This is a genomic window from Alteromonas sp. MmMcT2-2 (genome assembly GCF_022348305.1).
Taxonomy (GTDB): Bacteria; Pseudomonadota; Gammaproteobacteria; order Enterobacterales; family Alteromonadaceae; genus Alteromonas; species Alteromonas macleodii.
The window spans coordinates 288,358-346,028 of sequence record NZ_JAKRFA010000001.1 but is presented as its reverse complement, the minus strand read 5'-3'; the positions used below and the strand labels follow the sequence as shown (position 1 = coordinate 346,028).

Genomic DNA, 57,671 nt, shown 5'->3' with positions numbered 1-57,671 from the left:
TTATTTAAGCGATAATTTTCGCGTCACCACCATAGATCTTCCTGGGTTTGGGGAAAATGCAGAGTTCGTCCCGTCACCGTATAACGTGGAAACATTGGCTCAATCCATTGTGAACCAACTGCCAGACCAGTGTGTGTTGGTTGGGTGGTCATTAGGTGGCCTGGTTGCGCAAAAGTTAGCGCTGTTAGCACCAGAAAAACTTACCGGACTGGTAACGATTGCTTCAACACCTCGATTTATAGCAGGGCCTTGTTGGCCGGGTATTGCTGCCGATTTACTTTCAATGTTCGAGACTCAGCTTGAAAAGAACTATCAGAAAACACTGGAACGTTTTTTGGCAATTCAAGCGATGGGCAGCGAAACGGCAAAGCAGGATATTAAGGCGATCAGAGAACAGGTAACCCAATTCCCAGATCCCGCCGAGGAAGCGCTTAAGAAAGGTTTACGCATATTGTCTACTGAAGATATGCGTCAAGACGTGGGGCGAATAACTACACCCACGTTACGATTGTATGGCAGGTTAGATAGTCTAGTGCCGACCAGCGGAATAGATCGTATATGTGAGCTACATCCGCAGGCTGATACCGTTGTTCTGCCTCATGCGTCGCATGCGCCGTTTATTTCACATCCTCAGCAAACTGCTGACATTTTATTTCGCTTTGCCGCTGGCGTTTACCAGCAAAAGGCGTCTTAATAAAGCGATGACATGAAGCTTCAAACCGCCGCTTGCCGATAGTTTGAAGCTTTTCTTATCTTTGACAGCTTAATAAAAATCGCCTGCTTACAATAAGTTAATGACAGGGTGTAATACATGTCTTTCCATTTGTGTGAAATTGGTTAATAATTGCACATGAGAGGTTAGGGGTAGTGTATGACAAGTATTGATGGTTTAGGTGCAGGCTCTGCATTTGCAGCGGCTCAATATGGTTTACAAAATGCCAGCGACGGAATTTCGCAGGCAGCATCAAATATTGCTCAGCGAACTGCTGAGGATGCGGTAGCACCCGCTCAACCTATTGCGACCAATACCGACACAATAAACACGTCATCGAACTCAACGTCTACCTCCACGCGTCTCACTGACGACTTAATCGCGCTCAATGTAAACGAACGTAATGCCCAAGCCTCTGCCAAAGTATTAGGTGTTGCCGATGAGATGCTTGGTACCGTCATAGACGTGCTTGCGTAGGTGGAACAGTTACGGTGAATATCGTTACACCAATCCTTAACGCTATTGCTTATCCCACGGCGAACATAAATACAGAGTCTGCACGTAGAGATAACGTGCAGCGTGAAACTATTCCCCAAGCGTCAGATTCCCAGCAAGGGGCTTCTCAAAAAGGCTTGGGGTCAGAAGCCGATAAAGCGAAGAGCCCCGGCCAGCCGCCAGCGCCGGTTACTTACGAACGCCCTCAGGTACAAACAGAACTTCAAGCTGCCTTTCAAAACGTATTTGGGCAACAGAAAGATAATGCGCAAGATGAGAGTGCAGGCAAGCAGGGCGCGCAAGATAGGCAACAAGAACAGCAAGAGAAACAAGACGCTGCTGAAATTGAGCAGTTAAAAGCCCGCGATCAGGAAGTGAGGGTTCACGAGCAAGCGCATGCTTCAACAGGCGGTCAGTACGCCGGTGCTCCGCAATATGAATACACTACAGGCCCTGACAATAAACGCTATGTGACCGATGGCGAAGTGTCGATTGATGTTTCAGAAGAAAAAACGCCTGAAGAAACGCTGAAAAAAATGGAGCAAGTGCGCGCAGCCGCCCTCGCACCAGCTGAACCTTCATCACAAGATTTAAAAGTGGCTGCAGAGGCTTCTCAAAAAGCCACAGAGGCCCGTAGCGAGATTGCCAAAGGCCAAACAGAAACGGCTTCAACAGGTTCTACCTCAGCACAAAGCAATGGCATTGTTGCAGACTCAGGGGCAGCCTTGCAGCCCGATACAAATATAGGCACCGCAACCGATTCTATTGCGAATATGGTGTTAGATAATCAATCCTCATCAGCAGACACACAAGGCTTTCAGGCAAATGAGTCTAATGTGATGCAAACACGAATTGGCCGAATTCAAAATGCTTATTTGCAAGCTTACACCCCCTCTAGAGAAGGTTTATCGCTTCAAGCATGATAACGTGCAATTAACGCTAGCTGCTTAATATTGCACGAACGATTTAGCCCGTCATATTAGCCCGTCATATTAGCCCGTCATAGCTAAGGGCTAAATCGCGAAAAAAGCACTTTCACTTCCCTTGCATTGCCTTCAAACCACCAGGGCTTAATAATCCAGTATTGCCTTTGTAAACGGATATTTAGGTGAGCCGCCAGTGATGTCTGAAAGCACCGAGTTCATGGTATCTACGTCGCTATCGAAGCCGCCGTGGGACGTGGCGGCGGTGGCATCACCTTCTTTCCCTTCACTGTACTTAAACGTCACGTTAGGCAGCGGCTGATTAAACACAGCCATACCTAACAAGGGCATCTCTGGTTTGGATTCAAACGCATTTGATACTAAATAGAGCAACGACTTCTGGTAAATACGCGCCACGTGGTCATCTTTTTCCAACGCTTCAGATAAGTTGTAAACCGTGGTCGATTCAATGTGTTTCCCTTCTATAAGCGCAGAGAGCTTTTCGTTGAACAAGGGGTAGCTAATGGCTGGAGCCAGTAAATGCAGACTCTTAATCGTTATGTTTTCATCAACTTTACACAGCCTAGATAGGCTGTGTGCATGAAAAATAGAGCCTGCCGAATGACCGACGACATGCAGCTTAATATCTGAATTGTCTTTCAAGTAGGCGGCCAATTGCGTTAGGAAATACGTACCATCTGATGTGGTACGGGTAAAAGGCGTGCAAGCGTCTGATTTCATTTCTCGCCACAGTGCGCCGCCTACTTTACGTGTTGCCCATTCTAGTATGCGGTCAGTGTAGTCAGTGAAGGCTCCAACTTTGTTGCTAATCTCTTTTTTCTTAAAGCCCAGAATATCTTTAAGTTCTTCTAGCATACCCGTGTCGTACATGAAGTGAATGGGGTAAATATCGTTTTTAAGAAAGGTGTCTTTCATGGCAGCAATGCGTTTAGCCGAAGCTTTTATGCTATTTAAGCCGCCGTGTGCATATAGCATTACATGGCGATGGTTACCGTCAGCAAGCTTTTCAATAATGGCATCAACATGATTTTTGTTGCTCCAGTATTTGCTTCTTGTATCAAAGTGACCATCGTCGAAGTGGACGAAGTGATCTTGAATACTCACTCGCGGTGTAGAGCGGGAAAATAACCCCTGTGCAATAGAGCGGGTAGCTTGGTGATAGGTGCCTGTACCTGAAATAGGAAGTGCGAGTTGAACAACCCACGCATCCATAACGTTTAACGCCCAGTCATCGTAACGCCAAAGTGCCAGACCTGACTTCTTCCAATCCGTCCCCCAGGAGTTTTGGATCCAGAACCCTTCATCGTTGTAGCCTACAATGGCAAACGCATGACCACCTATAGGCTCCGGTCTTAACTCTATGACATCGCCTTCACGGTCTTGCCAGCCTTCGTGAATTCTTGCAGACACAAAAATAACGCCCACTTCATTAAGCGCGGCGTGAAAATCGCTGATTTCCCGTTCAATGCGATAATAAGCCCCTAACCGGTGGTTGCTGGCATTATTAGCAATGGCTAGGGTCATATCAAACTCGTTGCTGTGCTTTATATCTTCAGTTAGTGAGTAGTTACATACTCCGCTGTTATACCAGCCTTTAATCGCACCGCGGCAGCTTGAGCCCTCATAGGCTTCGCCTAACCATTCATCGTGACGTTTGGCCATAGCATAAAGCATCCACGGGCTAACAGTATGTTTTCGGCCCTGCTGACGATAAATGAAATTGATGGTTGCCGCCAATGCGAAGCCCGTACAGGCACCATCTTTCCCTTGATCTAAGATAACCAAATTGCCCGGCGGGTCGATAAAAGGCTTAAGTGGAGTAAGATTTGGCTGGTAATAACGATCCCGAAGGTCGGGGTAATCGGCGCTGACATTCAGCATGTTTTTTGAGACAGGCGAGTTCATAAAATCATCCTTTGATGAGGGCAGATAATCTTTGCTGTACAGTTGGATGATTACGCTCGTACACCAAAGGTTAGGGCCCTTAGCTCATTATGGTTGTCCGAAAGTGCTGCCTAGAAAAAGGCTGTGGTCAAATGAGCAACATTACCTTCGTTAAACGTTAAGGCTCTAAAAGCATGTCAACGGCCTTGTTAAACGCTACCAATATACGAACTTCGGTTTCGGTGTGACCCACACCTCTTCATTATTTCGGTATTCTCTATTTTGGTGCTTTTGGCTAAAGAGTTTTTGGGCACATAAAATTTCCATGCGCCCGAACTAATGTACCACAATCTAATGTAGCAAAAACGGCAGGCTAAATGGAAGCGTGATACAAAAAGAGCCTGTCAGTGACAGGCCCTCTATAAGCAACAGTAAATTATGGTGAATCGCTACTGTTTACTTTTTTGCTTTAGCAAAGGCATCGGCAAAAGCGTTGCCCATGGCGCTGTTTTGAGGCTGGCTGTTGCGATTGCCGCCACCCTGATTTGAACGCGGGTTTGCTTTTGCTTTAGCACGCCCAGCCCCTTTATTTTGTGGTTTTCCTGCTGCTGGTTTGCCGCCTGCATTATTGCTTTGACTCGGTGTATCGTCTAAGCGCATGGTGAAGGAAATACGCTTGCGCGGTACGTCTACTTCAAGCACTTTTACTTTGACAATATCGCCTGCTTTAACTACCTCGCGTGGGTCTGAGATAAACTTGTTAGTCAGTGCTGAAATATGCACCAGTCCATCCTGATGTACGCCTACATCAACAAACGCGCCAAAGTTGGCCACGTTGCTAACCACACCCTCTAAAATCATGCCTGGTTTAAGATCGTTAATGGTTTCAACGCCTTCTTTAAACGTGGCAGTTTTAAACTCTGGACGAGGATCGCGGCCTGGCTTATCCAGCTCTTTTAGAATGTCTTTAACCGTTGGCAAACCGAATGCGTCGCTGGTAAAGGTATCTGGCGACAGGCTTTTTAGAAGCTCGGTATTGCCGATGATGTCATTAACAGCAACCGCGGCCGTATCTACAATTTTATCTACCACTGGGTACGCTTCGGGGTGAACCGCAGAGGCATCAAGTGGGTTGGTGCCGTTTACAATGCGAAGGAAGCCTGCCGCTTGCTCAAAGGCTTTAGGCCCTAAACGTTCGACTTTCAATAGCGCTTTACGGTCTGGGAAAGCACCATTGGTGTCTCTGAAATTAACAATGTTATGCGCAAGTGTTTTATTTAAGCCCGATACGTAGCTCAACAGCGCAGGCGATGCAGTGTTTAAGTCAACGCCAACTGCGTTTACACAGTCTTCAATAACACGGTCTAGCGATTTGCCTAACTGGCTTTGGCTTACGTCATGCTGATATTGGCCTACACCAATAGCTTTAGGTTCAATTTTAACCAGCTCTGCCAGCGGGTCTTGCAAGCGTCGAGCGATAGACACTGCGCCGCGGATTGAAACGTCAAGGTCAGGCAATTCTTTTGAAGCAAGCTCAGAGGCTGAATACACCGATGCACCCGCTTCACTGACCATAATTTTTTGTGCGGTAAGCTCGCTGTTGTTCTTGAGCATTTCGCCAACGAGCTTGTCGGTTTCGCGCGAGCCTGTACCGTTGCCAATGCTGATCAAATCTACCTTGTATTGTTTGCATAACGTGGTGAGAGTACGAATAGATTTATCCCACTGGTTTTGTGGCGCATGCGGAAATATGGTGTTGGTTGCGACCACTTTACCTGTGCTGTCTACGACCGCTACCTTAACGCCGGTTCTCAAACCTGGATCTAAACCCATAGTGGTTTTTGCACCTGCAGGTGCAGCCATCAACAGGTCGTTTAGGTTTTTAGCAAATACCTCAATGGCTTCTTCTTCTGCGCGTTCTCTAAGGGCGCTGAAGAGCTCAGTTTCCATGTGTAAACCAATTTTGATTTTCCACGTCCACTGTACAACTTGAGCTAAGAAGTCATCTGCACCACGGCCGCGGTGCATAATATCGTAATGGCTGGCAATAATATGTTCGCAATGCGATGGGCCGTTGTCTTCTGACTGCGGGTCGGCATCTAGCTGAATGTGTAGCATGCCTTCGTTGCGGCCTCTAAACATAGCCAACGCGCGGTGAGATGGTACGTTCTTGTACTTTTCACTGTGTTCGAAATAGTCTTTATATTTGGCGGCTTCTTGCTCTTTACCTGATACAACCGTGCTTTTTACATAAGCATTTTCAGTTAAGTACTTGCGCACTTTTGCCAGCAGTGTAGCGTCTTCGGCGAAGCGCTCCATTAAGATATAGCGGGCGCCTTCTAACGCTGCTTTAGTATCAGCAATGCCACTGTCTGCGTTAACGTATTCGCTTGCTGCACTTTCAGCATCGGTATCTGGGGCAGAAAATAAGGTATCAGCTAAAGGTTCAAGGCCTGCTTCAATAGCAATCTGGCCTTTAGTGCGCCTGCGAGGCTTGTACGGTAAGTACAAATCTTCCAAGGTAGTTTTGCTGTCAGCACTGGTGATACTGCTTTTAAGCTCGTCGGTTAGTTTGCCCTGTTCCTCTATAGATTTAAGGATTACATCGCGGCGCTCTTCAAGCTCTCGCAGGTAGGTTAAGCGCTGCTCCAAGGTACGCAGCTGTGTGTCATCAAGGCCTTGTGTCACTTCTTTTCGGTAGCGCGCGATAAAAGGTACGGTAGACCCTTCATCAAGAAGTTTAACAGCGGCAGTTACTTGCGAAGGTTGAACGCTAAGTTCATCTGCAATTTTATTGATAATCATAAGTCGCTCTAAGATACTAAAAATTCGCGTCAGGCAATGGCGAATAAACGGTGTGTGAAAGGCTTATATACACAGCGTCGGTAGTGAAAATAGGAGCGGTGAGTATATCACCGCGGTGTAGGGAAAGTCGTCTGATCATTGTGTTACCAATGGGGGATTAAATAGGGCATATTAGTGCTCACAGTTTGTCTGTTGCATCGTACCAAATACGGTTTATCCACCACTCTTTCGTGCCCGTTTCGGTTTTTACAACAAACTCATCGTCTTCTTCTTTGCCAAGCAGTGCTCGCGCCATCGGAGAGTCGATAGAAATGTAATCCTTTCGGCCGAAAATTTCGTCGTAGCCCACGAGCCTAAGTTCCATCACCTTGCCCGCTTCGTTTTCAATTTCAACCCAGGCACCAAAGAAGACCTTACCCTCTTGCTGTGAATCGTAGTCCACAACCTTTAGGTTTTCCAAGCACTTGCGAAGGTAGCGTACGCGGCGATCAATTTCCCGTAACTTCTTCTTATTGTACTGGTAGTCGGCATTCTCGCTTCTGTCACCAAGGCTCGCTGCCCAGGTTACCTTGCGAGTAATTTCAGGTCGTTCTTCACGCCACAAGAAATCCAGTTCTTGTTTAAGCTTTAAGTAGCCCTTTCGAGTGATAAGCGGTGTTTTCACAATGTCCTATAAATAATCCAGCTAATTACCCCTACTTTATGTGGGTAATAAGGCAAAACGCAATCTTTCTGTACGTCAAAAAGTGACAAAAGAGCCAGATTGAATAATTATTGAACATAAACCTTTCGTTTAGTGTCGTAGTATAAATAATAGTCAAACCATTAGGGGAAATGAATGCGTAACAGGATACCAATGTTGAACCGTCGAAGGTCGGGGAACGATCCGTTCCAAACCAGCGGTACTATCATCGGTTTTATGCTGTTTTTAAGTGGCGCGCTGTTATTGTTGTATGCCTTGCTTGATATCGTTGTTCGCTTAAATAGTATGCAAACCGTGATATATCTTATTTTAGGTTGTGCTATGTATAAGGTGGGTCAGTCTCTGTTAAATCATTTTGCTACGTTTAAGGTACACACAGAAAGACGGCGCGCCCCTCAGCGTTAAAACCTTTTGTTTTAAGCACCAAGTTTTAAGGCGAAATTGTTCCAAAAAGGCTTGGAATAGACCGTGAAATTTGGTCGATTTAGACTAAGCTTATTAGTGTAATTCGAGGCACCAAGCATATTGAATAACCCACTTTACTATTTGGGTACGCGCGTGGTGAAAACCCACTGGCTCGTAGGGAAAAGGTAAGCAAGGATCACGCTGACTCACTAAAACAAAAAAGCCGACGCTATGCGTCGGCTTTCTCTTTTTCTTAAAGCACTAACTTATTCCGCTGGCGCTTCTGCTTCAGGCTTGACCACTTCTAGCAACTCAACGTCAAAGATAAGCGTCGAGTTTGGCGTGATTGCGCCAGTAGAACGCGCACCATAAGCAAGTTCAGATGGGATATGGAAGCGATACTTTGCGCCTTCTTTCATCAATTGAACGCCTTCAGTCCAACCAGAAATAACGCGATTAAGTGGAAATTCTGCTGGCTCGCCACGCTTGTAAGATGAGTCGAACTCTGTGCCATCTAGCAAGGTGCCACGGTAGTGAACTTTAACCATGTCTGTCGCTTCTGGGCTTGCACCCTCGCCTTCTTCAAGTACTTCGTACTGAAGACCAGACTCGGTAGTTACCACACCTTCTTTCTTACCGTTTTCTTCTAGGTAAGCTAGGCCAGCTTCAATATTTTTTTCAGCGGCTTGTTCCGCCATTTCTTGCTGCTTAGCGCGAAGTACTTCTTCGCCTTGTTGAGCGATTTGCTGAATCTGCTCTGGCGTAAACTTAAGGGTGTCGTTTAGACCGTCTTTAAAGCCTTGTTGTAGCGCATCTTGGTCTAATGTTAAACCCAGTTGCTCTTGTTGTTCGGCACGGTTGCTAACGAACAAACCCATGCTTGCGCCCATGGCGTAAGCTTGCTTTTGCGTATCTGTCATTTCTTCTGCTGAAACAGAAGTTGTTTTTGCACTATCAGCGCTTGTAGAAGCGGCCTCATCAGATGTATTTGGCTGGCAAGCGAAAAGGCCTAGCGCAGCGATAGTAGATAAGGCAACGAGCGACTTCTGCATAAAAACGTCTCCATAAATTTTTATCATCATGCGTCTATGTCTATACTGCTGCATCCAAGGCAGTGTGCACGATAGTTAAAGATGCGTGATCCATGCTATGTTAAACCTAGCGTTTACAAAGCGAAACCCATTTGATTATGTTTAGGCCTCAAATGTTCCATAGAATAGCGTTACTCATCGTACTTATAGGTAATTCCATGGGATGCTCTGTCCCTGATAGTACGCCAATACAGCAGTGGCGTCATGTAGAAGAAGGCGCCTATGCCGCAGATATTTCTACCGACGGCACGTTAGCGGTGGTTTCTGGCGTGAATAACGGGGTAAACGTATGGCGAATTGGACAAAGTGATCCCCTTTATCACTGGAGCCACCAAGGTGAAGGTGACAACCTGGTCATGTCAGTGCATATTAGCGCCGACAAAAGCTATGTTGTGACCGCTGACCGCGAGGCGTTTGCCTTATGGAGTCTGGAGACCGGCGAGCCTGAAGGTTTTTGGCGCATTGACGAGTCATCAATTAGAGATGTGGTGGTTACCAATAATGGTAACGGCATATTGGTGGCGCGCTCAAATGGCAAAGTTATGTACTTTGAACCTCGTACTTCGCGTCGACTAGAGTTTTTAGGGCATCAAGAAAAGGTTAACTCCATTGATATTTCCCCTAATGGTAAGTTCGCATTGACGGGGGGCAACGATTACATAGCGTATTTATGGAGCACTGACACTGGGCAAATAATTCATACATTCACCCACCCCACGCGAGTAACAAAAGTAGCGCTTGATGATGAAGGCCGCTTTGCTTTTACTGCGGACAGCCAGAGCAAGTCGCAAGTGTGGAATGTGCAAACCGGGCAGCCTGTGGCATCCCTCAAATATGCAGCGCGTCAGAAAATCTTCACAGACGTTGAGTTTTCCAAAGATGGTCAGTTTTTACTAACAGGCTCTCCCGCCAGAAAAGTATACCTGTGGGATTTGGAAACTGGCGAGCAAGTGCAATCCATTCAGGTTGCTTCACGAGAGTCAGTTTCACCACCAACCGCAGTTGTGTATGGCGTCGCCTTCCTCCCCAATGATAATATATTGTCCATAAGCAGTAGTGGCCTTGCCGAAGAATGGCAACGAGAGAGATAGAGAATTTACATGACAGATAAAAGCGCTGAGCATTTACAACAGCAAATAGATAGCGCGAATAGCTATATCGAAGAGCTTCAAACTAAAGTTGCGTTTCAGGAGCACACCATTGAGGCGCTAAACGATGCGCTGTCTTCGCAACAAAAGCAGCTTGACGATTTAGCCTTTAAAGTACGCCATGTCGTTGACCGCGTTAAGTCTATCGAGCCGTCTAATATTGCTAAGCAGTCAGAAGAAACCCCGCCTCCGCATTACTAGAACAATTGAAGCGCACTAGTAATTGCAACGCGGTATTCATTTGGATCACGTCCATTGGCGATGACACTTATTGCGGGGCGCTCATCGTGGGGAGAGGCCTGTGAAGACATCAAAGGCGCTTCGTTGATGTGCAGTAGTGTTGAAAAAACATCACGCTAGTTCATCTTGTTATGAGTTAGGCGAAGTCTTCATTTAGCCAGAATATACATTTGAATTACACTTGCGCCCCGATACAAAGGCTTCAGCAAAAAGAAGCCTTTTTTACTATTTAAGAGAGTGAGTTATGAGCGATTTTGATATGGATGCGTTTGATAGCATCGATTTTGACTCTGTTGAGCAGTCAGTAGCAGAGAAACAGGCTGAAAAAGACAAGCAAGAGAGTCAAGAGATTGAAGGTATGCGCGACGGCGCCAACGACTGTGGCGATAGCTGTACTATTTAAGCGCGCTCAGCGGCGAGGGCTCTTAATTTTCAGAGCCTTCCGGCGCTTCCAACTTATCCAGCTCGAGTCTATCCAACTCTATACTTTTCTCCACATCGCCGTTAAAAGCTTCGATAAATGCATTTTTTAAAATCGCGGTAAATGCCTCCCATGTTTGGGTGTCAGGGCTTGATAAATCGCCTTCAACAGGAATGCGTGTGGCAATTTGGTCTTCGCTTTGGTTTTCAAACAGTTCGGTGACAAACGCGGAAATGGCTTCGATACTGCCCTCAATAAAACCATCGCCGTCACGTTCAATGTCACCCTTCCAAGAAAATACCTCCACATTATGCAAAATGGGTTTGATATAGCCTTTTACTTTCCCTTCATTAGACGCCACTTCAGCCGCAAGCGTGAGTGTGCCGGCTTCCAGATCAAACGGTGCGTAGGTATCAAGTAGGTTCTTAAAGTTCACTAGTCCAACGTTGTCAGCTTGAATATCAACGTCAAATGTGGGGGCTGTTGTTGCGGGGTTGAGTTTAGCGTTTAAGGATATCGTGCCCTGCTGTGCCGTTTGTCCTTGCGCTTTGGCCGTTGCTACACGTGAGTCTGACAAGTTGTCGCTATTCACCAAGTTATTCACTTCAAGCTGAATATCATGAAGCGCAATGTCGATAGCCGGAGAAGTATCGGGGTTGTGGAAAGCGACTTTTCCTTGGTTAATAGTTAGCTTATCGATGCGTAACGGGAAGAGTTGGTCGGCGATAGATAACCAGTTTTCATCCTTACCAGACTGGCTTCTCTCCTCCGTGTTGCCGTCTACAAAATTAATCTCGGGGGAATTAACAATGACTTTTCCCACCGCTGCACCTTTGAAAAGCTGTGACCATGAAAGCGTAAACTCCACATAGTCAGCTTTAAATAGCGGCCTATCTACTTGCCCGTTCGCCTTATAAAGCAAAACATGTTCTAAACTGTATGCGCCGCGCCATAGCATTAAATCTACATCGCCCACGCGGCCGTTATACTCTTTTGACTGACTCAGCGTCGTGTTGATGTATGACGCTGCGGCGTAAGGCAAGTAAAGTCTTATGGCAATAAGCGTAAGCAACAAGGCTATAAGGACATAGCAGGCACGTTTTTTAGCATGTTTCATATTTCACTCCTTTGCGAAGGAAATACAAAAATTATGCCTGAGCAACCTCTTTCGTTAGGTAACGAGGATACCCAGCGTTGGCGTGGCATGAAGAGACGTTTGCAAAAAGCCTGAGCACAGCGTTGTAAGGTGTTACACAGGCTTAACGGTAAGATTTACTGAGACGTGGGTAGGAATGTTAGTGCGGTTTAAAGATGCCAATCACATTTTCGTTTGAGCGTGTGGCGGCACTCACCTTTTCATCAGTTTGCGCTTCATTGTATCCACACGCAACGCACTCCAACTTTTCTACGTTATTTTCAAAATATAACGAAATCGTATCTAGCTCTTGGCATTTTGGGCACGTAGCCCCTGCAACAAAGCGGCGTTTTACACGTTTTGACATACATACACCTTTGGAGAATTTCGCGATTATTATACCTTGAAATGGTAAGTGTTGATCAGCTTTTACCTTAAGTTTTTGATATTATACGCGCCCTAGTTTGTTCCATCACAGGTTACTCATGATAAAGCTTTCAAATGTATCGCTACTTCGCGGTCGCAAAATGTTGCTAGAAGAGGTGTCGGCGCAGGTTTTTCCAGGCCACAAAGTAGCGCTGATTGGCAGCAACGGCTGCGGAAAGTCCACGCTTTTTGCACTGCTGAGAAGTGAGTTAAGTGTCGATGCTGGCGACTGCAGCGTACCGAATGACTGGCGAATTGTAAGCGTGGCACAGGAAACGCCAGCAACTGACCGGACCGCGATAGACTATGTGGTGGACGGTGACAAACATTTACGTAATCTACAGGCGCAATTAGAAGCCGCTGAAAAAAGCGGCGACGGTGTAAAGATTGGCCAAATTCACGGGCAGCTCGAGCAAGCGGGAGCATACGACGTGGAAGCTCGCGCAGCGACCATTCTGTCGGGTCTTGGGTTTACCAATGTGCAGTTAAGCGCACCAGTTAGCGATTTTTCAGGCGGCTGGCGTATGCGCCTAAACCTAGCTCAAGCGCTGCTTTGTCCTTCAGACTTACTGCTGCTTGATGAACCTACTAACCACTTAGACTTAGACGCCGTTATTTGGCTAGAGAAATGGCTTCAACGCTACGCGGGAACGCTGTTGCTGATTTCTCACGATAAAGCCTTTATCGACAACACGGTTGCGCAAATTATCAGTGTTGAACAACAGAAGCTTATCACCTACACCGGTAACTACTCGTCTTACGAAACCCAGCGCGCTGAACGTATTCGCTTGCAAAACATTGAATATGAAAAGCAGCAGCAAAAAGTAGCGCACCTCAATTCGTTTATTACCCGGTTTAAAGCTAAAGCGAGTAAAGCTAAGCAAGCGCAAAGTCGTATTAAGCAGTTGGAGAAAATGGAAACCTTGTTGCCAGCCCATATGGCAAGCCCATTTAGCTTTTCTTTTGCGCCGCCGTCGGCACTGCCTAACCCGCTTGTGCAAATGGAGAAGATACAGCTGGGTTACGACGACCATATTGTGCTGCAACAGGTGAAACTCAATTTAGTACCTGGCAGCAGAATAGGTCTTCTAGGTCGAAACGGGCAGGGTAAGTCTACGCTAATCAAACTATTGGCGGGTGTGCATGCGCCAAAGCAAGGTATTTTTAATACGGCTAAAGGCCTTAAGATTGGTTACTTTGCTCAGCATCAGTTAGAAACATTAGATGCTAACGCTACTCCGCTTCTTCATTTGCAGCGCATTGACGAAAAAGCCACCGAGCAGCAACTTCGCGACTATCTGGGCGGATTTGGATTTAATGGCGATGAAGCATTAGCGCCCGTGGCACCCATGTCGGGCGGTGAAAAGGCGCGCTTAGTATTGGCGTTAATTGTTTATCAGAAGCCTAACTTATTGCTGCTGGATGAGCCTACCAACCACTTAGATTTGGAAATGCGCCATGCGCTAAATATCGCGCTTCAAGGTTTTGAAGGCGCCATGGTACTGGTCTCGCACGACCGCTTCTTACTCTCCTCGGTATGTGAAGATTTCTATTTGGTAGACAGTGGCGAAGTTGAACCATTTAAAGGCGACTTGGACGACTATCGCGACTGGATTTTAAAACAGCAGGCAGCGGAAAAAGCCAAGGCCAATAGCGACGCCAAAAACGAAGAGCAACAAGAGACTGGCGCGCAGAGTAAGCCGGAACGCAAATTAGATCGTAAAGAAGAAAAACGCCGTGAAGCCGAGTTTAGGCAAAGGGTTGCGCCACTTAAAAAAGCCATTGAAAAACACGAAAAAGCCATGGAGAAATGTGGTGCTGCTTTGGCTGAGGTGGAAGCGTCACTTGCCGATACTTCGCTTTACAGCGAAGACAAAAAGGCGCAGCTTATGGGCCTACTCGACAAGCAAACTCAGCTTAAGCAACAGCTTGAAGAAGAAGAGATGGCATGGCTAGATGCCCAAGAGCAAATTGAGCTAAAACGAGAAGAGTATGACAATGCCAACGCCTAATATCGAAAACCGCGCGTTTTGGGAGTATAGCGTTTCTCGCTATACCAAAGGTGATATGGCTCCTCTTGCGCTTTTACTGCAAGACAACCACAAGGTTAATGTAAACGTTCTCTTGCTGATTTGCTGGTGTTTAGAGAATAATGTCATCATTAATTTGCCACAGCTTAAGGCAGTGATTGCGGCATCAAGTGCGACCGAAGAAAAGTTACAGTATCACCGTGCAAGGCGAAAGGCTGCGAGCCCCGAAAAAGGCGGAGACCAAGCAGAATATGACGCACTCAAAGCACAAGAGCTAGAGCTTGAAAGACAGCAGCAGCACGATATTGTTGCGTCGTTCAATGAGCAGCCAGTCACGCATCTGGGTCTGGGGCAATCTGTATCGTCTAACGTATTTAACGCGTCTATCGCAGCGTTTATAAATGCATACGGACTGCGAGACAACAACGAGGCGCGCCAACTAGTGAGCCTAGTGGTTAACCAACTATCGTAAAAACACAATAAGAACACAAAATGAGTAAATCAGCGCTATCGCATGGAAAGATAATAAAAAGCAGCTTTAAGGTGCCAGGGTGGGCGAAGAACCGTCATGTGCAAACCATATGGCCGCGTTTTATTCAAAAGCGGTTGCCTTTGTCTTACGACATGGAGCGTCTCACATTACCCGATGACGACTTCGTCGATGTGGCGTGGGGGCCAAAACCGCAGGAAACATCGGGTATCGTGGTGATGTTTCATGGTTTAGAAGGCAGCATTAAGTCGCATTACGCGAACGATATGATGGCGCAACTTTCTGTGAATGGTTGGCAGGTGGTGATGATGCACTATCGCGGCTGTAGCGGCGTGCCAAATTTAAAAGCGCGGGCGTATCACAGTGGAGAAACAGAAGACCCCAGCTTTTTCTTAGAGTGGCTTCACGATAAATTTCCACGAATTCCTAAAGTGGCCATCGGCTTTTCCCTTGGCGGCAATATGCTATTGAAACTGTTGGGCGAAAACCCTGCGCAAAAGTGGCTTAAGGCAGCGATTGCCATTTCTTCACCTCTTAAACTTTCTGAATGCGCTAAATCAATTAACCAGGGTTTTTCTCGCGTATATCAAAAGTATTTACTTACTAGCATGAAGGATACGCTGCGTAAGAAAATGGAGTACATCGATTATCGCAAGCTTATACAGCTAACAAAAACTGATGTGGAAGAGATCACCAGCTTTACCCAATTCGACGAGAAGATCACAGCGCCGCTTCACGGCTTTGCAGACGCTCAAGACTACTATGAAAAGTGTAGTGCGTATCACTTTTTAAGCGCGATCCACTGTCCTACACTGGTATTACATAGCATTGATGACCCCTTTATGAATCACTTAATTGTGCCTAAGGAAGAAGAGCTTGCGCGCAACGTTACCGTGGAGCTAAGTGAACGAGGCGGTCACGTTGGGTTCATGCAAGGTTCTATATTAAATCCTAAAGTATGGCTGCACGAACGGGTGAAACGTTTTGTAAGTGAAGCCTTACCTGTAAATACTACGTGTCGTTATGTCAGCCGCTAATGTTGATGTTCTAATAATTTACCCAAACGCTTTTTATCAGGAGTGTGAATGATAATCCCCATTGACGCGCTAGAAGCCGATACGCTTTATAGCCTGGCTGAGTCTTTTGTTCTGCGAGAGGGCACGGACTACGGCGCTGAAGAAGTTGCGCTAGATGTGAAAGTGCAGCAAGTGTTAAACAGACTCAAGTCGGGTGAGGCGGTGCTGGTCTATTCAGAGCTTCATGAAAGTGTAGATATCAAAAGAAAAGAAGATATTGAGCCAAGCGAAGCTGAAGAACAATAGACACAAAAAAGCCGGGTCGAGCAACCCGGCTACCTACCTGAGGAGAGGAAGGCTTAAAACGCGTAACGTGCAGTTACCTGCATAATGTCTAAATCATCAATGATTCTGTAGTTTGCACCCACAGCCCATTGTGGCGTGATGTAATAGTTAGCGCCTACTCTAAATGTCGCTTCACCATCGTCTACATCGTAGTAGCCAACTTCACCCGCCAGCTCTACCTGCTCTGTGATCATCGAGCGAAGGCCAGCATTGATGCTGTAACCTGTTTCGTCGTTTACGTCACCGTCAATACGCTCTAAGTTGGCACCAAAATACGCGTCTGTTGTCGCGTTAACCGGTAAACGGTAACCCGCACCTAGTGTCAGCATATCAAAGTCAAAGTTGCCCTCTTCAGAGAAGCTATACTCGCCGTTTAGGTACCAGTTGCTATTCAATAAGTATTTACCGTTAACGGTTAAACCGTCTGGTTCAAAAGACTCATTGTCGTCAAAGTCCATTTTGGTGTAACCACCTTCTACGTAACGCCAGTCAGGCTTGTCGGCCATAGCTGTAAGAGGAAGTGTTGCCGCAGTTAGTGCTGCTGCAATAAGTGTGAATGATTTACGCATGTGATAACTCCTTAGTATGTTCAGTAACCCACCTTGTTCACCGCAAACGTTTTCGTTGTTTAAACACGTTCTAGGTACTCTATAAAGCTCTAACCTTTTCATAATGGTTCTAGTCTTTACACAATGGCTCTAGACAGTTTGCAAAACGTGTTGCAAGTCAGTGCTTTACGACACACTGCAAAAGGCTACTTGGTTGATGAACACAAAGCCGTACTTGCCTTCATGCCATCTTTATTATTTCCGTTAAGAAATAGTGACCGATTTATTTATCAACATGATGAATAGCAAAGCGTTTGCCAACTTCGTACTAAATCACTATTTTGATATGTCTTAATTTATCTATGTCGCTAATATTTATAGATAAAATACGTCTGGCTTTTTAGAGGCTACACATTTGAAATGTTCAAAATCAAAGTTTGATGTATTCCTAGTAAAACGTTGGCACACAAAACTGTCTCTAAAAAACAACAGTTATCCTTTTGTCTAACTCATCGGACATTTTTACAAGCCAGTGTTCTCCAATAATTCACAATGTGTGTGTTTGTAAAGTATTGTAAATTATGAAAAATATAAAAAATAACGGCGACTATTTCGTGTTGGAACAGCTTTTGCTCAAGTCTCTGTGTGTTATCCAACATTCACTTTAGCCCTTCGGCAAGGAATTCGGTTTTTCACGATATTAGTGGATAAAGAAAGGAAGAGAGCGCCTTTCTCGCGTGGCTTCAATCAATACCGTTTTTGTAAATGACGCTTTTCAGTAAGTAAGGCGTGTAACGAGTTGTTGATGGTCATCTGGATAACCATTGTTTTCATAAGGAGAGGACAAATGGCTAAGCCAGTTTCGATTTTCGGTAAAGATTTACAAACGAATGTGCGTCAGCGCAATAAGCTGTCACACCTTCTTTTAGCGATGAGCAGTGTCATCGCATTATTTGCGTTTCAACAAGCCGGTGCAGTTGAGGTTAACAACGACAATCAGCCTCAAAAAGCATCGCCGGTTCTTCAGTCAATTATTGATGCTGCACGCCAGTCAGCGACAGAGAGCTACGAGCAGGACGATCACGGGTTAAACAGCAAGCTTAAAGAAATTGACTACACCACGTATCGTTCAATTCGCTTCAAGCCCGAGCAGAGTCTGTGGCATGGCGAGAATGACTACGAACTGCAGTTTTTTCACCCGGGGTTTTTATATGAATACCCTGTCACTATCCACACTATTGGTGAAAGCAATAAGCCTGAACGCCTAGCGTTCAACAGTGACATGTTCAACTACGACGGGTCTGCGTCGGGGTTAGCTGGGCTAACGGACGAAAAGTCAGGGTTTGCTGGATTTCGCGTTCACTACCCTATCAAGAACGAAGAGTACAAAGACGAATTTGCTGTATTTTTGGGGGCATCGTACTTCCGTCTTGTAGGTAAAAATCAAGTGTACGGTATCTCTGCACGAGGTCTTGCGATTGATACGGCGCTAGCCAAAGGCGAAGAGTTCCCCCACTTCACTGAGTTCTGGGTCATAGAACCGAGTGAGGGTAAACCTATTACTGTTTATGCGCGTCTTGAAAGCCCTTCTGTAGCGGGCGCGTACAAATTTGTTATACAGCCTGATATTGATACCAGCGTTAAGGTAGAGAGTTGGTTATTTGCCAGAGATGACGTGAGCAAGCTAGGCATTGCACCGTTTACCAGTATGTTCTTGTATGGCGAGAACACAGAAAAGCGCCATGACGACTATCGTCCAGAGGTGCATGATAGTGACGGTGTACTCATGGTAACTCACGCTGGTGAAGAAATTTGGCGCCCACTGACTAATCCTGCACGCCTTCAAGTCACGTCACTTAGCGACGCAAACCCTAAAGGATTCGGCATGCTTCAACGCGACGGCGAATGGGATAATTACCTCGACGCAGAGGCCAATTACCATATACGCCCAGGGCTATGGGTGACGCCAGAAGCTGGTTTTGAGAAAGGCCGATTAGAAGTCGTCGAAATTCCGACTAAATCCGAAATACACGACAATATCGTGGCTTTTTGGACGCCTGAAAAGCCATTCAATTCGGGCGAATCACTGTATTTCGCTTACGAGCTTAAAACCGTAGAACAAAATCCGTTTGTCAGTGAACTGGCCTCAGTTGTACGTACCCGCCAAGGCAAGGCTGTGTTGCCGGGTGACGAGTTTAAAAACGACAGTCTAAATACGACACGACAGTTCAGCGTGGACTTCAGCGCGCCTTCTGCCATTGCTTTTGATAACGAGTCGATGAAGTTGGTGGTACAGGGTACTAACGGCACGATTTCTCAGCAGCGACTTTACCCCGTTGCTGATGGACAAGAGTGGCGGGCCACCTTCTTTGTTAAGCCGAAAGAAAAGCAGACGGTAGATATGCGCGCTTACATAGAGAAAGACGGTAAACGTGTGAGTGAGGTTTGGAATTATGTCTACCAACCAAAATAATCGCGCTTGCATAGCGGTATCGGACGAGGCTAAAGCCGTGCCTCAGGTTAAAAGTGATGGCACTGCACGTGCTTCACACTTCATCTTAAAAGGAGAGCATATGCGTTTGTTTATCATGGCAATGCTAGTTATTCCAAGCACGGCACTGGCCGGTTGGAGTTTGTACGAGATCTTTTTACCTAACGGCCTTACCAACTTAGAGATTGCACAGTTGGGGTTGGGGCTAACGCTGTTCGCATGGTTGTGTATGGCGTTTTGGACAGGCATTATCGGTTTCTTTCTGCAGCTTTTTAACATCGACCCGTTGAGCTTGCGCAGAAATCAAACGCCTCCTGATACTTCTGTGTCATTAACGCAAAAGCACGCTGTCGTCATGCCGGTTTATAACGAAGATACCCGCCGTATTATGGTGGGGTTTGAAGCTTGTATTCGCGAATTAATGGAAAGTGACAACAGTTCTAAATTCGACTTTTTCATGCTCAGCGACACCCGCGATATGGAAAAAGCGGATGCAGAGCTACGTGCCTTTTCCCGACTGAAGAAACGTTTAGGTGCCTTCTCTAGCCAAGTGTTTTACCGTCGTCGCGAACAGAATCTGCACAGAAAAGTGGGCAACCTCAAAGAGTTTTGTGAACGCTGGGGTGCAAACTACGAGTCGATGATTGTGTTAGATGCTGATAGCGTGATGAGCGGTGAGCGCATGCAAGACTTGGCGCGTCGTATTGAGCAAAACCCTGATACGGCGTTAGTGCAGACCATTCCAATGCCGGTACGTCAAAACACCTTCTTTGGTCGTTTTGTGCAGTTTGCTGCTCACCTTTACAGCCCAATGTTGGCGACAGGTCTATCGTTTTGGCAAACAGACAGTGCAAACTATTGGGGGCACAATGCCATTATTCGTATTGCACCATTTATGCAGCATTGCGGGCTACCTACCCTCGAAGGACGCGCGCCTTTTGGTGGTGAAATTTTAAGTCATGACTTTGTTGAGGCTGCGCTACTGCGCCGTGCTGGCTGGCAGGCCTACTTGCTTACCGACACCACGGGCAGCTATGAAGAAGTGCCAAGTAACATTGTTGACTACGCAATTCGCGACCGTCGATGGGTGCAGGGCAACATACAGCATTTAGGGTTATTGAACGTTAAAGGTCTTAAAATGGCAAACCGCCTGCACTTCTTATTTGGTGCGTTTGCGTACATCTCTTCACTCATACTATTTTGCATGTTGGCGCTAGGTACAGCAGATGCGTTAATTCGCGCCACGTCAGTGCCAGAGTTCTTCGTGTCTGAATACCAGCTTTTCCCTAGTTGGCAGGTAGCGCGCCAAGACATGATGATGGTAACCATGTGGGGTACGGCGGCCTTATTATTCTTGCCTAAACTTCTCGGTATTACTTTAGCTTTAATAAAACGTCGTGGCGAATTTGGTGGCGCGTGGTCTTTGCTTAAAGGGGCAGCAATTGAATTAACTATGGCCGTGCTTATTGCGCCGCTAATGATGTTCTATCACAGTTATTTTGTGATTAGCGTTTTTGTTGGCCACTCTGTTAAATGGGAAGCGCAAGAGCGTGAAGGGCGCAAAGTGCCATGGAAAGTTGCAATTAAACACACGCAAATTATGAGCTGTTTAGCGGTAGCGTGGGGCGTAACTACTTTCTACTTCACCCCGTCGCTATTTATGTGGTTGTTACCCGTATTAGTAGGCATGGTGTTAGCGGCGCCGGTTATCCGCTTAACAAGCAGCGATAAACTAGGCATGGCCATGCGTAAGTGGGGCGTGTTTGTCATTGACCAAGAAGTGAATGAGTGTAAAGCACTTAAGCGTTTACGCGTTGCAATGGGGTATTTCGCTATATCACAGCACAAGGCAGAAGTACCTGCGCTTCCTGATAACGTGTGGCAGAGCATGCCAGAGCAAGTACTAAGTCAAAAGCCATTGCCTATGCGCCACAGGCTTCCTAACAGCGCATAATGGACTCAAAGTAGATATCAAAACAAAAAAACCGCACATGTGTGCGGTTTTTTATTGCGTTTAGTCACGTGCCACCTAGCTTTTTATCGATAGACGGCGGCAATAACAATGTTTTATTGAGTAAACGTAACTGAAAACGTTACGGGTACTGTTGTTGTTATGCTCTTAAGCCCTGCAATTTTTTGAAGTGCAGCTACGCCTTCAGCAAGTCCAAAAGACTCTGCTTTAATTAACGTTGGTGACGTGGTTGATACGGTAAGCGTATCGTCGTCTACTTTACTTGCTTTAACAGCAAATGACGTAGGAACGGCTTTTCCGTGCAACATCAAAATACCGTCTACCTTCCCGTTAACAACTTGGCCCGATTTCAGGTTCATCATCGACTCAGGCAAGTTGGCTTCAAATGTCGCTTGTGCAAACTTGGTCACGTTGAACAGCATCTCTTGCATTCGCTTGTTGCGAATATCAATGGCTGTATTCACTGACGATAAGTCAACCGCCACGTTAAGTTTGCCACCGTCAGACAGCGTACCATCAAAGCTATCAAACTTATGTACTTCGGTGACTTGTGCATTCTTCGTCGATAAGAAGTGAAGTGCACTTGTTTCGCCGTCTATTGACCAATCGGCTGCGGCGGGAAATGCTAGCCCACATGCGAGCAATGCTGCAGACAACGTGCGAATACGTGTAGTCATCATAGGTTACTCCTTTTACTTTTTGGTTCCATCTGGCTTGATTTAACCACTACCAGAGTAATGTGGCCCAGCAACATTACTACGCTATTATACGTAGGTTAACACGCTGCGCTAAGTAAATTATTACGCGCTAGTGCTGATGTGGGTTTACGAAGTCATCATACTGGACTACATCTTGCCATGGCACCCTTTGATCGCCCATTACCACAAAATCCGGGTTCTCTAGCGAATGACGCTGATTGTAGGTAAGAGGTTCGAAGTTAGCTGCGGCAATACTCCCACCCGCTTCAGAAACAATGCATTGCGATGCGCCAGTGTCCCATTCGCCGGTAATACCGATGCGCATAAACACATCAGCTTTTCCTTCAGCAATAAAGCAGGCTTTCAGGGAACAGCTTCCCAATGGAAGCGTTTGATATACGCGCTTGGCGCACATTCTGCTGAGCACTTTTTCTCTCGACTGACGACGGCTTATTGCAATCATCACCACACTATTTTTAGGGTCGTCTAGCTTGCGTACGCTTATTGGGTGATCGCCATCAGGTGATGACTTAAACGCGCCTTTGCCTTTCTGGGCGTAATATAACGACTGCCCTGGAGGCCAAAAGATAACGCCTATTGTCGGCTCATTGTTCTCTATTAGCGCAATGTTTACTGCGAAATCACCGCTTCTAGCAATGAATTCTTGGGTTCCGTCGATGGGATCGATTAACCAGTATCGAGGCCAATGCTTTCGCTCTTCTAGACTTGCATGTTTGTTTTCCTCTGAGAGGATTGGGATATCAGGCGTTGCGGCTTGTAAGCGCTTGTTGATGATATCATTTGCCAAATAATCTGCGCTGGTAACGGGAGACTCATCGTCTTTTTGATAAGCGTCAAACTCCCCTTTATCGTATACTTCTAATACGGCTTCACCGGCTTCGATGGCAATTTCTTTCGCAAGTTCTAGTAGGTCGGCATGGGCGTCGTCGGGCATTGTTTATTGTTCCTTAAACCACTTTTGAGCTAAAAACAGCGCGGCTATACAGCGTGCTTCTACAAAATCTTCTCGTGCAAGTAAAGCATCTGCTTCATCTAAAGGCCAGTGAATCACCTCAAGAGGCTCAGGTTCGTCGCCTTCAAGTTGCTTTGGATACAAGTCTCGAGCCAAAACAATGGTCATATTGGCGTTAAAGAAAGTGGGCGCCATGCTGACCTTATGAAGCTCCACAAGATCATTGGCCGCGAAGCCTGCCTCTTCTTGTAGTTCGCGATTAGCAGCTTCAATGGCAGTTTCGCCAGGGTCTATTAAACCTTTTGGAAAGCCTAGTTGATACGAATGTGTGCCGGCAGCATATTCACGAATTAACACCATAGTGTTTTCATCAAGCATAGGCACTATCATTACTGCGCCCCTGTTTCCGCCAGCCATCCGCTCGAATTCACGGGTGGCGCCGTTCGAAAACTCAAGGTCTAAGCGTTCTACCCTAAAGAGTTTGCTTTGCGCAACGATTTCACGAGAATGAATTTGTGGTAACGGTTTGTTCGGATCAATTTTTGGCATGTCTATCGCTACAACTTTGTTATCATACTTGTATACAATTTCCTAGCTTACTTCATTATAAGGAAAATCGCTTGCCCTTTCTGCCCTGGAATGAAATAGAAACTGTACTGTTAGACATGGACGGCACTTTGCTGGACCTTCATTACGACAACCAGTTCTGGCTACATCATTTGCCTAAACGATTAGCACAAATAAGAGGAATTTCAGAGGCGCAGAGTCAACGTGAAATGACTGCGCGATATGAGTCAGTATTCGGGCAAATTCAATGGTATTGCTTAGATTACTGGGCTGAATCTCTTGAAATGGACTTAGAAAATGAGTTTATGCCGCTGAAGCGTGAGCTAGCACATTTGCTCGCCCTTCGTGACGATACCATTCCGTTCCTTGATGCGCTTCATGACTCAGGCAGGCAGGTGGTATTAGTGACCAATGCGCACCCAAACAGTTTGGCGCTAAAGATAGAGCATACCCAGCTCGACGCACATATCGACAACCTCATCTCTACCCATGAGTTCGGCGTAACCAAAGAGTCTCAGCTGCTATGGGAAAGATTACAGGCACGGGTAAAGTTCGATGCCCATCGCACTTTATTTGTCGATGACTCACTGCCAATTCTAAATGCGGCAAAGACATACGGTATTAAACATTTACTTGCTGTCGATAACCCTGATAGTACCTTGCCAAATCGCAATATTAGTGAGTTTCCAGCGGTGCGCGATTACCGTTTAATGCTAGAAGATATTAAGCAGAACCCTGTTGGGACTGTTTCGAAAGGACGTTTTTAAAGGACGAAAGCACATGGTTTCTGACACAATTTATGTAGGGTCGCTGAATCCGGTAAAAATTAATGCTGCACTCAATACACTCTCTGACACACTAGAGCACGATTTCGACGCTCAGGGTATGGCTGTACCAAGCGGCGTGCCTGACCAGCCAATGAATGAAGATGAAACGCGCTTGGGCGCCATTAATCGCGTGAAGGCCATGCTTGCTCATCATCAAGGTGGTCTCACAGATGCGTGGTATGTGGCAATTGAAGGTGGTGTGGATGTATTTGAAGATGGTCCTGCTACCTTTGCCTATGTGGCGATATACCATGAAGGTCACTGGTCGGTAACGCGAAGTGCAAGCTTGCCTCTTCCTGTAAGCGTATATCAGGCGCTACAGCGTGGAGAAGAACTTGGGCCAGTTATGGACAAGCTCTTTGATACAGTAAACATAAAGCAAAAAGGGGGGGCTATTGGTTTGCTTACTCTTAATCACGCCTCGCGACAAAGTGTTTATGAAGTGGCGTTAACGCTTGCTATGGCAAAGTTCCATTTCCCTGACTTATACACTGACTAGTGTTGAACCTCTTGTGCTGTACAACAAGGCGCATTACACCGTTAATCAAACAGAGTGCCGCAAGGGTATCCTTACTTAGGAAAAATGATAAGGCGATCGCAACGGTCGCCCTGAAATCTTTACTGCGATAGGTAATCTTTTCTGGATCCTTTCTGACACTATCCATTACTTAGACTTCAAGTTACTTCTATATTATTGAAAATAGGTTAAAAAATATTTTTTGACACCTTGGCTTTTTAGTTGCACTTCCTTCAGACCAAACGGAATAAGGAGAGTGACAATGAGTGAGACAATCAATACCTACAACCCTGCTACAGGTGAAAAGATCGATCATTATCATTTGATGTCAGCCGAGGACGCCGAACAAGCTGTTACCCGTTCACAAGAAGCCTATTTGAACTGGCGCCGTACGTCATTTGAGACCCGCGCTGATTTATTTAATAACCTTGCAAACCTGATGGAAGAGCGAATTGACGATCTCGCCAGCCTGATGACACGGGAAATGGGTAAGGTTACCGCGCAAGGAAAGCAAGAAGTGCAGCTATGCGCTGAAATATGCCGCTATACGGCCGAGCACGGCGCTTCAATTTTGGAAGACGAACACCGTATTTTCGAAGGTGGTCGAGCAATCATTACGTACCAGCCCATTGGCGTTATTCTTGGCATCCAACCATGGAATTTTCCGTTGTACCAAGTTATTCGTTACAGCGCCTCAAACATAATGGCGGGTAACACCACGGTACTGAAACATGCAAAAAACGTGTTTGGTATGGCGCAAGCCATTCAGCAAATGTACGAAGATGCTGGCTTTCCTAAAAATGTTTACCAGTCACTGCTAATTGATGGCAGCACGGCAAGTGAATTAATTAAGCACAAATACGTTCGCGGCGTTACTTTTACCGGGAGTGACGAAGTAGGTAAAGAAGTGGCTAAGGAAGCTGCAAGCTTGTCTAAGAAAACCGTAATGGAGCTTGGAAGTAACGACGCCTTTTTGGTGTTAGAGGATGCTGACATCGACCATGCTGTAGAAATGTGTATTCAAGGACGGGTTATTAATAACGGTGAAACCTGTGTGGCGGCTAAACGCTTTGTTATTGTGGATAGCGTCTATGAAGAATTCCGAGACAAATTTGTGGCACAGTGTAAAAAGCTAAAAGTTGGCGACCCCACAAACGAAAACACGGATTTGGGCCCAATGGCGAGAGAAGACTTGCGCGATGAACTTCATGAGCAAGTGAAAAAGTCGCTAGAAAAAGGCGCTACGCTATCACTGGGTGGAGAAATTCCAGACTCTGATGGCTATTTCTACCCAATCACGGTGCTGGAAGATGTATCGCCAGGTATGCCCGCTTATGATGATGAGCTATTTGGACCAGTTGCGTCGCTCATTCGCGTACGCGACGACAAGCAAGCCATGGAAGTAGCAAATGATTCACGTTATGGTTTGGGAGGCGGTATCTTCAGTACAGATACCGACAAAGCAATAGCATTGGCGAAAGATGAATTTGATACCGGTATGGTTAATATCAATGGGTACTCTTTGGCACAACCAAACTTACCTTTTGGTGGTGTGAAAGACAGCGGTTACGGTCGTGAGCACGGAGGCTATGGTATGCGTGAATTCGTCAATATCAAAACTATCATGGTTGCTGAGAAATCGGCCGAGTAGTGCACTTCGGTAAGAAGCAATGAGAAGAAAGGCGAACTTGGGTTCGCCTTTTTTGTTTTGCTGTACGCCCTATTCATTAAGGTAGTCGCACAGTCAAGTCCATGTAATTGAAAACAGTCAGGCCAAAAAACAGTGCGCAGTCAACTAGGCTGAATAGTTTCGTCCGGGCAAACGGTCTTTTAATCAAATATCTGTGTATTAATGAGTAGGGAATAACATAAGGCGATGGTTATGACGGTTATAAATAAACGGTTAAGCAATGTAAGATCAGGCATTGGGCTTACAAGGCAGGACAAACAGCGCGGTAGAAAAAAAACTGCGTTTTTTTGCGCTATGACAACCACTGCTATTCTATCGTTCTCGGCTTTAGCGCAGCCGTTGTCTCAACCATCAACTACATCAGACGATGCCGGCCTAAGCACCAGCCCTATGGGTTGCCATAACGTTTCGGTGCAAATATTAGGGTCGGGTGGACCTGAATTGGATGACGGCAGAACATCTAGTGCCTATGTGGTTTGGGTAAATGGCAGCGCCCGCGTGTTGGTAGATGCTGGAAGCGGAAGCAGCGTTCAGTTTGGCGCTGCGGGGGCGACGTTTGAATCGTTAGAAGTTATCTTGCTTTCCCACTTACACACCGATCACTCCGCCGATTTGCCAAGCTTTGTGAAAGGTGGGTATTTCACCGATCGCGAGAAAGATTTAATAATAATGGGGCCAGAGGGCAACGACATTATGCCGTCCACAAACGCCTATGTGTCGTCGTTAATAGGGAAAAACGGCGCGTTTAAGTATCTATCTTCTTACACCATAGAAGGCCAAGATGACTATACGATATCCACAAAAAGCATCGGGGCCACAACCTTTGAACAACCGTTTAAACGCAATGTAAACGATAGCGTCAGTGTTGAGGCAATGACGGTGAACCACGGGCCTATCCCAGCATTAGCGTGGAAGGTCAAGGCCAATGGCTGCGAGGCGGTATTTTCAGGCGATACCAATGATAAACAAGGAAACCTTGCTCGTTTTGCTAAAAGCGCGGACCTTTTGGTGCTGCACAACGCCATTGGTGATAACGCGGGTCAGGTTGCTAAGAACTTGCATATGACGCCGACTCAGATTATCGACATTGCCGCGCAGTCAAACGCTAAGCAAATAGTGTTGTCTCATATTATGAAACGTAGCGAACCGGGTCTTGATGCACTTACTGAGGCGATTACTGTTGTAGCTGAAGGTCGTGTATATGCCGCTGAAGATTTAATGAACATTACCCTGTCTGAACAGGAGTAAAATAAGCGTAAACCGTCTGCGATACACGGTTTACGCTTTTATAGAGGTTCTCTAACTATTATTGAGGGGCAAAAGGCAGCGGAATAGGCGTACCGTTTACACTGGCTTCGCCATCTTTAAGTGTTAGCTTTGTCTCGTAACCTTTCTCGGTTTCTTTTATTAAGCCTTGTTGAGCGAAGGTACTTAGCATCATAGGTGTCTGTTGTTCTACAGCTGCTTGAAGCTCTTCAGCCGTCATATTTTGTGCTTGTGGCGTCGCCATTAGTTGGCCCATCATATAGCCAGATGCCATACTCTGTGCAAGCGCTTTATCGGCGGTGATTTGTGCATCAGCCAGCAAATGCGTGACCCAATAAGCGGCGTCTTCCAACGTACCGGGAAGTGCATCTATACCCACTAATTTCGTGTTTGCGTAAGCGTTAAACGACCCTTCAGGCAACGTTGCTTTCAGCTTCGTTATATTAATCTCAGGCTCAGCTTTAAGCTGTGTTAGCAAGTTAGCTTCAATAAACTCCATCATTTTGGCTGGCACTTCTTCAGAAGGCACTAATAATGAATTGTTGCTAAATTCTTGATAGGCCTTAATGAAGTCGATATCTAAGTTATTGATGGCAACGCCTAATACCATGTCTGTAGCATCAAGCTCAGGGCCCACAGCTTTGTCGACAGCGTATTCTACGTAGACATTGGCGGTGTTATTGTCTTCGTCAATCTTGACGTCAGTAGCAAAAGCTAGGTTCTCAATCTTAACTGTCGCACCTGGCTCAATGTTGGAAATTTCTATGCTTTCAATACGCGCCTTACCAGTAGATTCAAATAAGTCACCTTTGAACGCCGCTACCATATCGCCATCATAGCTCATATCCATAGACAGATTTTTCATCTCTAAGGAAAATTCATCTGCGCTTATGCTTAGCGATTCACCCGACGACGTATACAAAGTTTTGTCACCATCAGGCTCAGCTTCACCCGCATAACCAGAGAAAAGTAGCGTGAACCCCTCTTCTTCGGCCGTCGCGCTAAGCGCTGGAATAACATCTGCGTAGCTTAGTCCACCAAACAAACCAACCACGCCTTCGTTGCGATAAATTGGCTGTTGGCCATCCCACTGAACGTATTCTCTTAACTCATCTCCATCAATAGAGACCGTATAGTGAATGCGGCCTAATCCTAAGCCATCGCCAAAGTACACCGGTCCGTGATGAGCTACTAGCGTAGCGGTAATGCTAGGGTTTTCTTCCATTGGTATATCAGTGGAGTCAACATTCTGTGCATTAATTAGCGCTTGAAAATCGACAGCAAGCTTGATTTCTGCTGTTGTCGAAAACCAGCCTTTGTCATACGAAAGTACCTCGGCAGAATAAACGGCTTGTTGGTTAATTTCGTTTACGGCGGCGTTAACATTTTCGTGAACGCTAGTGCCAATAAAATAAGGGGCAACGCCAAGTGCAACCAAAGTTACGCCCGCGCCAGCTAGAAGAGGTTTGTTCATGATTACAATCCTTTGTTAAAAAGTGTTCCCAGTTCCTCTGGCCACAAACGTGAAGTACGTTGGTGGCCTAGAAATTCTACGCATAGTTTGTGCTATGCATCACAGCTTAATCGCAATATAGCCGCTACTATCCGGCGCACCAAACAAGCGTGCGGCCTGATGGACTTCTTGCGGTAAGCTGTCGTCAGGCTTAAATTTACCACTTACTCGAATATTTTTCATCGTAATAGGGATAACCGCATCCATCGACAAGCTTAGTAAGTTAGGCTCGCTTACTAGTATTCCAATGTCATCGCCTTCACAACGCAGCTTTGCGGAATAAGTGCCAAAATCAATAGGACCCTGTGTACCGGCAACTGTCGCGTTGAGCCAATCTCCGGTGCCGTTTAGCGATTGACACGCAGGCCCAAACGTTAAGTCACTGAGCGACACTTTGAAGCGCCCGCCGGCATTTACTGGCAGCGGAAGGCGAACTTGTGCAAGTACTCGGTCTACCGGTAAATACAGCGTGAAGTTTTCGGTATTTACACTGTTTTGGCTGAAAAGTCCCGTGGTAATAGGCCCTTCAAATGCAATGTCGTTTTTATCGCTAATATTACCTGCTTTAAGGTTTAATTTAATTTTACCTATCAACATATGTAAGGGGCTAAGCTCCCATTTTACATTGTTGATGGGCAGGCCATTAACCACTACAGTTTGCGCCTTGCCTGAAAACAAGGTGCCGCTCACACCACTAACGGCAACATTGCTAGGTAACGCAATACGGCCAATAACGTGAACAGCAGGCATGTAAGCAATGGCAAACAATAAGAAGGCAATAATGCCGCCTATAATCCAACTAACTTTCGACTTCATGCTTTACCTAATTGTAATCGGCGAATTTTGATATAGCCTGGCGCATCGGCCTCGGCAATATCCGCTTGAAGAATAATCACGCCCATATTTTCCATGGCTTTGAGCCATTCTAAAACACTGTTAAACGGCGCCTGATCAACCCACACCTGAAGCTCGTCGCCTTGTGGCTGCATACGAGATATAGCAATGTCGTGCTGAGCAGTAGTGCGGTTTACCGCTTGCGGTAACGAGCCAGAGAATGTTCGTTTACCCCCGCTGCTGCGGCGCAATTGCTGTGCTCTTGCTGCACTGTCTTTTACCCAAACCAACAAGGATTGCTGATTGTCGAGAAGCTGTTTCTGTTTATCTAAAGCAGCATTAAGCGGCGACCATACAGCAAAATAAAATAGCGCAATTATTAATAGCACAGCTGAAACCAGTACTAACTTTTGTTCGCGCTCGGTCAGCGCTTTGTACTTTTCTAAGAGTGCATTCATGAGGTACTCCTTACTGATACTGTACCTACAACGCCATTGTCACGATTATTTATGGCCCCTTGTTCAACCACAAAGCCTGCGCTTTCTGCTGTACGTTTAAACTGCTCTAGCGCTTCAAAGTTTTTACCTTGCGCCTGAATGCGAATCTCAGTGCGGGTTGCATCGAAGCGCAGTGTTTGCGGTTTTACATCAGTGGCTGAAAAAGCTGGAGCGAGCTGATCTAGCATTATTAGCATAGAGGCACTGCCACCGCCTTGTTCTAACTTGGCAAGCTCGCTTTGTAGCTTCAATCGCACGTTGCGATAGGTACCAATATTGGGGAAACCCGCTTTAACAGCGGTATTAATCTCACTGCTTAACGCCTGATTTTGGGCTTTAAGCTGGTAAAGAGAAAATCCTTTGTCGATAAGGCTGGTGCATAGCGCTAACACTGCTAATACTGCAGCAACACGCCACTGATTCAGAACACCGCTGCGCTTGCGCTTTACCTTGTAATCGCCTTGGCATAGGTTAAAGCTGCTTTGCATCGCCTCTTTTGCCAATACTTGCATAGGCAGCTCTAAGGGTGCCTGCGCTTCCTCAATATTTGGCAAAGTGCTTAAATCGATACCCGCATAATTGGTAATGGTTATCGGGCTTTCTTGTTGTGCTGTAAAATGGACAAGAGTTGGCAGTAACCATGTTGCCTCGCCCTGCACGCCTTTGAATGTGTCTTGTCGAACGAGAAGCTGTTCACCTAACGTAAGCACTGACCAACCGTTTTCGGTGACTGGCACTGCGAGTACATCAGGAATAATGGTGTCGCAGAATAACCCTGCTTCGCTAAGCCAGGACTGCCACAGCTCCATCTTTTCATGGCTAACTACTGCAACGGCCTGCTCATCGCCTCGCTTAGGGCCGATCGCAAAAAACTGCTGGCTAATGTCAGTGGCAAGCTCGTCTTCTAGCATAAACGGGACGGCAGAAATGATCTTGCGGCCAGCTTTAGGCGGCAGCTCAACCCATTTGAGTAAAATTTCGCTGCTAGGCGCTAAGGCAATAACACTTCGTTGTCCCGCGCGTTCGGTCAGCGAAGATAAGGCTTCTGCATTAGGCAGCTCGCCCGATGCAATAATTTCATCTTCGGTTCGCGAATAAACGAGCCAGCTAATTGGGTCTGTATGGTTGGCGCCTAAACGCACCAAGAGTTGTTCCATCAATAGGTTCCCCCAAACTCGCGATTCACGATGCTAACGCCGGTATCGGCATTAACGTGAAACACGGTGGAAAGCTTAAAGGTTGCTTTGTTGTATTGTGTTTTTGTATGCAACATAAAATATTCAGTTTTAACCGAAAACCAATCTTGTCGAGTGCTTGTTAAATTAAGCGCTTGAATAGAGGGCTCGCTTAAAAATGCATTGGTATCGTCCCAGCCGTTTTGCGGGCGACTGCTAATCAAACTTGCAGCCTGCTGAATGTCTAACCCCGTTAGGCCTGCAAGTAATGGTGCATCTTCTTCTTCTAATGTGTTGACGTTAATTTTCAACTCATTGTAATCCGGGATCACGCAAACTAATGGCAGTAATGCGTCTAGCCACTGTGGTGATACACCGTTAATAATACGCAATTCACTTTTTGATGCCAGTGGTCCGTTAGCTGCTAGGTAAGGAAACTCTCTGGACTCGTATTCGCTGTCTTCTGCACCGTAAGGGCGCATTCTGTCATCTTCGTCGACCCAGTCGGCTAAACTGTCGCGTAAGGTATCTGCGGTGTAGTTGTCTAGTCCGTCAACGCTAAGTGATAGCAACATAGTGTGAAAAGCGTCCATGGCTTCCGTGGTGTTACTCGCTCCACTGCTGCCATTACCGCTGTTACTGCCCGCGCCTCCTGCACTGCCAGACGTAATCGCGTTTAAATTAAAACACGCTTGCAAATCGTCTAAGTTAGCGGTTAAACCACCGTTTTCTAACGGATAGCTGAATTCCTGCGCCCAAGCCTGGTCTATGGAGATAACGTCCGGGCTCTCTTCTATTAAAGACTGTATAGATTTTCGAGCGAATGCCTCGGCTCCCATGGCGTACCAATAAGCCTGATTATTGTCTTTTAAGTTCATCGTACGCTGCACCTGAAGCTGCAAGCGTGTACCCATTTCTGTGGCTAATACCGCAACCAAGGCTACTATCATGAGCACAATCATTAATGCCACGCCTTGCTGCTTAGCGGGTGGAGTAATCGACTTGCGCTGAGTACTCTTGATTGTCATGACGATTCACCCGTAGTTAAGGTAAATTCTCTGCGTATTTTTCCGAAGTCTTTACTGACAAACTCAATGGCCACCGCGCGCGGTAGTGCAGCCCCCTTATAACTTTCGCTCCACGACAGGTCTTCGTCTTCATCTAAGGCACTACTGTTAGCGGTGGCAAGAAATTCAATTTTTAAGCTTTCTACATCCTCTAACAGCACACGGACTTTGGGCTCGTAGCCTATGACGTTATCCACATAGTTGCTGTAAAGGCGCTCCAGTTTGTTTTCTTTGAGTCTATAGGCGACAAACTGTAGGGTACTTCGTGGCAACATTAACTGAGGGTTGTGCCACCCTCCGCGTACAAAACCAATGCCGTCATCGTCACTGTCGTCGGTTTCACCGCCAGACATGACCACGTCTTGCTTTTCGCCGTTAACCCTTGCTGCGCGAGGCACGGCTTGCTGAAGGTCTCGCTCAATCGTGATCATGGCACGCTGCAATAATTGAAGTTTTGCAAAACGCTCTTCTGAAATATCATTGCTGTCGATAACTGTGGTAAGTAGACCTGTGGATGCAAGCCCAATTAGGGTGAATATGGCCATAGCAATCAGTATTTCGATAAGCGTGAATCCGCGCTGCATGCTAATTTCCCGCCGTCGGTTTAGCAACGAAAGTGGTTACTGATGTAACTGAACTGCCGTAGCTTTCGTCTTCACCCACCGAAACGGTTACCGATCGCAAGTCGTTGTCGTTGGTTTTTGTCACCGTTTGCTGCCAGTACCACGTGCGATCGGCCATCTCCATCGTGCCTTTTAAATTGTTCTTGGGCGGCCACGTGGTATCTAATTGAAGCTGGTTTAAGCGATTGCTTGCCACCCAGTTGGCAAAGGTGACAGATTCTATTTGCCCAACGCTTGATAAATGCTCGCCTGCAGCTTTAAGCACTGCTGTACCGGTTAGCGCAAAAATAAGCAGGGCGACCATAACCTCCAGTAGCGTCAAGCCACTTTGCTGGCGTGGCGTGACAGGTGCAACGTTCTTTGTCGATGCATCAACGTTGAACGCACTCATAGTGGTCTCTCCAGAGGCCCTTCAAGCACTAAAGGCGGAAGATCTTGGTTTTGCAGACTGTAATAGACGGGGTTGTCGCCGTCATCACCTTCGTAATTAAACGACAAGGTAAAAGGCGTAATTTCGCCACTCGACATTATAAGCACTTGAGGCGGAGGCAGCTTTTTCTCTTCTTCGTTACCTATTTCAACCCCTTCATCAGAAACACTTAAATTCTCGTCGAATAGTTCCCTGTCAAAGAGCCTGTCTTCAACATCCCATGGTAAGTCGTCTAAATTTAAAGTGAAGGTGAAAGGCTCAGGTAACGTATAAGGCTCGTAGGTTTTTTCGCCTTCGATACGCTGCCACTCATCATCGTCGTCTAAGTAGACAAAGTAGTATTCATTTTTATCGGCTTCAAACCGCACACCAAGCTGTTGTTGATTTAACACCGCAAAATCGCTGGCCATATCAACAATCACCTGCAGGCGTTGCGCTTGGGTTTTTAGCAGGTCAGATTTACTCGCACCGAATGCGTTAAACATAACGTAACCCGCCGCCAATCCCATAAGCAGCAGTACCAGCATGACTTCTAATAGGGTAAAGCCTGCTTTTTTCAAAGATGTACTGCCGCGGTTGCGCATAAAGGTTAGTTCAGGTATTCGTTAATGTTCCAGTTACCAATGTCATCATCAGTACCCGGTTCGCCGTCTGGACCATTAGAAAAAATATCAACTACGCCAAGTTCTCCCGGGCTAATTAGTGCATATGGATTGCCCCACGGATCTTCAGGCAGGCGTTTAATGAAACCACCTTCAGGGTAATTACGAGGAATCGGGTCGATAGTCGGCGCGGTAACTAGCGCTTCTAGTCCCTGTTCTGTGGTTGGAAAGCGGTTGTTACGCAGCTTGTACATCTCAAGCGCACTTTCCATTTGCTGGATGTCTACCGCCGCCTTTTTAAGCTGCGCTTCTTCTTGGTTACCCAAGATTTGCGGTGCCACCATAGACGCCATAATACCGATGATTAGAAGTACGACCATGACTTCAATCAAACTGAAACCAGAACTGCGATTAAGTGTTTTCATTAAATATTCACCATGTTGTTCAATGCTAAAATTGGTTGCAATATTGCCATAACGATAAACAGGACAATGCCTGCCATCGATACAATAAGTAAGGGTTCAAATACCTTAAGTGAGACACCAATAAGCGCTTCAAATTCCCTATCTTGATTATCTGCGGCGCGAGCTAGCATTTGCTGTAACTCCCCCGATTTTTCACCAGACGCAATCATATGCATCATCATTGGTGGAAACATTTTTGTGTTATCCAGCGCAGCCCGAAGGCTGCTGCCTTCTTTAACGTTAATGGCTGCATCTGCCACTTGGTTTTTAATATGCTGATTTTCTAGCACATCACCTGAAATACGCATAGCTTCTAGTAGTGGAACCGCACTGGCACTTAAAATACTTAAGGTACGTGCAAAACGCGCGGTATTGAGCCCGCGAGACACCCGGCCAATTAACGGCAAGGTTAACAGCGCTCTGTGGTAGCGTAGCTTCATGTGCTTTTGCTGCAGCACGCGCTGAATAATGACAACAAGCACGGCAATACCAATAAGCATAAATAAGCCGTAATTTTGCAGCCAGGTACTTATAGAAATAAGAAACTGTGTTATTCCCGGCAGGTCTTGACCCATGTGGTCGAACTGCCCAACAATTTTAGGTACAACCACTGTTAACAATAGCAACACGATACCCATTGCAAAGAACAGCATTAGCGATGGGTAAATCATCGCTTGTGTAATTTGGCTGCGGGTTTGTTGTCTGCGCTCTGTGTAGTCAGCAAGGCGGTTAAGCACGGTATCAAGGTGACCTGATTTTTCACCAGCTGCAACCATCGCACGGTATAGCTCGTCGAACACACTTGGAAATTGACCCAATGCATCGGCAAGTCCATGTCCTTCCACGACTTTACTGCGTACTGCCATCATCATGTTTTTCTGACGAGGCTTTTCACACTGTTCAGCGACGGCAAGCAGTGCTTCTTCAACGGGAAGGGCCGATTCTACAAGGGTGGCGAGCTGACGCGTGAGTAGCGCTAAGTCTGATGCTGAAATACGGGGTTTAAATAAAGAAAACGACAGGCCTTTGCCTTCGCTTTGTGCGCGCTCTGCGACCTGCTCTACTTCTAAGGGAATTAAACCTTTTTCGCGCAGCTGTTGGCGAACCTGGCGTGCGTTATCACCTTCAAGTACGCCATTTGTATTTTTACCGCGGGCATTAACCGCCTTAAAAGCGAATGCCGCCATTTAGTCTTCCCTCGTAACTCGAAGCACTTCTTCAAGTGAGGTAGCGCCCGCCAGCACTTTACTACAGCCGTCTTCACGAATGCTTGGTGTCGTCTTTCTGATGTAGCGTTCAATGGCTTGCTCACCTACACCTTCGTGCATCATCTCGCGCACTTTTTCATCTACCAACAATAGTTCGTGAATACCGGTACGACCGCGATATCCGGTTTGATTACACGCGGCGCAGCCATGGGGCTTGTAGATGGTGGTCTCGCTTGTGGCGTTTTGCCCTAATACTTCAAGCTCAGAAGCGTCAGGCGTATGTGGCTTTTTGCAATCTGGGCACAGGGTACGAACGAGCCGCTGTGACAAGACGGCCAATAAGCTCGAAGACAGCAGAAATGGCTCAATACCCATGTCTTCTAAACGGGTGATCGCGCCCGCTGCCGTATTGGTATGCAGAGTAGAGAGTACTAAGTGACCGGTTAAACTGGCTTGAACAGCAATTTGCGCCGTTTCGATATCACGAATCTCACCCACCATCACTACATCGGGGTCTTGACGCAAAATAGCGCGAAGGCCTCTGGCAAAAGTCATATCTACACGGGGATTAACCTGTGTTTGTCCGATGCCCGGAAGATCGAACTCAATAGGATCTTCAACGGTTAAAATGTTTCTGTCTCGCGAGTTTATCTCGGTTAACCCTGCATACAAGGTGGTACTTTTACCCGAGCCCGTTGGGCCGGTAACCAAAATAATGCCGTGAGGTTTTCGAATAAGAGACGAAAAGTGATTACGGTTTTGCAGCGTCATGCCTAAATCTTCTAGATTTAAGCGCGCATTGTTTTTATCCAGTAGACGCAATACCACACGCTCGCCGTGGCTTGAAGGCATGGTCGAAACACGCACGTCTACTGCTCGCCCAGCAATACGCAATGTAATACGGCCATCTTGAGGCACGCGTTTCTCGGCGATATCTAACTTCGCCATAACTTTAATACGCGATACCAGCATGGAAGAAAGTTTGCGATTCGGGCGCAAAATTTCGCGTAACACGCCGTCTACCCTGAAGCGAACCACAAGCTGGTTTTCAAAGGTTTCAATGTGAATATCTGATGCACCTTCTTTAATCGCCTCGCCCAACATGGCGTTGATAAGCTTAATAATAGGCGCATCGTCTTCACTGTCTAACAGGTCTTCAGTGTCAGGCAAGTCTTCAGCAAGAGCGAACAAATCACTCTCGTTGCCAAGGTCTTCCATTAGCTGTTTAGCCGCAGAGCTATCGCGTTGAAACGCACTGGTAAGCAGGCTTTCAAATTCATTGGCAGGAATAGTTTTCGGCACAAAGGGCTCGCCGTAGAAACGTCGCACTTCAGCGAATACATCAAACGGCGTATTCTCTGTAAAATACAAAACCGCAGGGGTTTCATTGGTTTCCAGCAATACCTGATTGCGCTTCGCAAAGCTAAAAGAAAGCTGTCTTGAACCGGCCTCCTCTTCAGGCAAACCTGCGTCTTTACCCATGGCTTCTAAGGCTTCTTCTTGCGCCTCTAATGCCTGAGTAATTTGTTCGTCCTGCCCTGCCATGCTAGTCGTTACCTTCTTCTTGTTTCTGCTTCTCTTTCTCAGAAAGGTACTCTTCGAATGAAGGTGGCAACGCTAGCGCATCATCCCATTGTGGAATAGTCGGGGTTTCTTCGTAAGGCATTAGCGATACACCTTCTTGCTGGCGTTTTAGCTGCAGTGCACGAATGTAATTGTATTTGCGATGGCTGATTGTGTTCATGGTTGCACCGTCACGGACAATGGTCGGTTTCAAGAACACCATCAAGTTACGCTTACGCTTGCTTGTAGACGTCGTCTTGAAAAGATGACCAAGAACAGGGATATCGCCTAAAAGTGGCACTTTAGACACACTTTCTTGTACGTCTTCGTCAATCAAGCCGCCTAGTACGATAGTACCACCATCGTCAACAATCACTGTGGTTTTGATTTCGCGCTTGTTGATAGAGATGTCTACTGATGTCGCACCGCTAACGCTAGACACTTCTTGTTCAATAAGAAGCTGAACGGCATCGCCTTCGTTAATTTGCGGCGTAACTTTAAGTTTAATGCCCACTTCTTGACGATCCACCGTTTGGAACGGGTTAGAGTTGTTCGAGCCGGTTGTCGTACCGGTAATAATCGGTACTTCCTGACCCACAATGAAAAACGCTTCTTCGTTATCCATGGTAGTTAGGTGAGGTGTGGCAAGAATATTTGAATTGGTATCAGTGCTTACCGCCTGTACCACTGCGCCCCAGCCATTTTCGATAACGCCAGCAATCAGGCCGTTTGCACCGCCAAGTAAGCTTGCAAGAGCAGTGAAGTCGCCTTCTATCGTGTCCGTTGTTTCTACCACTTCACCGTTGGCAGTGATGTTGGTTTGCGTGGTCTCTCTATCTTCGGCCTGTCGTAGTGCCACAGCTAATGAACCGACGCCTATAACACCATTATTGAACTGTGTACCACCGCCCTCTTCTGACACCCATTGCACACCTAATGTGTTGCCGTCGCCTTCAAAAACTTCAACGATAATGGCTTCAACTTGTACCTGTGCACGGCGAATATCCAGTTGACGCACCACTTCTTCTAGCGAGCGCATCATGTCTGGCTCTGCAGTTATAACAATGGCATTAGAATCTTCGTGCGCATCAATGCTGATTTCACGGTTAGAGCCAGCTCGACGTGACGTAGTGCCACCACCTTGCTCTTCAGCTTGAATGCTTGCAGATACGCCCTGCAATACTTTTACTAAATCTTCCGCTTTAGCGTAGTTAAGAAACAGCACGCGGGTATTGCCGTTTGACTCAAGCTCTTGGTCCATGCGCTGAATAAGGTTAATAAGACGCTGACGCGCTTTAATATCACCGCTTACAATAACTGAGTTAGTTCTGTCGTCTGCCACTACGCGAGGCTCAGACTTAGTACCAGTATTGGCTTTACCTTGTGACTTATTAATACTGTCAATAATGCGCACCATTTCTGATGCTGACGCATAGCGAAGTTTAACGATTTCAACTTCTTCGTCACCGGCACGGTCCACGCGCTCGATAATTTCTACCAGTCGGTTCACTACCGCTGCACGGCCGGTTAGCATCATCACATTTGATGGGTCGTGGCTAACTACGTTACCGCCGCCCGCTTGGTCATTTAGCTGGCGTAAAATAGGCGCAAGTTCACGTACCGGTACGTTATACACAGGAACAACGCGAGTGATCATTTCGTCGCCGTCGCGGTTAGCGCCTTCCACTACTGGAATGTTCGATGTTTTGGCGTCTTTAGAGCGAACCACTTTCAAAATACCGCTAGGCATTTCTACAACGGCGAAGTCATACACTTGAAGTACGTTTAGGAAAAACTGGTAATACTGATCTTCATCGAGCATGTCGTAGCTGCGTACGCTTATTTTCCCACGTACGTTGGGGTCGACAATAATAGTGCGCTCTAGATTTTTACCAACGATATTAATGAACTCGTTAATGTCGGTATCTTTGAAATTAGGCATGTACTCAGCGGCTGTCACCGAGAAACACAGAAGCGCCGTGCACATGGCTGTGCTCAAGCGAGATAATAGTTTTTGGCTAGTGCGCCTTTTCATTCTAACGTCCTTCATTTCCTAACTTGTCGATGACCGATTTGCTTTAATTGTTATTTTGCTTACCTAGCGACAATATAGCGCTGCTACCGTTAGTGGTATTAAGACTCGGGTAAATCTAGGTAAAGCGTGGTTAAGCTGCCATCTCGAATAATCGTTAATTCTATTGTTTGTGCATTGCGTAGCTCAGACAGTGCCTCTTGCGATTGCTGCAAGTCGGTAAGGTCTAGCCCGTTAATTTGTGTAATGACATCGCCAGCCTGAAGCCCTGCCGATTTAAATAGTTCAGGCTCTTTGCCAGGACTTACTTGATAACCAATAAGCTGGCCTTCTTCGGTTTTTGGCGATATTGAAATAAAGTCTGTGAAGTTAGCGGGGCGTTCTCGCAGAGCAGCGGTTGCTTCTAGCGCTTCTTCGCTAAGCTCAACTGTATCTTCTTCCTCTTCCTGCGGCTCAGGTCGGTTTCTCGCTTGCATTTCACGGCGACGATTAGCTTCATCGTAATCAATTCCGTCAAGCATCAGGGTTTCGTTTCTTACCCCGTTCTTAATAATAACGCGATCGTTATACACCTTTTGCAACGTGGCGTTGGTGTCTTCAATCTTTTCACCTAAACCATATACTGCTTGGCTGCCGCGATTTTCTATAATAGCGGTGCCCGCTTCCTGCTCTGAACTGGCAACAACGCCGGTCAGGGTCAAATTTAAGCGTGTCTCTGGCGCGTCAGTAACTTCGGCTACCGGTTCCGCGGGTTTAGCCGCTGCATTACCAAACAGATTCAACTGTTGTATTTTGGCAATGTTGACCCCATTTTGGCCTGACGACGAAGAAATAACCGGAGCACGGCTTACTGTGGGTGTCGCAGATAGTTGAGGTTCGGGTATAATTCGCCACACGAGTTTGGCAGCAAATGCAATTAAATACAGGCTGAGCAGAACCACTACGATGGTATGTAGCTGTTTTTGATGCTGGTTCAGATAAACAACCAGAGATTGTGGGTTGGGTTTATTGAATGTCATGCTGCCACTGATGGTACTGCTTTATTATAATATAGTGAATTTTTGGTTAACCGCGCTTTAGCAAACCCATAATAGCCTAGTAAAGGTGAGGGTCACAACACTAAAGCCACACCATTACGAAAATATTACATGAGCCAATCGGATAGCAACAATACAACACAAAATGTCAGGCTGGACAAGTGGCTATGAAATATGTAGCTGTGTTTGTATGTTAAATTTGTATTGACAGGCACGGCTCGTTATTATTACTATGCAGGTATCGCAAATGGGATATCTGTATGCAGTTTGTTACCTCTCAAAAATCTGAATATCATCAATGCAATATCTTTATGGCAGAAGACCTTTCTTTATTGCTCCTTCCAACACTGTTCAGTAAAGCCATTAGTCGAACAGGTGTCGTTTGGAAGCGAGTGATTGCTGACGGAGAAGGTAAGTTCGCCTCCACAACTTATCAGGAAGAAGAAATATCCGATGTCACGATAACCATACTTCACAATAAGTTAGAGCACTTCTTCAACTGGTTAATTCAATACAGTCAAAGCAATAGCCAAGTTAGTATTCATAGACATCACAATATTCCGGAAGAGCTATTAAATCACTACATCAACACGGTCATCATTGAAGAGCTAGGGGCTGGTGAACATACAGTAGAGCAGTATTTGATGGCGCTTAGGGATTATTACAATTACCTGGCAATGACAGGTTTTACCAATGCCAAAGATATCCGTGTAAAACCAAGATTAAAGTCAGTAGTGAAGAAAAATACAAAGCGCCGTACCGCAGTAAAGTACCTTACTCCTGACTTGCGCTCCATTTTGTATCGTAATACCGATAGCTTACGTGATGAGCTGTTACTTCGCGGTGGCGGTGAGTTAGGGCTTCGCAGTAAAGAAAATCAAGGATTGCTGCTTGATGACTTTATGGTGGGTAACAAAAAGCACCTTGGTTTTAAATCTTTGTTTTTGCAGGTGGAGCAACATCCAGAGCAAATGGAGTTTGAGTTTTTTCTTCAAGGCCGCTATACCAAAGCGCCTCGCAATTCAGGTGGCGGCGAATCTAGACGGCTTTATATCCACCGAAGCTTGCTGGAACGATACAAAACCTATTATGAGTCTGAGCGTCCTGAATCTACTGAAAATACCCTGCTGCTAAATGCCAGCTACAGCGATGACGGTACACCGATTGCTAAAAATGCAGCAACAAGAGCATTTACAAGAGCAAAAAAGAAAGTACTGGAATTGCAAAGAAGTGGCGCATTACCAGACGAAGGGCAGATGCTGGAAGACGATCACACAGGTCACATCTTACGACATAGCTTTGGCACGGATAAGTTTTATGATGCCTGCAAAGAATATCGGGTAAAAATCGATAGCGTGACTTCTACATCGCCAGTCTACCTGCTTGTGGCAAAGTTGATGGGGCATAACGCCAAAGACAATAAAGCACCTGAGACCACCAAAGGGTATATCCGAAGCTGCCATATCAAAGAAGCGTTTCTTACGGGAGTGCATTATGCCTGATATTATCGATACATCTCCTGAAAAAGCACTCACTGACAAGCAATTGCAACAAGCGTTATTGGATGAACAAGCGCTAATAGCGAAGGAGCTTCAAGCAAATCTGGATGTCACACCGCTTCCTTATAATCCTAACGCCACGGTTTTACATATACCAAGAGGCGTCGGTGGAATGCGGAACGCCGCATTCACTATCTTCTTAGAACCAGAGCACTGCCGTATAAGTCAGTTAATGTTTGGCGTATTCAATGCAGCAGCCTATCGGTATCTCATGACGGATGAGTTTCCAGAAAAAAGAAAAGAGACTCTGCTTTATTGCAAGCACGTCTGGCGCTATCTGGATGGCATAGAACTGACTGATAAAAACCGTGCTACTTGGCTGAAAGATTTTGAGGTGTGGCGCGTCAGTGAAGATGGCGTAAAAACCCAATCCACGGGGCTTGATAGAGTCAAATTAATGATAGAAGACGCGCTTGGCTTTGCTGCGTTTAACAAAACCCTCACCGATTACGAACGCGGATATCTAAACTCCCTGTTAAATACCTCTATCGCACCGCGTGAAAAAGCAGATGCAGTTAACCTCAATCAATGGCTTTCACAGCATACCTGGCTGCGTCGGGATGATATTGGTATTGGTCACGAGTTATATTCGCGGTTAGGCTCACCTAAAGCCTTGATGAACTCGTTTCGCATTACTATCGAAACGGCTTTTCTGTATTTTCAAGGCTGCAAAGGTGCGCTCATTGAAGGGTTTCGGTTGGCGGGCGTAACGCCTGCGGATATTCCGGCATTAGCCGAGATTGCCATACCAGAGGGGAGGCAGAAGAATAGCTTCATCAGCGCCGCAAAAGCAGAAATAATCAATCGCCTTCGAGAAAAGCTGGTGCCGCTGATGGGGGATGTCCCTGATTTAAAAAATGCGCTGGAATTGCTGGTCTTTGCAGAGGCGAGACCGCAATTCCGGCAGGAAATAGTTAAAAAGCTCCTAGCCAACCAACCAATAACCGCGACATCTAATAAAGCCTCAAGCGGATTTTTTACCTCAAAACAACACGTGGGACTGTTTGATGTTGATTTCTTAAGGCAGCTTGCGTTATCTGCTCAATCTTCTTGTGATAATGCCGTAGTGCCTGTCTCAAAGGTAGAGTCGTTGTTATTTAGCTATCTCATGGCTTATCAGACGGTGCAAGGGAGTGATATCTCTAAGCTTACCTTACGTGATTTTAAATTTGTCAGGCGTGTTAATGGCGCTATCACCCATATCGAGAGTGATTATTTTAAAGGCCGAGCTAAGTACAACATTCACCAAGTCGAGACCCTAAAAACCAAAGATGATATTGGCAAAGCAGTGCTTCGCTATATTCAGGATGTGACCGCACTGGCGGTGCAGGATGAGCCGCTAACACCAGTGATTAAGACTACTGATTGCGGCCCTTCTAATCTGACTGGATTATTATTTCTGGCCTTTAAAGATACCGAACTGTCGCAAGTGCTGAAAGAGAAACATCAGACCCATCGGGTGGCCCCCGTTTTTCCTAAGGCGATGTATACTATGCTGTGTCATGGGGTAACGGCACCAGTCGCCAAAAAAGCCAAAATACCCTGTGAAACGGCTTTGCCTGAAAGGTTCTTTGGCTTTGCGCATATCAAAACCAGCTCAGTGTATGCAGGCTCGGATACCTTTGACCCGACAAGCCTTATCAACCCAAGAAGTCACACCAATGACACGGAGCGAGAGCGATATCTGGTGGAGATGAATCAGGAGTGGCAAAATAATTGTGGGCGGGTCACCCGAGCAGTGATGCGGGATTTATACGTCAATGTTTTTACTGCAAGTGAAAGCGATAAGCAGTTTTTTGAAAGTGAGTTCACCAAAGCAGTCGAACATATTAAAACCAGAGCCGATGATGTGCTGGCGTGCCTGAAAGTGGTGACTGAGCAAACCAGTGGTCGCGTAGATGCATTGGGGCTGACCACTACTGGCGCACAAATCAAGGGCGATTTGCCTGATACGATATACGTTCAAGATAGCCCTGAAACCGTGCTGAAATTTAAACACTTTTTAGCGCAGCTTGAGGAAAAACATGCCTTACTGCGAGACTGTGCGCCGGAGTTTTTATTCTTCACCGCGCTGCCTACCGCTGAATGGATAGCGAGCCTGCTTAGCAACAAAAAAACCTCTAAAACGAGCCGATTGAATAATAAAGCCTTCTCGAAAACGAGTCTTGAAAAAGGCCAAGCCATGTACGACAAGTACCGTTCTCAATTGCCACCTCACTTTACTGCCCAGCTTTCATAGGAGACTGATATGCCTATTGCCACCCGCGCCTCGCAATTATTAGTTAATACCTCTCTATCGAGACTAATGCAGGATAAGCTCGCCCAGTTATCCCCGCTGGATAACGCGACGCTTACTGACAATATCTGGCGATTTCAGCATCCTGCGCAGACTATTACCATTGATTTTACGTTATTTGAACAACCGTTTGTGCAGTTTGTTGAGATGGTCACGGTCAGGTTTGATGCGCAGCATATTCCCCTGAGCCTCGTTGAATTTGCCAAACTCATATGGCTGGAGGTGGCATCTGGTGTAAAGGTGCAACCACGGCCTTATTATCAAATCATCGACAAGCTCGCAATGCTTTTTCATTACCTGCACGCTGAGCAAATAGACCAGCTCGATGCACTGAATTTGGAAGGGTTTTATGGTCTTTGCCTTACGCAGAATGTTACCAACGATGGGATAAAAAAACGCCTGTCTGCGCCAGCCTATACAAACAGATTCGAACCGCTGACACTTAAAAAGCTCAAGCAAATATTGAATCGTTATGGTGTAGCAGGTCTTGTGGGTGATATCTCTGAGAAGAAAGCAATATTAGCACTGAATGAGGCGTGTTTATCCTTCATGGGTATGACGCGGCGAGAGTATGTAAAAGGTGGGAGCTTTAATTATTTAGGATTAGATGTTGGTAAGCATTATATCGACCATTGCCTGCATCTTTTCGAGAAACACTGCGCCTATATCAGTGCAATCCGACATACCTGTAAGGCGTTATTTGACACGCAACAACACGATGAAGATCTGAAATTTCAAAAGAAATCAACGAGTTTAATTTTAGGTAAAGTGATTTGTGGGCATTCCATTGAAGCGATCCGGGAGTCTTTTGGTAACCGAAGTGTTGCTGAGAAAAAGCTGGTTGCAATTGAATCGTTTGTGCACCAGATGTTTTCTGAGGTATATATCACGGCAGAGCGCATCGTCAATGCCTTTAAGCTCGACACCATCAACCGTATTGCAAAGCACTGTCATTTGCCAGAGCGCTATGATGCGCAGGAGTTTGTTCGAGCGCTGTTATTTGTCGATGTGTTTGGTGAGCATGGCAAATCCAAAGAAGCCATTTGGGAGGAATATCAAGCCACGCTTTATAAAACAGCATTACCTGATGAAGATGCAGTCTTATCGGTGACACTGCCTGAGTTTGAATCGATAACCGCTGACATCCTATCCGAGCTAAAAACAGAAATGCCTACTGATACTAAAGGCATGAGAGCGTTTCTTAAATCATTGGCAGGCTCCTTGCCTACACCAATAGATGAGCATCCATTAAATGGTATGGAATATTTTAACAAAATGACATCCATGATTGAGGATGCGGGGGTTACCGGGTTTGTTGGATTAACAGGATGGCGCGCCAGTGAGTATGGGTTTAGCTTGTCGAATATCAATATTGAGATTAACCCAGACCCGCTGGATAACCAGTATACGCCTTGGCGATTCCATGTACGCTGGAAAGTACCAAAGACCAGTGGCAATACCCCGCTACCAAGAGAAATTACGCTCGGTTGTTACATATTGGCAGCGCAACTAGCGCATCTGAATTTAGCAGATATGGCTGACCCAGCGATATATCAGGCAACAACAGCAAAACAAAAAGAAGATTCCGAAGGAGAGAACCAAAAAGCTATACCCACCTGCTGGGCGGATTTTGTTAATCATTATTCGATATTCAACGATATCGAGGCGTGGCAGGGTCTAAAAGGAAAGTCATTGCTGACCGAGACTGAAAAAACATCGCTGCAAACGCTTGAATCGAATTACCGATTCGACGAGGCGCCCATGCGAGCACTGATAAAGATGAAAAAAGCGCTTAACGAGGCCCTGCCGAGGGTGTTGTTGGCACAAGAAAAAAACAACGATAAAGCATTCGGCGTTCGATTGAGAGAGTATCTTGGAGGGACTGCGCCTGGCGATATCGCAGCACTGTTTGACACGCACTTAAGCGAAGAAACCAAAACCAAGCTTCAAAGCGGTGAGGTGGAGCTGGATAAAGCAGGTGTGCGTTTTGTTCGAGGTGAGTTTTTAGGTGAGGCTGTTTATGCTACTGCCCATGCATTTCGGCATATCTTTGCAGAAGCGGTGCTTCGCCGTTATCGAGGCGATGTCGGGCGGTTCATCAGAGCGCATTTTAAACATCTGGATGAGCGTTTTTTCATGGCGTATCTGCGAGATAAGGAATACCGCGTTATCCAACAAATAGCGACCCGCCACGTCATTAATTCGGTTGTCAGAGTGCACATGGACAGCATTGAAGATGAACATCGAGAGTATGCAGGCGGGGTTGACCGATTCTTGTCAAAAGCAGTAGGGATAACACACGTTTATTCGGATGAAGAGCGAAAAGAAAAGCTGGCGCAGGCCACGGTAAAACGGGTATTAGCGTTGAAATCAAACCCGTGGGTAACCTGTATGCTTCGGGACGGGACACAACAAAACGCCAAATGCAGTGTCAATGGTGAGCCGCAGCGTCAAAATGCGCAACCGCGATTATGTTTGGGGTGTTTAAATGCCGACATCGCAGCAGGTAACTTCAATGGGATTGTCATCTACACCAAACAGGATGTGGCAGCGTGTCGCAACCCTGAACTGCCCTGGTTCATCAAAGAGCCTCACTATCACACGGTAACATTGGCATTAAAACGTGTCGAAGAGCTACGCCATAACAGCAACAATCCGAAATACGATAAGTTCATTACACATCTAAAAGAAACGCTATTGATAGCAGACGCACAGCGAGGACAAGCAGCATGAGTGATTATTTTGATGAATTTCTCGATGAGGACGCGCTGGAAGCGTCAACAGAGCAACCAGTACTACCGAACTGGGTATCTGATGCAAACAGCTCTGGTGCCGCGTATGAGGCCATTCAAAGCCTCTATCAACAAAAGCTCAGGTATATCCGACAACACAGTAAAAAAACTGACTTTATTAAGAAGTCCACGTATGAGATTTCAAAGTCAGAGGTCGCAAGAGTTGTAGGCGTGAAGATGCAGGCGATTTTCCACTCCGTCAATTATGCCAGCGCACTACAAAAGGAGCTGGCTGAGAAAAATGACATGCTGCTCAAAAGTAAAGAGAGCAGACTGGCTAGTCGTTATTCGGGTGAGAAAGGGAAGACAAAAGATGAATTGATATGCAAAGTCAGGGAATTGAAAGCGAGGGATAAGCTGATCTCAAAAACCACGACAGATGAAGTGTTGGAGCTGACATTGCAGCGCCTACCGTTAGATGTAAAGCGTAATCTAAAATTGGTGTAAATATGAGCAAAAACGGTCAACAAAAGGCGCAGCAGAACCTTGAAGCCTTTGAAGTGTGGCGAGCCACCCAGACGGAAGAAAGCTTTAAGCAAATTATCTTCAGGGGGCAGCTAAACCGTGCTGAAATAGCAAAAGGTGTGGGGTGTGGTAAGTCAGCCCTTAACCAAAATCCTGCACTTAGAAAGGCGCTCAAGACGCTAGAAGACAAACTGCGTGAAAAAGGGGTACTTCCACCCCTGACCGAATCTGCCAAGAGCAATGCCGACAAACCAAAACAATACGACAACACGGCAAATCGGAAGTTGCTTGATTCTAAACGGGTATCAGCGCTAGAGGCTGAAAACATTGAGCTAAAAGCCAAGGTTAAAGAGTTAGAAAGTAAGCTAGAGCGATTTGGTGAGCTGAATGAAACCTTATCTGAAATGGGACTCATGCCACGATGAATGCTCAAGTTCCAATTGTGCAACAAGCTGTCGCACAATTAAATCAAGACCAAATGCGCGTCACCAGCATACCGTACAGCTCGACCAAGATGGTGATATTTAGCGGTGTACCACTGGCAAAAAACTCATATAAGACCAACAGCGGCAAGTATTACGTCACCATCAAGGTAAACCCTGATTCCATCCCAGTCCAACCCGCTGTAGGTCAACACTGGTCAGTTGAAGGGACGCGTGTGGTAACCGAGGTGGAGGAAGGTGATTTTGTGATGCAACAGCACACCTACGAGTCACCAGAATATATCGAATGCAGTTTGCCAGAGGCAGGGGAGCAACTTATTCGGTTCATCGCAAAAGAAAAAGACTTTAAAGGCATCGGTGAAAGTAAAGCCAGAGCGCTCTGGAAGCTTCTGGGCAAAGACTTCCATTCAACGGTTGGAAAAGATACGCCAGAGTCAAGAGAGCAGCTTGGAAGCGTTCTGAGTGAAGATTCTATCGATGCGCTATTTCACGGTTACGCCAAATATAAGAATCTGGCTTACTGCAACTGGATGACCCAACTCAAAATTCCAGCCAGCGTGCAGCAGCGCTTGCTAAAACATCACGGGGAATCTTCCATTGAAGCTATTAAGCAAAACCCGTATCTACTAATTGGTTTTGGCGTGTCGTTCAGTGATGTTGATAATCTAATTGTTGCGAATTCGCCACAATTAAAACTTGAGGTCACAGATTATGACCACAAGAGGCTCAGCGCCGCACTAGAAACGGCTATTCGCAGAGAGATTGAGAAAGGCCATACCTATACAACACAGGCCACTTTGCGTCCCTACCTAACCAAATTACTCAAAGATAAGGAACTGGTCACCGAAGCGTTCAAAGCAGGCCACGACAAAGCACAATACATCCTAAACCCTGAGACTGGCACCTACCATCCAACGGCACAGTTGTTGATGGAAAACGTCGTTGCCAAACGGCTGACGACCTTAGCTTGTCAAAATGACCTTTATGATGAATCCGCGAATGCAGCCTACCTTGAAGCTGTTGGTGAATTGCCATATGAGCTAACCAAGAAGCAGGTTGAAGCAGTAGTCACCTGTCTTGATAACGCATTAAGTTCAATTACCGGAGGTGCAGGAACGGGTAAAACGACGGTACTAAGAACCGCACTTCGCGCCTATCATCAAATGGGGTTCGAGATACATGCAGTAGCGCTCAGTGGTAGAGCGGCTATGCGCTTGCATGAATCCATTGGTTTTATCACCTCAACCATCGCTAAGTTATTGCGTGAAGAGCCTATAGAGCCAACTACAGACCAACAAAAGCACCTTCTGGTAATAGATGAAGCGAGTATGATTGACTTGCCAACCATGTATCGCTTGGTCAACCATATCCACCCATCGGTTCGTATTATCTTTACGGGCGACCCAGACCAGTTACCCCCTATTGGATGTGGCAAAGTGCTTGCTGATGTCGTGCGTTCGAACGTTGTTGCCAATACAAAGCTAGACATCGTCAAACGCCAAGACGGCTCCACCGGCATTCCTGAATACTCAAAACTCATTAATCAAGGGATCGTGCCTGCTAAGCTAAGTACAGGCGCTATTCACTTCCACGAAACGGCAAAGAACGACATTGCTCAAGTCTGTTGCGACTTGTATCAACAATCACCCCAAAACAGTCGTGTCATGGCTCCAACCAAAGCACTTGTTGCTGAAATCAACGAACTCACTCAAGAAGTCGTTAACCCACATGGAGATAGACTTGAGTTTGCATTGCACGGTGAGTGTTTTTTTCAAAACCTCAGATTAAATGATGCCATTCTATTTACGCAAAACCACTATGACAAAGGGATTCAAAACGGCTCTCTTGGAACACTAACCAGCGTTGAATCATCAGGTGAAAGTTATGGTGAAGTGACGCTGGATACGGGAGATAAAGTTGAGGTCACCCAATCCGTGCTCGATTGCATGGAGTTGGGTTATGCAATAACCCTACACAAAGCGCAAGGCTCGCAGTTCCCTAGAATCATTATCGCGCTACAAAAGGGGAAAATCGTAGATAGAGCGTGGCTGTATACGGCGATCACCAGAGCCGAGGCTGAAATTCATATCGTTGGTAGTGAAGCCGACCTCATCAGTGTCACACAAAACATAAGTAACGCGAATCTACGAATGTCTTATTTATGCGAGCTTTTGACTCAATTCACGTTGAAATACTTAAAACCAAAAAGTGGTGAGATTGACCAACATAAAAGTCACCCCAAAGTCGCTTAATTGACTCACTAAACTGATAGAAATGAGCGGTTTACTATCAAATTTAGGCGAACCCAAAATCGCATATTCCCATTACATACATTATGGTAAATAGATGCGGATTTGAGGAATTTTCACAATGTCTCAGCTACAACGATTATCAATGTTGCAGGCCGACAAATGCTTCTTTTGTAAAAGCAAAGTTGCTAAGTCAAAACAAAGCGTAGAACACCTATTCGCCAAGAGCCTTGGAGGAAAATCAGATGATGGTAACTGTGTGATGGTTTGCAAAAAAGGGCTATTTGCATTCTGAGGTTGGATTTAGTTATTGAATGGTATCTGGTAACTATGCTGTTTTGCGCAAAAGTTGGTAGGTCTCAATGAGCGCAGTCGCTAGTATGGCAACGATTGCTATAACCGCTTGTTTAAGATAGCTGCCGGTCGCTTTAGTCAAAATTGGTGACTTTGTACGACGGCTAAGTGCCAATTGCGGACGTTCGATTTTTTGAGATGGAACGATAGCTTGGTACGTAAAGCTGACCTTGTTATAGTGTATTTACATTACGGTCATATAACCAAAGCTTGCATACATTTACTCTTTAAGTTGTCTCACATCTTGAAAAGATTGTTATGATAGAATAATTAAAAAGAATTGATTCTTTGGCTTTTGTATTATGTGCGCCTCCTATAATACTCACACCTGAAAGGTCGCTCTATTTAAAGGAAAGTTAATGCGTAAGGAAGACATTAAATCGGACCTGAAGAATTTAGCTTTTGACTTCTTTTATTGGTTCTCTAGGTTTGAATTCTCTCTTAAAGAGAATAACTTTCTCAAGCGTGATGACAATGGTGAGAACGCAGAGCCCGGATGGGATAAGTTTGTCGACCAAAATAGCCAAAAATTCCATCACACCGAACAAACTAGAAGACTTTTAGAGCTGAACCCAAAGCGGCAAAAGGTCGGACCAAATTGTGCTTTGCAATGGAAAAGTGTAGGGCTTGAGGATTGCAACACTGAACTATGTAAAGTCGTTAGACTTTTAAAAACGATAAGAAATAACCTTTTTCATGGCGGAAAGCATGGCGCTGATGGCTGGGATGACCCTCATAGAACCAAAGAGCTTTTATTGGTAGGCAAATCTGTCTTAGATCAATTAGCTTGTTTAGCCAGTTTTGAAGATGACTATAATCGTTTCTATTAAAAAATCAGGAGAATATGCATCATAGTCATATCTACTGAATGCAGAATGCTGGCAGTAACGGTACTGCGGGTAGTAATCGAAAAGTAATAGAAGTACAACAAATGAAAAAAATTATCGCTACACTTTTATTTATCGCTACCAACTCTGTTCAAGCTGCATGTTCACTAGATAGTCTTTGTGGAATGAAAAACGAAGTTTTGGCAACAAGCAAATTCTATAGTGTGAGCCAAATCGGGGTTTTTGACCTCTACTATTGGACTGGTAGCAACTCAATAATGAGTGACTCGTATAAAAATGCTGACGAAGTTGACCGACTTTTTCGGTTCTATCCAGAAAAAGGTAGAGCATATAAAAATGTTCTAAGCATGATTGATTCGGAACTTCGTTCCCTTGGTTATAAAAAAAGTGAAAAAGGTCAATTAGGAGGGTATTTTACATTATCCCCTAAAGTTCGAGTTGTGGAGACACTTGATATCAGAGGAAACAGTAATTTCGAAGTGAGTGTTCGAGCAGAAATTACCGAAACAGTCCTAACGCTACGTGGCCGAGTTACTTCAGGTTTCATAACCGAATATTCCGCTTATACAGTGGCCGTCTTAAAAAAGTCCGAATTAGAAAGTGCTATTTACGATAGTTTAGAGCACTTACTTGGACAGATTAAAAAGGACGTGGTAATAGCGAGAAAATATTGCGAAAACATGGAATGCAAAGTCATCGAAAATATTAAGTGAGAACAACTATTTGTTATCCATAGACAAAGCTCGATGAATACGTACCTGCCAATAAACATATTTTTTCGGTGGAGAAATTGTGACACTTTCAGCAAAATCTCAGAAATATATGCTCGACTGTCTGCTTCTTGTCTGAAGTTGCCTGATGAATGTTGTCCAGTGAATGGCGGCTTTGGTGTGATAACGGTCCATCACACAATAAAATCCTGATAGACCGGAATAAGGTAAGAGGAGTCAATCGACCAGAATTATTTGACAGTCTAGTTACGGCACTCAGAGTCAAAATTAACCTATTCCAACCAACTGACGTTTTTGCACAGTAGGACCGAATACATACTTTCCAACCTCAGAATGCAAATAGCCCAAAAAAGTAAATCAGATGCTGGGTAATATGACAATTAAGGATAAGGTGCGGGTATTTCTAGAGCATAACGGTAAGTTCAGATGTCCCGATAATTGAACAGCAGCCCTGGATGGGCTGCGTCGCTCAGAAGCTAAAAATCAGCGCTCACCACCACCTTACAAAACCATTGAAGCACGATGTCTGCGTAGCTCCTCTGGAACGAGCTACCCACTGAGCTTTCACGCTCCCCAATTTAAAAATCTTGGATGATTGAATAACGCCGCAGAACGCGGATAAAGCACAAAAGCAAGGTGTGCAAATAATTGTTGATGTTTATATGGAATGGCGTTTTGACTGTGCTTTTCCGAGTGATTTACAATAAGGATTGCAGATTTATTGGATTAAGACTTTTAAAATGAATGATTTGACAGATGTTGTTGTTAGATTAGATAAGTGGATGTGGGCCTCACGCTTCTATCGCACGCGATCAATTGCCAAGACAGCAATTCAGGCGGGTAAAGTCAATTATAATGGTCACAAATGTAAACCGGGAAAAATAGTTGAAATCGGTGCGGTTGTTACCTTCAAGCAAGGCTATGACATGAAAGAAGTTGTTGTCTGTAAACTAAGCGATCAAAGACGTAAGGCAGATATGGCACAGCAACTTTATCGTGAAACAGATCCAAGTGTCAGACAGAGGCTAACAAATCAAGAGGCTCGCAAACTAAGCGCCTTCCATAGTCCTCACCCTGATACAAAGCCGGATAAGAAACAGCGTCGAGAATTGCTAAAAATAAAGGCAAGAGATTCTTAAATTTGTAGGTATAATATTGTTCATGGCAACAAATTAACTAGTAAAGATTTTGTATTTAAATAATTGTATGTCTGTTTTGGGTAGTTAGTTTTGGATTATGGGTCGAATTTATTGGGTTTGGTTTGATTTCCCACTCACTCACTCAGTGTAAAGGATACAAAAATCGTTGTTTATAGGGTGAGGGCTGCAAGGTTCTTTAAGACCCGCGCAATAGCAAGAGACATGGTGCAGTCGGGAAAAGTCCAGTACAACGGGCAAAGGGCCAAACCTGGTAAGCATGTAGAGCTTGGCGCCATGATTAAAGTTCCCTCAGGATGGGATAATCGTGAAATTAAGGTGCTAGGCTTAAGTGACAAGCGTTTGAGCGCGCCTTTGGCGCAGGCGCTTTTTGAAGAGACGATTGAAAGTGTAACAAAACGTGAAGAAAACCAAATGGCGCGCAAAATGAACGCCTTTCACAGCCCTAAACCAGATCATAGACCTGATAAAAAGCAGCGACGACAGATTATTAAATTTAAGCAGCAATAGTAGGCTGCTCAACAGGATTAGTTATGAGCGATTTCGATAAATTACACCGCTTCTTATTTACCCAAGCTAACGTTCGTGGCGAATTGGTTCGTCTTGATGAGAGCTTAAAGCAAATTGTGCACAGCTATGAATACCCTGTGCAAATTCAAACATTGCTAAGTGAAATGGCGGCAGCGACGTCATTGTTAACGGCAACGCTTAAGTTTAAAGGTGAAATTTCTCTTCAAATTCAAAGCAAAGGCCCAGTAAGTTACGCGGTGTTAAACGCCACTCACGAACAAACGCTTCGCGGTGTGGCGCGCTGGGACGAGACATTAGAAACATTGCCAGAAACGTTTTCAGAGTTATTGTCTCAAGCGGTATTGGTCATTACTATCACACCAGATGAAGGCGAGCGTTATCAAGGCGTTGTTGCATTAGATAAGCCTTCTTTAGCTGAATGTATTGAAGGCTACTTTGCTCAGTCAGAGCAGCTAGCGACCAGCGTGCACCTAATGACCGACCCTAAAAACGCGAAAGCGTCGGGTGTGTTACTTCAGGTCTTACCGACTGATGCTAGCGCTACTGATGTGTCGCAAGCCAATGAGTTTGCTCATATCTCTAAACTTACTCAAACGTTGACCAAAGAAGAGATGTTTACGTTGTCGGTTGAAAACATTTTATATCGTCTTTACCACCAAGAAGACGTGGAAGTGTATCCAGCGAAGGACGTAACCTTTGCCTGCTCATGCTCGAAGGAGCGCAGCGCAGAAGCACTTCGTCACGTTGAGAAGTCTGAGCTTCACGCAATTATAGCTGAAGAAGGTGCGATCAAAATGAACTGCCAGTATTGTCATACCGAATATCGCTTCGATAGTATCGACGTAGAGGCTATTCACAGCGGCAACTTCGACGCACCGTCTTCAAATCAGTAACTACTTGTTTACTGCTGTGTTAAAGCACCTTCTTTTGAAGGTGCTTTTTTGTTTCTGAATCTCTCACCGTCTAGATAGGTTCATTTTTCCAACACTTCACTTGTGGTTAAAAAATGCCCAGTAGTAAGTGTTTAACTTTCCTACATCATCCTATTTTCCTTTTCTTCCTGTTGTGGTGAAAATTTTCACCTTCACTTTCTAAAAAAAATTGTCATTTTTTATTTTGAAATTCATCGATCAATATAGGTTTTCTACGCCCTATTTTTGCATTTATATCCAAGGAAAAGGCTTTCCTTGTAATTAATTTACAATATTTAAGAAATTAACATATGAGAAATAGTGAGTATGTGTTTTATAAATGCGCGCTAGACCTTGTTTACATTACACTCGAAGAGGTGATACTTTTTTGAAAGTGCTTTTGAAAAATTACATATAGGGTAACAGCCATGACCGCAGCAGCCTCAATTCAAACGGATCTGAAAGTAACGCCACTCACCGATCTGCCAAATGCAGAACTTATCGAGCGCGCCGTAAAGCGCGGCGAAGGTGTCCTTGACAAAAACGGGGCGCTTGTCGTTGAGACCGGAAAACGAACCGGTCGCTCTCCAAATGATAGATTTATCGTTAAAGAGTCAACAACCGAAAATGAGATCGATTGGGGCAAGGTGAACAAGCCTTTTGACGCTGACAAATTTGATGCGCTGTGGGACCGCGTTGAAGCCTACCTGTCTACCCAAGAACACTTTCTTTCACACCTTCAAGTGGGCTCAGACCCTGAACATGCTTTGTCGCTTGAAGTAAGAACGCAAACCGCGTGGCAGCACGTTTTTGCTCGCAACCTTTTTATTATTCCTGAACAATGGAATGTTAAAGGCGACCAGCCTTGGCAAATCTTAAACGTACCTGGTTTCACTTGTGAGCCAGAGCGTGACGGCACAAACAGTGATGGCACAGTTATCATCAACTTCGCTAAAAAGCGTGTGTTGATTGCAGGCATGCGTTACGCAGGTGAAATGAAAAAAGCCATGTTCTCCGTGCAAAACTTCCTGCTTCCGGCAAAAGACGTGCTACCTATGCACTGTTCAGCCAACGTGGGTGAAGAAGGCGATGTGACCTTGTTCTTTGGTCTTTCAGGTACTGGCAAAACTACGCTTTCAGCCGATCCTAAGCGCTTCTTGATTGGTGACGACGAGCACGGCTGGGCACCAGGTAGCGTATTTAATATTGAAGGCGGTTGCTACGCTAAATGTATCGACCTATCTCAAAAGAACGAGCCAGTAATTTGGAATGCTATCAAGTTTGGTACCATCCTAGAAAACGTAGTACTTGATGAAACACGCACGCCAGACTATACCGACACGTCGTTAACCCAAAACTCACGTGCGGCCTATCCGCTTTCACACATTGAAAAGCGCGTTGCTGAAAACCGAGGCGGCGAACCTCGCTCGGTTGTATTTTTGACCTGTGACGTAAGTGGCGTGTTGCCTCCTGTTTCAGTGTTAAGTGAAGAAGCTGCGGCGTATCACTTCCTAAGCGGTTACACAGCGAAAGTAGGCTCTACTGAGATTGGCTCTACTAGCGATATTGAATCAACCTTCTCAACTTGTTTTGGTGCGCCTTTCTTCCCACGTCCAGCAGGCGTGTATGCAGAGCTTCTGATTAAGCGTGTTAAAGCGTTTGGCGCTAAGGTTTACTTGGTTAATACCGGTTGGACAGGCGGTCCTTACGGCACAGGTAGCCGTTTTGATATCCCTACTACACGCGCCATCATCGATGCGATTGTATCGGGTAACTTAGCTGATGTTGAAACTCAGCATATTGACGCGTTAAACCTAGATGTGCCAGTGGCAATAGACGGTGTAGACAGCAATTTGCTTGTGCCAAAAAACACGTGGGCTGACAAAGAGAAGTACAACGAATACGCCGCTAGCTTAGTCAACGACTTTAAACAGAACTTTGAAAAATACGACGTTAGCGACGCTATCGTTAAAGCCGGGCCGGGTAACTAACACTCGGTTCGCCCCTTCCCAACGTTCATCACACTCAACGTGATTGATGTTTTGCCCGCACCGTGTTGCGGGCTTTTTTTGTATTGTTGTTAACAAATTTAACATTATGAATACGTATGTATATTTAAGTTGAGCAATGCACTGGCTATCATTCACCGTACACAAGTAGGCTTTAATTAAGCGCGCTTCGTTAATTAAGTGCGGTTCGCTAATTAGGTGCGCTTCGCTTTGAAGCATAAAGAAGGTTTTGAGCATGATAGACAGGAAACAGCGTATAGCACTTGCATGTGCTGGTTTGGCATTTTTCTCGGTAAATACGGTAGCCGAAGTTCAAACAGCGACACTCGAAAAAGCAACGCTAAATATTGATACGGATACCAATGACTTCACGATAAGCGCGTTGCACGATAGTGGCTTTCAAGTAACGTATCTTACTGATGATAATGGCACGCCTTACGCA

53 protein-coding genes (2 of these 53 only partly in view) are annotated in these 57,671 nt (G+C 45.7%); 30 read left to right on the top strand and 23 right to left on the bottom strand.

Annotation, left to right across the window (positions count from 1 at the left end; genetic code table 11):
• The 3 genes from bioH to MHM99_RS01440 all read left to right on the top strand — a co-directional run.
• Positions 1 to 694: the 3' portion of a pimeloyl-ACP methyl ester esterase BioH gene (gene bioH / locus MHM99_RS01450; protein ID WP_014980724.1), read on the top strand. It extends 116 nt beyond the left edge of the window; 694 of the gene's 810 nt are visible here — the last part of the coding sequence; the start codon falls outside the window, past its left edge; the stop codon is at positions 692 to 694.
• Between the two features lie 177 nt (positions 695 to 871).
• Positions 872 to 1,189, top strand: coding sequence for a hypothetical protein (locus tag MHM99_RS01445; protein ID WP_168463137.1), 318 nt, complete (start codon positions 872 to 874; stop codon positions 1,187 to 1,189).
• A 14-nt stretch (positions 1,190 to 1,203) separates the two neighbouring features.
• A complete protein-coding gene (locus tag MHM99_RS01440) occupies positions 1,204 to 2,130 on the top strand; it encodes a putative metalloprotease CJM1_0395 family protein (RefSeq protein WP_168463136.1) in 927 nt (308 codons plus the stop codon).
• A 147-nt stretch (positions 2,131 to 2,277) separates the two neighbouring features.
• Here MHM99_RS01440 and MHM99_RS01435 read toward each other — a convergent pair whose 3' ends face one another.
• The 3 genes from MHM99_RS01435 to greB form a co-directional block, all read right to left on the bottom strand.
• Positions 2,278 to 4,056 (bottom strand): C1 family peptidase, encoded by a 1,779-nt coding sequence (locus MHM99_RS01435; protein WP_239217854.1) that lies wholly within the window; start codon positions 4,054 to 4,056, stop codon positions 2,278 to 2,280.
• Between the two features lie 435 nt (positions 4,057 to 4,491).
• Positions 4,492 to 6,840, bottom strand: coding sequence for a Tex family protein (locus tag MHM99_RS01430; protein WP_168463134.1), 2,349 nt, complete (start codon positions 6,838 to 6,840; stop codon positions 4,492 to 4,494).
• Positions 6,841 to 7,018: 178 nt separating this feature from the next.
• Positions 7,019 to 7,504 carry a transcription elongation factor GreB gene (greB, locus tag MHM99_RS01425; protein WP_014951337.1) on the bottom strand — a complete coding sequence of 162 codons (486 nt, stop codon included), beginning with the start codon at positions 7,502 to 7,504 and terminating at the stop codon, positions 7,019 to 7,021.
• Between the two features lie 174 nt (positions 7,505 to 7,678).
• On the opposite strand from greB, the gene MHM99_RS01420 reads away from it, so the two are divergent.
• On the top strand, positions 7,679 to 7,948 hold the full coding sequence (locus tag MHM99_RS01420; protein WP_170826521.1) for a hypothetical protein: 270 nt from the start codon (positions 7,679 to 7,681) through the stop codon (positions 7,946 to 7,948).
• Positions 7,949 to 8,214: 266 nt separating this feature from the next.
• Here MHM99_RS01420 and fkpA read toward each other — a convergent pair whose 3' ends face one another.
• A complete protein-coding gene (gene fkpA / locus MHM99_RS01415) occupies positions 8,215 to 9,000 on the bottom strand; it encodes an FKBP-type peptidyl-prolyl cis-trans isomerase (protein WP_069945209.1) in 786 nt (261 codons plus the stop codon).
• A gap of 197 nt (positions 9,001 to 9,197) precedes the next feature.
• Here fkpA and MHM99_RS01410 point away from each other — a divergent pair, with 197 nt between their 5' ends.
• From MHM99_RS01410 to MHM99_RS01400, 3 genes are all read left to right on the top strand, one after another.
• Entirely contained in the window at positions 9,198 to 10,130 is a 933-nt protein-coding gene (locus tag MHM99_RS01410; RefSeq protein WP_168463679.1) for a hypothetical protein, read from the top strand.
• A gap of 9 nt (positions 10,131 to 10,139) precedes the next feature.
• Positions 10,140 to 10,388, top strand: coding sequence for a SlyX family protein (locus tag MHM99_RS01405; protein WP_014980717.1), 249 nt, complete (start codon positions 10,140 to 10,142; stop codon positions 10,386 to 10,388).
• A gap of 283 nt (positions 10,389 to 10,671) precedes the next feature.
• Positions 10,672 to 10,830: a hypothetical protein gene (locus MHM99_RS01400; protein ID WP_012520154.1), complete on the top strand. Its 159-nt coding sequence runs from the start codon at positions 10,672 to 10,674 to the stop codon at positions 10,828 to 10,830.
• 22 nt (positions 10,831 to 10,852) lie between these two features.
• Here MHM99_RS01400 and MHM99_RS01395 read toward each other — a convergent pair whose 3' ends face one another.
• On the bottom strand, positions 10,853 to 11,965 hold the full coding sequence (locus MHM99_RS01395) for a DUF748 domain-containing protein (RefSeq protein ID WP_014977789.1): 1,113 nt from the start codon (positions 11,963 to 11,965) through the stop codon (positions 10,853 to 10,855).
• A 178-nt stretch (positions 11,966 to 12,143) separates the two neighbouring features.
• Positions 12,144 to 12,350, bottom strand: a complete 207-nt coding sequence (locus MHM99_RS01390; RefSeq protein WP_012520152.1) for a YheV family putative zinc ribbon protein — start codon at positions 12,348 to 12,350, stop codon at positions 12,144 to 12,146.
• A 118-nt stretch (positions 12,351 to 12,468) separates the two neighbouring features.
• Between MHM99_RS01390 and MHM99_RS01385 the strand changes: the two genes are divergently transcribed.
• The 4 genes from MHM99_RS01385 to MHM99_RS01370 are packed head-to-tail and all read left to right on the top strand — an operon-like array spanning position 12,469 to position 16,251.
• Positions 12,469 to 14,421 carry an ATP-binding cassette domain-containing protein gene (locus MHM99_RS01385; RefSeq protein WP_239217852.1) on the top strand — a complete coding sequence of 651 codons (1,953 nt, stop codon included), beginning with the start codon at positions 12,469 to 12,471 and terminating at the stop codon, positions 14,419 to 14,421.
• Positions 14,402 to 14,911 (top strand): TIGR02444 family protein, encoded by a 510-nt coding sequence (locus MHM99_RS01380; RefSeq protein WP_239217841.1) that lies wholly within the window; start codon positions 14,402 to 14,404, stop codon positions 14,909 to 14,911. The genes MHM99_RS01385 and MHM99_RS01380 overlap by 20 nt, the downstream gene beginning before the upstream one ends.
• Positions 14,912 to 14,931: 20 nt before the next feature.
• On the top strand, positions 14,932 to 15,966 hold the full coding sequence (locus MHM99_RS01375; protein WP_014951329.1) for a hydrolase: 1,035 nt from the start codon (positions 14,932 to 14,934) through the stop codon (positions 15,964 to 15,966).
• 48 nt (positions 15,967 to 16,014) lie between these two features.
• A complete protein-coding gene (locus MHM99_RS01370; RefSeq protein WP_014951328.1) occupies positions 16,015 to 16,251 on the top strand; it encodes a YheU family protein in 237 nt (78 codons plus the stop codon).
• 53 nt (positions 16,252 to 16,304) lie between these two features.
• Here the strand turns inward: MHM99_RS01370 and MHM99_RS01365 are convergent, their stop codons facing one another.
• A complete protein-coding gene (locus MHM99_RS01365; protein WP_239217839.1) occupies positions 16,305 to 16,859 on the bottom strand; it encodes an outer membrane beta-barrel protein in 555 nt (184 codons plus the stop codon).
• An 826-nt stretch (positions 16,860 to 17,685) separates the two neighbouring features.
• Here MHM99_RS01365 and MHM99_RS01360 point away from each other — a divergent pair.
• Both MHM99_RS01360 and mdoH read left to right on the top strand, forming a co-directional pair.
• Positions 17,686 to 19,311 (top strand): glucan biosynthesis protein G, encoded by a 1,626-nt coding sequence (locus tag MHM99_RS01360; protein ID WP_156079023.1) that lies wholly within the window; start codon positions 17,686 to 17,688, stop codon positions 19,309 to 19,311.
• Positions 19,292 to 21,283 (top strand): glucans biosynthesis glucosyltransferase MdoH, encoded by a 1,992-nt coding sequence (gene mdoH / locus MHM99_RS01355; protein ID WP_239217837.1) that lies wholly within the window; start codon positions 19,292 to 19,294, stop codon positions 21,281 to 21,283. The genes MHM99_RS01360 and mdoH overlap by 20 nt, the downstream gene beginning before the upstream one ends.
• Positions 21,284 to 21,396: 113 nt before the next feature.
• On the opposite strand, the gene MHM99_RS01350 is transcribed toward mdoH, so the two are convergent.
• The 3 genes from MHM99_RS01350 to nudE form a co-directional block, all read right to left on the bottom strand.
• The gene (locus tag MHM99_RS01350) at positions 21,397 to 21,981 is read right to left on the bottom strand and encodes a YceI family protein (RefSeq protein WP_039235753.1); all 585 of its coding nucleotides are present in this window, start codon (positions 21,979 to 21,981) and stop codon (positions 21,397 to 21,399) included.
• 127 nt (positions 21,982 to 22,108) lie between these two features.
• Complete coding sequence (gene cysQ / locus MHM99_RS01345) at positions 22,109 to 22,954, bottom strand: 3'(2'),5'-bisphosphate nucleotidase CysQ (protein WP_014951323.1); 846 nt, start codon at positions 22,952 to 22,954, stop codon at positions 22,109 to 22,111.
• 3 nt (positions 22,955 to 22,957) lie between these two features.
• Positions 22,958 to 23,521: an ADP compounds hydrolase NudE gene (nudE, locus tag MHM99_RS01340; protein ID WP_014951322.1), complete on the bottom strand. Its 564-nt coding sequence runs from the start codon at positions 23,519 to 23,521 to the stop codon at positions 22,958 to 22,960.
• A 71-nt stretch (positions 23,522 to 23,592) separates the two neighbouring features.
• Here nudE and yrfG point away from each other — a divergent pair, with 71 nt between their 5' ends.
• From yrfG to MHM99_RS01320, 4 genes are all read left to right on the top strand, one after another.
• A complete protein-coding gene (gene yrfG, locus MHM99_RS01335; RefSeq protein WP_014951321.1) occupies positions 23,593 to 24,306 on the top strand; it encodes a GMP/IMP nucleotidase in 714 nt (237 codons plus the stop codon).
• 13 nt (positions 24,307 to 24,319) lie between these two features.
• Positions 24,320 to 24,865, top strand: a complete 546-nt coding sequence (gene yjjX / locus MHM99_RS01330) for an inosine/xanthosine triphosphatase (protein ID WP_014951320.1) — start codon at positions 24,320 to 24,322, stop codon at positions 24,863 to 24,865.
• Between the two features lie 280 nt (positions 24,866 to 25,145).
• Positions 25,146 to 26,534, top strand: coding sequence for an NAD-dependent succinate-semialdehyde dehydrogenase (locus tag MHM99_RS01325; protein ID WP_239217835.1), 1,389 nt, complete (start codon positions 25,146 to 25,148; stop codon positions 26,532 to 26,534).
• Positions 26,535 to 26,765: 231 nt separating this feature from the next.
• Entirely contained in the window at positions 26,766 to 27,821 is a 1,056-nt protein-coding gene (locus tag MHM99_RS01320) for an MBL fold metallo-hydrolase (protein ID WP_239217833.1), read from the top strand.
• A 58-nt stretch (positions 27,822 to 27,879) separates the two neighbouring features.
• Here the strand turns inward: MHM99_RS01320 and MHM99_RS01315 are convergent, their stop codons facing one another.
• From MHM99_RS01315 to gspC, 13 genes are all read right to left on the bottom strand, one after another.
• The gene (locus MHM99_RS01315; RefSeq protein ID WP_239217831.1) at positions 27,880 to 29,313 is read right to left on the bottom strand and encodes a YdgA family protein; all 1,434 of its coding nucleotides are present in this window, start codon (positions 29,311 to 29,313) and stop codon (positions 27,880 to 27,882) included.
• Between the two features lie 99 nt (positions 29,314 to 29,412).
• Complete coding sequence (locus tag MHM99_RS01310) at positions 29,413 to 30,168, bottom strand: type II secretion system protein N (protein ID WP_239217829.1); 756 nt, start codon at positions 30,166 to 30,168, stop codon at positions 29,413 to 29,415.
• Positions 30,165 to 30,644, bottom strand: a complete 480-nt coding sequence (locus MHM99_RS01305) for a type II secretion system protein M (RefSeq protein ID WP_014977776.1) — start codon at positions 30,642 to 30,644, stop codon at positions 30,165 to 30,167. The genes MHM99_RS01310 and MHM99_RS01305 overlap by 4 nt, the downstream gene beginning before the upstream one ends.
• Positions 30,641 to 31,840 (bottom strand): type II secretion system protein GspL, encoded by a 1,200-nt coding sequence (gspL, locus tag MHM99_RS01300; protein WP_239217827.1) that lies wholly within the window; start codon positions 31,838 to 31,840, stop codon positions 30,641 to 30,643. Before gspL ends, MHM99_RS01305 begins: the two co-directional genes overlap by 4 nt.
• Positions 31,840 to 32,886: a type II secretion system minor pseudopilin GspK gene (gene gspK, locus MHM99_RS01295; protein ID WP_239217825.1), complete on the bottom strand. Its 1,047-nt coding sequence runs from the start codon at positions 32,884 to 32,886 to the stop codon at positions 31,840 to 31,842. The genes gspL and gspK overlap by 1 nt, the downstream gene beginning before the upstream one ends.
• Complete coding sequence (gene gspJ / locus MHM99_RS01290) at positions 32,883 to 33,509, bottom strand: type II secretion system minor pseudopilin GspJ (protein ID WP_239217823.1); 627 nt, start codon at positions 33,507 to 33,509, stop codon at positions 32,883 to 32,885. The genes gspK and gspJ overlap by 4 nt, the downstream gene beginning before the upstream one ends.
• A gap of 1 nt (position 33,510) precedes the next feature.
• Positions 33,511 to 33,939 (bottom strand): type II secretion system minor pseudopilin GspI, encoded by a 429-nt coding sequence (gspI, locus tag MHM99_RS01285; RefSeq protein WP_014951311.1) that lies wholly within the window; start codon positions 33,937 to 33,939, stop codon positions 33,511 to 33,513.
• A complete protein-coding gene (gspH, locus tag MHM99_RS01280; RefSeq protein WP_014977775.1) occupies positions 33,936 to 34,562 on the bottom strand; it encodes a type II secretion system minor pseudopilin GspH in 627 nt (208 codons plus the stop codon). The genes gspI and gspH overlap by 4 nt, the downstream gene beginning before the upstream one ends.
• Before the next feature lie 5 nt (positions 34,563 to 34,567).
• Positions 34,568 to 35,005 (bottom strand): type II secretion system major pseudopilin GspG, encoded by a 438-nt coding sequence (gene gspG / locus MHM99_RS01275; protein WP_014951309.1) that lies wholly within the window; start codon positions 35,003 to 35,005, stop codon positions 34,568 to 34,570.
• Complete coding sequence (gene gspF, locus MHM99_RS01270) at positions 35,005 to 36,231, bottom strand: type II secretion system inner membrane protein GspF (RefSeq protein ID WP_014951308.1); 1,227 nt, start codon at positions 36,229 to 36,231, stop codon at positions 35,005 to 35,007. The genes gspG and gspF overlap by 1 nt, the downstream gene beginning before the upstream one ends.
• Positions 36,232 to 37,797, bottom strand: a complete 1,566-nt coding sequence (gene gspE / locus MHM99_RS01265; protein WP_275445276.1) for a type II secretion system ATPase GspE — start codon at positions 37,795 to 37,797, stop codon at positions 36,232 to 36,234.
• Position 37,798: 1 nt separating this feature from the next.
• Positions 37,799 to 39,850 (bottom strand): type II secretion system secretin GspD, encoded by a 2,052-nt coding sequence (gene gspD / locus MHM99_RS01260; protein WP_081106123.1) that lies wholly within the window; start codon positions 39,848 to 39,850, stop codon positions 37,799 to 37,801.
• Between the two features lie 98 nt (positions 39,851 to 39,948).
• Complete coding sequence (gspC, locus tag MHM99_RS01255) at positions 39,949 to 40,866, bottom strand: type II secretion system protein GspC (protein WP_061486815.1); 918 nt, start codon at positions 40,864 to 40,866, stop codon at positions 39,949 to 39,951.
• Positions 40,867 to 41,144: 278 nt separating this feature from the next.
• Between gspC and MHM99_RS01250 the strand changes: the two genes are divergently transcribed.
• The 13 genes from MHM99_RS01250 to MHM99_RS01190 form a co-directional block, all read left to right on the top strand.
• Entirely contained in the window at positions 41,145 to 42,386 is a 1,242-nt protein-coding gene (locus tag MHM99_RS01250) for a hypothetical protein (RefSeq protein WP_239217821.1), read from the top strand.
• On the top strand, positions 42,379 to 44,682 hold the full coding sequence (locus MHM99_RS01245; RefSeq protein WP_239217819.1) for a hypothetical protein: 2,304 nt from the start codon (positions 42,379 to 42,381) through the stop codon (positions 44,680 to 44,682). Before MHM99_RS01250 ends, MHM99_RS01245 begins: the two co-directional genes overlap by 8 nt.
• Before the next feature lie 9 nt (positions 44,683 to 44,691).
• Positions 44,692 to 47,472, top strand: a complete 2,781-nt coding sequence (locus tag MHM99_RS01240; protein WP_239217817.1) for a hypothetical protein — start codon at positions 44,692 to 44,694, stop codon at positions 47,470 to 47,472.
• Complete coding sequence (locus MHM99_RS01235; RefSeq protein ID WP_239217815.1) at positions 47,469 to 47,978, top strand: hypothetical protein; 510 nt, start codon at positions 47,469 to 47,471, stop codon at positions 47,976 to 47,978. The genes MHM99_RS01240 and MHM99_RS01235 overlap by 4 nt, the downstream gene beginning before the upstream one ends.
• Before the next feature lie 2 nt (positions 47,979 to 47,980).
• Positions 47,981 to 48,421 (top strand): VPA1267 family protein, encoded by a 441-nt coding sequence (locus MHM99_RS01230; RefSeq protein ID WP_239217813.1) that lies wholly within the window; start codon positions 47,981 to 47,983, stop codon positions 48,419 to 48,421.
• Positions 48,418 to 50,691, top strand: coding sequence for an AAA family ATPase (locus MHM99_RS01225; RefSeq protein ID WP_239217811.1), 2,274 nt, complete (start codon positions 48,418 to 48,420; stop codon positions 50,689 to 50,691). Before MHM99_RS01230 ends, MHM99_RS01225 begins: the two co-directional genes overlap by 4 nt.
• Positions 50,692 to 51,401: 710 nt before the next feature.
• On the top strand, positions 51,402 to 51,872 hold the full coding sequence (locus MHM99_RS01220; protein WP_239217809.1) for a hypothetical protein: 471 nt from the start codon (positions 51,402 to 51,404) through the stop codon (positions 51,870 to 51,872).
• A 101-nt stretch (positions 51,873 to 51,973) separates the two neighbouring features.
• Entirely contained in the window at positions 51,974 to 52,603 is a 630-nt protein-coding gene (locus MHM99_RS01215) for a hypothetical protein (protein ID WP_239217807.1), read from the top strand.
• 758 nt (positions 52,604 to 53,361) lie between these two features.
• Entirely contained in the window at positions 53,362 to 53,760 is a 399-nt protein-coding gene (hslR, locus tag MHM99_RS01210; RefSeq protein WP_239217805.1) for a ribosome-associated heat shock protein Hsp15, read from the top strand.
• A 162-nt stretch (positions 53,761 to 53,922) separates the two neighbouring features.
• Complete coding sequence (locus tag MHM99_RS01205) at positions 53,923 to 54,288, top strand: S4 domain-containing protein (RefSeq protein ID WP_239217961.1); 366 nt, start codon at positions 53,923 to 53,925, stop codon at positions 54,286 to 54,288.
• Between the two features lie 23 nt (positions 54,289 to 54,311).
• A complete protein-coding gene (gene hslO / locus MHM99_RS01200; protein WP_187446233.1) occupies positions 54,312 to 55,202 on the top strand; it encodes an Hsp33 family molecular chaperone HslO in 891 nt (296 codons plus the stop codon).
• A gap of 446 nt (positions 55,203 to 55,648) precedes the next feature.
• On the top strand, positions 55,649 to 57,211 hold the full coding sequence (locus MHM99_RS01195; protein ID WP_239217803.1) for a phosphoenolpyruvate carboxykinase: 1,563 nt from the start codon (positions 55,649 to 55,651) through the stop codon (positions 57,209 to 57,211).
• A gap of 253 nt (positions 57,212 to 57,464) precedes the next feature.
• Positions 57,465 to 57,671 carry the 5' end (the start) of a TIM-barrel domain-containing protein gene (locus tag MHM99_RS01190; RefSeq protein ID WP_239217801.1) on the top strand. It continues 2,217 nt past the right edge of the window, so 207 of the gene's 2,424 nt are visible here — the first part of the coding sequence; its start codon is at positions 57,465 to 57,467; its stop codon lies beyond the right edge, outside the window.

Excerpts from the sequence above, each read along its gene's own strand:
- MHM99_RS01445 (WP_168463137.1), top strand. The coding sequence starts at position 872 with ATGACAAGTATTGATGGTTTAGGTGCAGGCTCTGCATTTGCAGCGGCT.
- MHM99_RS01435 (WP_239217854.1), bottom strand. The coding sequence starts at position 4,056 with ATGAACTCGCCTGTCTCAAAAAACATGCTGAATGTCAGCGCCGATTAC.
- MHM99_RS01430 (WP_168463134.1), bottom strand. The coding sequence starts at position 6,840 with ATGATTATCAATAAAATTGCAGATGAACTTAGCGTTCAACCTTCGCAA.
- MHM99_RS01420 (WP_170826521.1), top strand. The coding sequence starts at position 7,679 with ATGCGTAACAGGATACCAATGTTGAACCGTCGAAGGTCGGGGAACGAT.
- fkpA (WP_069945209.1), bottom strand. The coding sequence starts at position 9,000 with ATGCAGAAGTCGCTCGTTGCCTTATCTACTATCGCTGCGCTAGGCCTT.
- MHM99_RS01410 (WP_168463679.1), top strand. The coding sequence starts at position 9,198 with ATGGGATGCTCTGTCCCTGATAGTACGCCAATACAGCAGTGGCGTCAT.
- MHM99_RS01405 (WP_014980717.1), top strand. The coding sequence starts at position 10,140 with ATGACAGATAAAAGCGCTGAGCATTTACAACAGCAAATAGATAGCGCG.
- MHM99_RS01400 (WP_012520154.1), top strand. The coding sequence starts at position 10,672 with ATGAGCGATTTTGATATGGATGCGTTTGATAGCATCGATTTTGACTCT.
- MHM99_RS01395 (WP_014977789.1), bottom strand. The coding sequence starts at position 11,965 with ATGAAACATGCTAAAAAACGTGCCTGCTATGTCCTTATAGCCTTGTTG.
- MHM99_RS01390 (WP_012520152.1), bottom strand. The coding sequence starts at position 12,350 with ATGTCAAAACGTGTAAAACGCCGCTTTGTTGCAGGGGCTACGTGCCCA.
- MHM99_RS01385 (WP_239217852.1), top strand. The coding sequence starts at position 12,469 with ATGATAAAGCTTTCAAATGTATCGCTACTTCGCGGTCGCAAAATGTTG.
- MHM99_RS01380 (WP_239217841.1), top strand. The coding sequence starts at position 14,402 with ATGACAATGCCAACGCCTAATATCGAAAACCGCGCGTTTTGGGAGTAT.
- MHM99_RS01375 (WP_014951329.1), top strand. The coding sequence starts at position 14,932 with ATGAGTAAATCAGCGCTATCGCATGGAAAGATAATAAAAAGCAGCTTT.
- MHM99_RS01370 (WP_014951328.1), top strand. The coding sequence starts at position 16,015 with ATGATAATCCCCATTGACGCGCTAGAAGCCGATACGCTTTATAGCCTG.
- MHM99_RS01365 (WP_239217839.1), bottom strand. The coding sequence starts at position 16,859 with ATGCGTAAATCATTCACACTTATTGCAGCAGCACTAACTGCGGCAACA.
- MHM99_RS01360 (WP_156079023.1), top strand. The coding sequence starts at position 17,686 with ATGGCTAAGCCAGTTTCGATTTTCGGTAAAGATTTACAAACGAATGTG.
- mdoH (WP_239217837.1), top strand. The coding sequence starts at position 19,292 with ATGTCTACCAACCAAAATAATCGCGCTTGCATAGCGGTATCGGACGAG.
- MHM99_RS01350 (WP_039235753.1), bottom strand. The coding sequence starts at position 21,981 with ATGATGACTACACGTATTCGCACGTTGTCTGCAGCATTGCTCGCATGT.
- cysQ (WP_014951323.1), bottom strand. The coding sequence starts at position 22,954 with ATGCCCGACGACGCCCATGCCGACCTACTAGAACTTGCGAAAGAAATT.
- nudE (WP_014951322.1), bottom strand. The coding sequence starts at position 23,521 with ATGCCAAAAATTGATCCGAACAAACCGTTACCACAAATTCATTCTCGT.
- yjjX (WP_014951320.1), top strand. The coding sequence starts at position 24,320 with ATGGTTTCTGACACAATTTATGTAGGGTCGCTGAATCCGGTAAAAATT.
- MHM99_RS01325 (WP_239217835.1), top strand. The coding sequence starts at position 25,146 with ATGAGTGAGACAATCAATACCTACAACCCTGCTACAGGTGAAAAGATC.
- MHM99_RS01320 (WP_239217833.1), top strand. The coding sequence starts at position 26,766 with ATGACGGTTATAAATAAACGGTTAAGCAATGTAAGATCAGGCATTGGG.
- MHM99_RS01315 (WP_239217831.1), bottom strand. The coding sequence starts at position 29,313 with ATGAACAAACCTCTTCTAGCTGGCGCGGGCGTAACTTTGGTTGCACTT.
- MHM99_RS01310 (WP_239217829.1), bottom strand. The coding sequence starts at position 30,168 with ATGAAGTCGAAAGTTAGTTGGATTATAGGCGGCATTATTGCCTTCTTA.
- MHM99_RS01305 (WP_014977776.1), bottom strand. The coding sequence starts at position 30,644 with ATGAATGCACTCTTAGAAAAGTACAAAGCGCTGACCGAGCGCGAACAA.
- gspL (WP_239217827.1), bottom strand. The coding sequence starts at position 31,840 with ATGGAACAACTCTTGGTGCGTTTAGGCGCCAACCATACAGACCCAATT.
- gspK (WP_239217825.1), bottom strand. The coding sequence starts at position 32,886 with ATGACAATCAAGAGTACTCAGCGCAAGTCGATTACTCCACCCGCTAAG.
- gspJ (WP_239217823.1), bottom strand. The coding sequence starts at position 33,509 with ATGCAGCGCGGATTCACGCTTATCGAAATACTGATTGCTATGGCCATA.
- gspI (WP_014951311.1), bottom strand. The coding sequence starts at position 33,939 with ATGAGTGCGTTCAACGTTGATGCATCGACAAAGAACGTTGCACCTGTC.
- gspH (WP_014977775.1), bottom strand. The coding sequence starts at position 34,562 with ATGCGCAACCGCGGCAGTACATCTTTGAAAAAAGCAGGCTTTACCCTA.
- gspG (WP_014951309.1), bottom strand. The coding sequence starts at position 35,005 with ATGAAAACACTTAATCGCAGTTCTGGTTTCAGTTTGATTGAAGTCATG.
- gspF (WP_014951308.1), bottom strand. The coding sequence starts at position 36,231 with ATGGCGGCATTCGCTTTTAAGGCGGTTAATGCCCGCGGTAAAAATACA.
- gspE (WP_275445276.1), bottom strand. The coding sequence starts at position 37,797 with ATGGCAGGGCAGGACGAACAAATTACTCAGGCATTAGAGGCGCAAGAA.
- gspD (WP_081106123.1), bottom strand. The coding sequence starts at position 39,850 with ATGAAAAGGCGCACTAGCCAAAAACTATTATCTCGCTTGAGCACAGCC.
- gspC (WP_061486815.1), bottom strand. The coding sequence starts at position 40,866 with ATGACATTCAATAAACCCAACCCACAATCTCTGGTTGTTTATCTGAAC.
- MHM99_RS01250 (WP_239217821.1), top strand. The coding sequence starts at position 41,145 with ATGCAGTTTGTTACCTCTCAAAAATCTGAATATCATCAATGCAATATC.
- MHM99_RS01245 (WP_239217819.1), top strand. The coding sequence starts at position 42,379 with ATGCCTGATATTATCGATACATCTCCTGAAAAAGCACTCACTGACAAG.
- MHM99_RS01240 (WP_239217817.1), top strand. The coding sequence starts at position 44,692 with ATGCCTATTGCCACCCGCGCCTCGCAATTATTAGTTAATACCTCTCTA.
- MHM99_RS01235 (WP_239217815.1), top strand. The coding sequence starts at position 47,469 with ATGAGTGATTATTTTGATGAATTTCTCGATGAGGACGCGCTGGAAGCG.
- MHM99_RS01230 (WP_239217813.1), top strand. The coding sequence starts at position 47,981 with ATGAGCAAAAACGGTCAACAAAAGGCGCAGCAGAACCTTGAAGCCTTT.
- MHM99_RS01225 (WP_239217811.1), top strand. The coding sequence starts at position 48,418 with ATGAATGCTCAAGTTCCAATTGTGCAACAAGCTGTCGCACAATTAAAT.
- MHM99_RS01220 (WP_239217809.1), top strand. The coding sequence starts at position 51,402 with ATGCGTAAGGAAGACATTAAATCGGACCTGAAGAATTTAGCTTTTGAC.
- MHM99_RS01215 (WP_239217807.1), top strand. The coding sequence starts at position 51,974 with ATGAAAAAAATTATCGCTACACTTTTATTTATCGCTACCAACTCTGTT.
- hslR (WP_239217805.1), top strand. The coding sequence starts at position 53,362 with ATGAATGATTTGACAGATGTTGTTGTTAGATTAGATAAGTGGATGTGG.
- hslO (WP_187446233.1), top strand. The coding sequence starts at position 54,312 with ATGAGCGATTTCGATAAATTACACCGCTTCTTATTTACCCAAGCTAAC.
- MHM99_RS01195 (WP_239217803.1), top strand. The coding sequence starts at position 55,649 with ATGACCGCAGCAGCCTCAATTCAAACGGATCTGAAAGTAACGCCACTC.